Consider the following 57,671-nt stretch of genomic DNA (forward strand, 5'->3'; position numbering starts at 1 on the left):
CGCCCCGCACTCCCGGACCGTCCCCACGATCTTCTTCACCGAGGCGTCCGTGGAGCCGGGCAGGTCCACCATCACCCGGTGCGCCCCGACGGCGAGCAGCGCCTCGCGGAGCGTGGGCACCCCGCCGCCGGTCAGCTCCTTCAGCTCCGCGTGGTCGATCCTCTCCAGCCGCCGGTCGTGGCCCCACAACCGCTCCAGCGTCGCGTCGTGCAGCAGGACGGGCACCCCGTCGCGGGTCACCCGTACGTCGATCTCGACCGCGTCCGCCCCCCGTTCGAGGGCGGAGCGGATCGAGGGCAGGGTGTTCTCGCGGGCGAGATACGGATCGCCGCGATGTCCCACGGCGGTGACGGAGTTGGCCATGGGGCCATTGTCGACGACCGGGTCAGCGGCCGGGGGTCCGGAGCCAGTTCGCTGTGTACGTGTCGATCTCCTCGGCCAGCTTCCGCTTGCCCGCCGGGTCGAGGAACGAGGCCTCCACGGCGTTCTTCGCGAGGTCCGCGATGCCGCGCTCGTCCAGCTCCAGCAGCCGGGCGGCCACCGCGTACTCGTTGTTGAGGTCGGTGCCGAACATCGGCGGGTCGTCGCTGTTGACGGTCACCAGCACCCCGGCCCGGACCATCTCGCGGATCGGGTGCTGCTCGATGTCGGTGACCGCGCGGGTGGCGATGTTCGACGTCGGGCAGACCTCCAGGGCGATACGGTGCTCGGCCAGGTGCTCCAGCAGCTTCGGGTCCCGCACGGAGCTGGTGCCGTGCCCGATGCGCTCGGCGCGCAGCGCGGTCAGCGCGTCCCAGATCGTCTGCGGTCCGGTGGTCTCCCCGGCGTGCGGCACCGAGTGCAGGCCCTCGGCGATGGCCCGGTCGAAGTAGGGCTTGAACTGCGGGCGGTCCACCCCGATCTCGGGCCCGCCGAGACCGAAGGAGACGAGCCCTTCGGGCCGCCGCTCCACCGCGAGCCGGGCGGTCTCCTCGGCCGCCTGGATCCCGGCCTCGCCCGGAATGTCGAAGCACCAGCGCAGGACGACGCCCAGCTCGGCCTCGGCCGCCTTGCGGGCGTCCTCTATGGCCTCCATGAACCCGACCTCGGGGATGTTCCGCTTGGTCGAGCTGTACGGGGTCACCGTCAGCTCGGCGTACCGGATGTTCTGCCGGGCCATGTCCCGCGCCACCTCGAAGGTGAGCAGCCGGACGTCCTCGGGGGTGCGGACCAGGTCCACCACCGACAGGTAGACGTCGATGAAGTGCGCGAAGTCGGTGAAGGTGAAGTAGTCGGCCAGCGCCTCCGGGTCCGTGGGGACCTTGGAGTCCGGGTGGCGGGCGGCCAGCTCCGCGACGATCCGGGGCGAGGCCGACCCGACATGGTGGACATGGAGCTCGGCCTTGGGCAGCCCGGCGATGAAGGGATGCGGATCGGTCATCGGAAATCTCCCGGTTCGGCGTGACGTCGGGCCGGGCGTACCGGCCGCACCGATCATCGTAGGCGGGGTCCGGGGCCGTCGGGCCTGGCCGTAGCATGACGGGACCACGATGGGGGAGGCCCATGTCAGACAACACAGAGCAGCCCGGGGGCGGGGCCGCGCCGCGCGATCCGTGGGCACCGCCGGACAGCGGCCGGGTGGAGCTGAACAAGCCGGGTGCGCAGACGCCGCCGCCCGCCGCGCACACGCCGCCCGCGGTCCACGACCAGCCGACCGTGACGTCGATGCCGGCCGCGGGGGACGGCACCGGGCCGATACCCCAGCCGCAGCCCGGCTTCGGGCCCGCGCCCGCGGACGTACCGCCGCCGCCGATCGGCCCGAACGGCCCCGGCCACGCGGCCCCGCCGCCCGCCGCAGGCCACTACGGCTACCCGGCCCCGCCCGCGCAGCCGTACGGCGGCTACCCGGGCTACGGCGCCTACGGCATGGGTCCGGCCGCCTGGGGCCCGGCGCCCAACAACGGTCTGGGCACCGCCGCGATGGTGATCGGCATCATCTCGGTGGTCGGCTTCTGCATGTACGGCGTCAACATCATCCTCGGCATCCTCGCGCTGATCTTCGGCATCATCGGCCTCGGCCGGGCCAAGCGCGGCGAGGCCACCAACCGGGGCATGGCGCTCGCCGGGGTCATCCTCGGCTCCGTCGGCATCGTCGTCGGCGCCGCGATCCTCGGCCTGATCATCTGGGCCGCCACGAACGCGGACAGCGACAGCGAATACGGCGACAGCTACGACGACCCGTTCGCCACGTCACTGGTCGTGGAGGACCGCCGCTAGCGGTCCTCGCGCCGAACGCTACGACGACCGGCCGGGCAGGGAGCGATCCCCGCCCGGCCGGTCGTCGTACAGGTGCGACCCCGGCTCACCCCGTCGCGCCCGCCCGGAGCCTCTCCCGGGCCTCCATCAGTGCGAAGCCCAGCAGATTCAGCCCCCGCCACTGCTGCGGCCGCTCCACCCGCTCGTCGTCCGCCGCGAGTCCGACGCCCCAGATCCGGTCCAGCGGCGACGCCTCCACCAGCACCCGGTCGCCGGTGGTCAGGAGATAGCCGCCCAGCTCCGGGTCCTGCCCGAACTTGTGCACGCTGCCCGCCACGACGAGGGCGAACCGCTCCCGTATCCACACGTCCTCGTCGAAGCCGCGCACGAGGCGCCCCGCCTTCTTCGCCGCCGCCGGGCTCTTAGCCGTCACCGCCGCCCGCTCCGCCTCCGGATCGTCGAAGAGCCGCGCCTTGCCCGCCATCATCCAGTGCTCGGCGCTCGCATACGTCACCCCGTCCACCGTGAACGGCGACGGCCACCACTGGCTCAGGCAACTCGCGCCCAGCCGCCCGTCGGGGCGCGGGCGGTGCCCCCAGAACGGCAGATACTTCACCCGCTTGCCCCGCGCCACGTCCGCCAGAAGCTCATCGATCGGTCCCATGCATGTGAGTGTGGCATCCGCCACTGACACTCCGTACGGGGATTTCCGCACCGACACGACACATGGTCGACAGATTCCGTCGCGTAACCAAAAGGCAACAACGGAATCACTTGTTGGGCTTGAACCCCTCTGTCAGGATCGGCACTCAATTCACGAAGAAGCTACGCCGACCCCGCCCAGCGGGTACAGCGGCGGAGGAGAGCGTCATGAGCAACGGCTTCCAGGTTCAGGACCGCTTCGCGGAAGGTGCGCAGTACATCGGCGGCAAGCTGCTCCCCGGCACATCCGGCCGCCACCACGAGGTGGTGAACCCCGCGACCGGCGGGAGCGTGCTCCGCTACGAGCTGGCGGGCGCCGACGACGTGGACGCGGCCGTCGCCGCCGCCCGCGCCGCCTTCCCCGGCTGGTCCGGCGCGACGCCCGGCGAACGCTCCGACGCGATGCACCGCTTCGCCGCCGTCCTCGCCGAGCAGGCCGACGACTTCGCGTACGCCGAATCCCTCCAGTGCGGTAAGCCGATCAAGCTCTCCACCGAGTTCGACGTCCCCGGCACCGTCGACAACACCGCCTTCTTCGCGGGCGCGGCCCGCCACCTGGAGGGCAAGGCCGCCGCCGAGTACGACGGCGACCACACCTCCTACGTACGCCGCGAGGCGATCGGCGTCGTCGGCTCCATCGCCCCCTGGAACTACCCGCTCCAGATGGCCGCCTGGAAGGTCCTCCCGGCCGTCGCCGCGGGCAACACCATCGTCCTCAAGCCCGCCGAGCTGACCCCGCTCACCTCGCTGATGTTCGCCCAGGCCGCCACCGAGGCGGGCATTCCCGACGGCGTGATCAACATCGTCACCGGCGCGGGCAAGGACGCGGGCGAGCACCTCGTCGGCCACCCCGACGTCGTGATGACCTCCTTCACCGGCTCCACCGCCGTCGGCAAGCGGGTCGCCGAGATCGCCACCGCCACCGTCAAACGCCTCCATCTGGAGCTCGGCGGCAAGGCCCCCTTCGTGGTCTTCGACGACGCCGACCTGGAGGCCGCCGTGCACGGCGCGGTCGCCGGCTCCCTCATCAACACCGGCCAGGACTGCACCGCCGCCACCCGCGCCTACGTCCAGCGCCCCCTCTACGACGCCTTCGTCCGGGACGTCGCCGCGCTCATGGAGACCGTCCGGCTCGGCGACCCCTTCGACGCGTCCACCGACCTCGGCCCGCTCATCAGCCACGCCCAGCGCGACCGCGTCGCCGCCTTCGTCGAGCGGGCCCGCGGCTACGCCCGCGTCGTCACCGGCGGCGAGGCCCCCGGCGGCGACCTCGCCGACGGCGCGTACTACCGGCCGACCCTCGTCGCGGACGCCGCCCAGGACAGCGAGATCGTCCAGTCGGAGATCTTCGGCCCGGTCCTGGTCGTCCTGCCCTTCGACACCGACGACGAGGGCATCGCGCTCGCCAACGACACCCCGTACGGACTGGCCGCCTCCGCCTGGACCCGCGACCTGTACCGCGCGAACCGCGCCACCCGCGAGATCCAGGCGGGCTGTGTGTGGGTGAACGACCACATCCCGATCCTCTCCGAGATGCCGCACGGCGGATACAAGGCCAGCGGCTTCGGCAAGGACATGTCGGCGTACTCCTTCGAGGAGTACACGCAGGTCAAGCACGTCATGTACGACAACACCGCGGTCGCCCGCAAGGACTGGCACCGCACGATCTTCGGGGACCGATAGCAGCTGCCGCACGAGCGGGGCCCGTCCACGACGGCGGTCCCCGGCGGCCTCCCACCCGAAAGGGCAAACGCGTATGGAGAGTTACGAGCCCGAGCGCCTCACGCCGGTCCAGCTGGCGGCCATGAGGCGATCCCTGACCAACGGCAGGGGCGCCCTCACCCGCCGCTCCCTGCTGCGCGCCTCCGGCATGGGCGCGCTCGCCGTCGGCGGCATAGCCACCCTCGGCGCCTGCGGCATCCCGCCCGCCGGACGCGCCGAGGGAGCAGCGGCCGCCGACGACCACTCGGCGAAGGAGAAGGTGCTGAACTTCTCCAACTGGACCGAGTACATGGACGTCAGCGAGGACGAGAAGAGCCGCCCCACCCTGGAGGCGTTCACCAAGCGCACCGGGATCAGGGTCAAGTACACCGAGGACATCAACGACAACGTCGAGTTCTTCGGCAAGATCAAGCCCCAGCTGGCGGCGGGGCAGGACACCGGGCGCGACCTCATCTGCGTCACCGACTGGCTCGCCGCCCGCATCATCCGGCTCGGCTGGGCGCAGAAGCTCGACCCGTCGAACCTTCCGCACGCCTTCGCCAATGTCTCCGCCCAGTTCCGCAGCCCTGACTGGGACCCCGGCCGCGCCTACTCCTATCCGTGGACCGGCATCCCGACCGTCATCGCGTACAACAAGAAGGCGACCGGCGGCCGCAAGGTCGACTCCGTCACCCAGCTGCTCGACGACCCGAAGCTCAAGGGCCGCGTCTCCTTCCTCTCCGAGATGCGCGACTCCGTCGGCATGACCCTGCTCGACCAGGGCAAGGACCCGGGGAAGTTCACCGACGCCGACTTCGACGGGGCGATCGGCCGCCTCCAGAAGGCCGTCGACAAGAAGCAGATCCGCCGCTTCACCGGCAACGACTACACCGCCGACCTCAGCAAGGGCGACATCGCCGCCTGCGTCGCCTGGGCCGGGGACATCATCCAGCTCCAGGCCGACAACCCGGACATCGAGTACGCCATCCCGGCCGCCGGATACATCACCTCCAGCGACAGCCTCCTGGTCCCCGCCCAGGCCCGGCACAAGACCAACGCCGAGAAGCTCATCGACTATTACTACGAGCCGCCGGTCGCCGCCCAGCTCGCCGCGTACATCAACTACGTGTGCCCGGTCGACGGCGTACGCGAGGAACTCGCCAGGATCGACGAGTCGATGGCCTCCAACACGCTGATCCTTCCCGACAAGGAGATGGCGGCGAAGTCCCGCTCCTTCCGCTCCCTGAGCACCGAGGAAGAGACCGCGTACGAAGAGAAGTTCGCCAAACTCATCGGCGCCTGACCCGGCACGCTCCCGCGCCCGGTCACCCCTCTTTTGAACTCCCTCCCCGAACACACTGGGACTGCGACCCATGACACAGCAGCAGCAGACCGCGGGCGGCGATGTCCGCCTCGCCGGGATCAGCAAGACCTACGGCTCCTTCACCGCCGTACACCCGCTCGACCTGACCGTGCCGCAGGGCTCCTTCTTCGCCCTGCTCGGCGCGTCCGGCTGCGGCAAGACCACCACCCTGCGGATGATCGCGGGCCTGGAGGAGGCCACCACCGGCACGGTCTTCCTCGGGAACAAGGACATCACCGACCTGCCCCCGTACAAGCGGCCGGTCAACACCGTCTTCCAGAGCTATGCGCTCTTCCCGCACCTGGACATCACCGAGAACGTCGCCTTCGGACTCCGGCGGCGCGGCATCAAGTCGGTGAAGAAGCAGGTCGACGACATGCTGGAACTGGTCCAGCTCGGCGACTTCGCCCGCCGCAAACCGCATCAGCTCTCCGGCGGCCAGCAGCAGCGCGTCGCCGTCGCCCGCGCCCTCATCAACCACCCGCAGGTCCTGCTGCTCGACGAACCGCTCGGCGCCCTCGACCTCAAGCTCCGCCGCCAGATGCAGCTGGAGCTCAAGCGGATCCAGACCGAGGTCGGCATCACCTTCGTGCACGTCACCCACGACCAGGAGGAGGCCATGACCATGGCCGACACCGTCGCGGTGATGAACGGCGGCCGCGTCGAGCAGCTCGGCGCGCCCGCCGACCTCTACGAGAACCCGCGCACCACCTTCGTCGCCAACTTCCTCGGCACCTCCAACCTCATCGAGGGCGAGGTCGTGTCCACGGGCGGCGATCTGGTGGTGGCCGCGGGCGGCGGAAAGCTCACCCTGCCCCGCGAGCGATGTTCGGCCCCCACCGACAACGGCGGACGGCTGCTCCTCGGCATCCGGCCCGAGAAGATATCCCTGGCCCACGCGGACGACGCCGACGCCATAGCCGCCGGCCGCAACCGCGTCACCGGCCGCATCACCGACTCCAGCTTCATCGGCGTCTCCACCCAGTACGTGGTCGAGAGCCCGGCCGGCAAGGCCCTCCAGGTGTACGAGCAGAACGTTGACAGGCGCGCGGGACTCCACGTCGGAGCCGAGGTGGTCCTGCACTGGAACCCGGCCCACACCTTCGGACTCGACGCCGCCCAGGACATCGACGCGGGCGCGACGAGCGTGGAGGACGCGGAGTGAGCCTCACCGAGGCGCCGCCCGCGCCGTCCCCCAACCCCGAGGAGCCCCGGGAGCTCAAGCTCCGCAAGCCCTCCACCCGTAAACGGCTGATCCCGTACTGGCTGCTGCTGCCCGGCATCCTCTGGCTGCTGGTCTTCTTCGCCCTGCCGCTCGTCTACCAGGCCTCCACCTCCGTACAGACCGGCTCGCTGGAGCAGGGCTTCGAGGTCACCTGGCACTTCCAGACGTATGTGGACGCACTGCGCGAGTACTACCCGCAGTTCATCCGGTCCCTGCTCTACGCGGGCACCGCCACGATCCTGTGTCTGCTGCTGGGCTACCCGCTCGCCTACCTCATCGCGTTCAAGGCGGGCCGCTGGCGCAACCTGGTGCTGGTGCTGGTCATCGCCCCGTTCTTCACCAGCTTCCTCATCCGTACGCTGGCGTGGAAGACGATCCTCGCCGACGGCGGCGCGGTCGTGGACGTGCTCAACACCCTGCACGTCCTGGACGTCACCAGCTGGCTCGGCTGGACCGAGTCCAACCGGGTCCTCGCCACCCCGATGGCCGTCGTCTGCGGCCTCACGTACAACTTCCTGCCGTTCATGATCCTGCCGCTCTACACCTCGCTGGAGCGGATCGACGGCCGGCTGCACGAGGCGGCGGGCGACCTCTACGCCACCCCCGCCACCACCTTCCGCAAGGTGACGTTCCCGCTCTCCATGCCCGGCGTCGTCTCCGGCACCCTGCTGACCTTCATCCCGGCCAGCGGCGACTACGTGAACGCGGAACTGCTGGGCTCCACCGACACCAAGATGGTCGGCAGCGTCATCCAGAGCCAGTTCCTGCGGGTCCTGGACTACCCGACGGCCGCCGCGCTCTCGTTCATCCTCATGGCGATCGTCCTGCTGATGGTCACCTTCTACATCCGCCGCTCCGGGACGGAGGACCTGGTCTGATGCCCGTACTGCGCTGGATACGCCGGAACCTGGTCGTCATCGCGGGTCTGCTGACCCTCGCGTACATGATCCTGCCGAACATCGTCGTGATGGTGTTCTCGTTCAACAAGCCCAACGGCCGCTTCAACTACGAGTGGCAGCGGTTCTCGCTGGACGCCTGGAAGGACCCGTGCGGCGTCGCCGACCTCTGCGGATCCCTCTCACTCTCCCTCCAGATCGCCTTCTGGGCGACGCTCGGAGCCACCGCGCTCGGCACGGCGGTCGCCTTCGCGCTGGTCCGCTACCGCTTCCGGGCGCGCGGCGCGATCAGCTCGCTGATCTTCCTCCCGATGGCGATGCCCGAGGTCGTCATGGCCGCGTCGCTGCTCACGCTCTTCCTGAACATGGGCGCCCAGCTCGGCTTCTGGACCGTGCTGATCGCGCACATCATGTTCTGCCTCAGCTTCGTGGTGACGGCCGTCAAGGCGCGCGTCATGTCGATGGACCCGAGACTGGAGGAAGCCGCCCGCGATCTGTACGCCGGACCCGTGCAGACCTTCGTACGGGTCACCCTTCCGATCGCCGCACCGGGAATCGCGGCGGGAGCACTGCTCGCCTTCGCGCTCTCGTTCGACGATTTCATCATCACGAATTTCAACGCGGGCTCCACCGTCACGTTCCCCATGTTCGTCTGGGGTTCGGCACAGCGCGGCACGCCCGTGCAGATCAATGTCATCGGCACCGCCATGTTCATCATTGCGGTACTGATGGTTCTCGTCGGCCAGCTCATCGCGAACCGGCGAAAGAGCACCGCTCGAACCTGAAAGTCCTGAAGGAGTTGGAAACCATGGCCCCAGCTGCCATGCGTACTGCCGCACAATCGATCGCCGGCGCCAGGCCGGTCTCCTACTGGCTCGACGACCCGGCCAAACCCGACGCGCTTCCCGCCCTCACCGGCGACGAGCACACCGACCTGCTGGTCATCGGCGGCGGCTACAGCGGCCTGTGGACCGCGCTCATCGCCAAGGAGCGCGACCCGGACCGTGACGTCGTCCTCATCGAGGGGCACGAGGTGGGCTGGGCCGCCTCGGGCCGCAACGGCGGCTTCTGCGCCGCCTCCCTCACCCACGGCCTGGCCAACGGTGTGGAGCGCTGGCCCGACGAGATCGCGAAGCTGGAGGAGCTGGGGGAGCGGAACCTCGACGCCATCGAGGCCGCCGTCGCCCGCTACAAGATCGACTGCGAGTTCGAGCGGACCGGCGAGATCGATGTCGCCACCGAGCCCCACCAGCTCGAAGAGCTGCGGGAATGGCACGAGGAGATCGTGAAGCTCGGCATCACGGGCGTGGATTTCCTGGACCGCGACGCCCTGCGCGCCGAGGTCGACTCGCCCACCTTCCTCGGTGGCCTCTGGGACCGGCGCGGCGTCGCGATGCTGCACCCGGCGAAGCTCGCCTGGGGGCTGAAGCGGGCCTGCCTGGAGCTCGGCGTACGGATCCACGAGCACACCCGCGGCCTCGACCTCGTCCGCTCGGGGGAGGGGATGGCCGTCCGCACCCCGTACGGCCGGATCTTCGCCCGTCGCGTCGCGCTCGGCACCAACATCTTCCCGTCGCTGGTCAAGCGGGTCCGGCCGTACACCGTGCCGGTCTACGACTACGCGCTGATGACCGAGCCGCTCAGCCCCGAGCAGCTGGAATCCATCGGCTGGAAGGGCCGCCAGGGGCTCGGCGACAGCGCCAACCAATTCCATTACTTCCGGCTTTCCGCGGACAACCGGATCCTGTGGGGCGGATACGACGCGATCTATCCGTACGGGGGCCGGCTCAGCGCCGATCTCGATCAGCGCCCGGAGACGTTCCTGAAACTCGCGGAACAGTTCTTCACCTGTTTCCCGCAGCTTTCCGGACTGAATTTCTCGCACGCCTGGGGCGGTGCGATCGACACCTGTTCCCGCTTCACCGCTTTCTTCGGAACGGCGCACCAGGGGCGGGTCGCGTACGCCGCCGGATTCACCGGACTCGGCGTCGGATCCACCCGCTTCGGCGCCGATGTGATGCTCGACCTCCTCTCCGGCGAGGAGACCGAGCGGACCCGGCTGGAGATGGTCCGCTCCAAGCCGATGCCCTTCCCGCCGGAGCCCTTCGCCTGGGCCGGTATCGAGATCACCAAGCGGTCCCTGGCCCGCGCCGACAGCAACGGCGGGCGCCGCAACCTGTGGCTGAAGACCATGGACAAGCTGGGCCTCGGTTTCGACAGCTGACCCAGGTCACCAGGGCTGTGACCCAGTTCACTACCAACTAGTAGCCTCAACCCGCGTCATAGTCGGCGCCCACCGCTCTCTCGCCTGTGTACGCACCGCAGAACCCTGCCGGTGCTCACGTCAACGGGAGGCTGGTCATGACTGGCTCGGAAACGAAGGCCGCGGTCGAGTGGCTCACAGCGGTGGCACCGGACCCGGCCGCCTGCCGGTGGGAGTGGGAGCGCAATCCCCAGGGGATCGCGCTCCTTCCCGCCGGCAAGCGCTGGGACGTCCTGATCCTTCCGGGAGATCTCGGCTATCCGACGCTCGACGTCCTCACCCGGCTGATCGACCGACCGGGCCCCGTCCTCGCCGACTTCGGCGAGTCCCGCATGGGCTTCTTCGTCCCGCCGGGCACCGTCTCCCGCTGGATCGGCACCGGGATCAGGGGCTGCGGCCAGGGCACCTGGATCGTCGTCCCGTATCCGGGGCGGGCCACCGGGGGAGTGCGCTGGCTGGTTCCGCCGGACGGCTCGGGGACCCTCACCGACGCCGGAATCCTCGAACTCGCGATGCACGAGGCGGCGGGCGCGGCCGCCCGGGACGCCCGGCAGGAGCGGCCGGAGAGCTGAGCCGGCCGCCAGAGGTCTTGACAACCTGATTGGTCTGGACCATGTTGTGCGCACGCCACACCCCGAATTTCCCCCTGCGCGGAGGCTGTTGTGGAACGCACCGGACCAACCGTCAGATTTTCCGGACTTCTGGCCGTCTGCTCGGCCACCCTGCTGGCGGCCGCCACCCTGGTGGCCTCCGCCCCGGCCGTGAGCGCCGCCGACGCGGATCTGGTGCGCAACGGCGGCTTCGAGGCGGGCCTGGACGGCTGGAACTGCGCCAACCAGAGCGGGGCGGCCGTCACCGCGCCCAAGCGCACCGGTGACCACGCGCTCAAGGCGACCCCGGCCGGCAGCGACCACGCCAAGTGTTCCCAGACCATCGCGGTCAAGCCCAACTCCACGTACACACTGGGCGCCTGGGTGCAGGGCAGTCACGTCTACCTCGGCGCGTCCGGAACCGGCACCACCGACGTCTCCACCTGGACCCAGTCGCCCGACGCGTGGAAGCAGCTCACCACCACCTTCACCACCGGCCCCTCCACCACCTCCGTGAGCGTCTACACCCACGGCTGGTACGGCACCCCCGCCCACTACGTCGACGACCTCACCCTCATCGGCCCCGGCGGCGAGCCCGTCGTGATCCCGGCCGTCCCCGCGGGTCTGAAGACCACCGCGATCACCTCGTCGTCCGTGGCGCTCTCCTGGAACGCCGTATCGGGTGCGAGCGGCTACCACGTCTACCGCGGCGGTACGAAGGTGGCCACGGCCACCGGCCCCTCCGCCACCGTGACGGGCCTGACGCCCTCCACCGCGTACAGCTTCCAGGTCTCCGCCACCAACGCGGCCGGGGAGTCCGCGAAGTCGGCGGCGATCACGGCGACCACCACGGCGGGCGGAGGAGGGGGCGGCGACACCAAGCTCCCGGCCCGCGCGCTCGTCGGCTATCTGCACTCCAGCTTCGCCAACGGCTCCGGCTACACGCGGATGGCGGACGTGCCCGACTCCTGGGACGTCATCAACCTCGCCTTCGGCGAGCCCACCTCCGTCACCTCCGGCGACATCCGCTTCTCGCTCTGCCCGGTCGCCGAGTGCCCGAACGTCGAGTCCGAGGCGGAGTTCAAGGCCGCGATCAAGGCCAAGCAGGCGGCGGGCAAGAAGGTGCTGATCTCCATCGGCGGCCAGAACGGACAGGTGCAGCTCGGCACCACCGCCGCCCGGGACGCCTTCGTCACCTCGGTCTCGAAGATCATCGACACCTACGGTCTCGACGGCCTCGACATCGACTTCGAGGGCCACTCGCTCTCCCTGAACACGGGAGACACCGACTTCCGCAGCCCCACCTCACCGGTGATCGTCAACCTGATCTCCGCGGTGAAGTCGCTCAAGGCGAAGTACGGCTCCGACTTCGTCCTCACGATGGCGCCCGAGACCTTCTTCGTGCAGCTCGGCTACCAGTTCTACGGCTCCGGCCCCTGGGGCGGCCAGGACCCGCGCGCCGGCGCCTATCTGCCGGTCATCCACGCACTGCGCGACGATCTGACCCTGCTGCACGTCCAGGACTACAACTCGGGCCCGATCATGGGCCTGGACAACCAGTACCACTCGATGGGCGGCGCGGACTTCCACATCGCGATGACCGACATGCTGCTCGCGGGCTTCCCGGTCGCGGGCGACACGAGTCGGGTCTTCCCGGGCCTGCGCCCCGACCAGGTCGCCATCGGCCTCCCGGCCTCCACCCAGGCGGGCAACGGCCACACCTCACCGGCCGAGGTCAACAAGGCGCTCGACTGCCTGATCAAGAAGACCTCCTGCGGCTCCTACCAGACCCACGGCACCTGGTCCGACCTGCGCGGCCTGATGACCTGGTCGATCAACTGGGACCGCTTCAACAACTGGGAGTTCAGCCGGAACTTCGACGGCTACTTCGGAAACTGACCCACCACAGGGGCGCCAGCACCAACGGCCCCAGGCACCAACTGGCCAGCACGTCCAGCGGCCAGTGGTAGCCGTGCAGCACCAGACCGATGCCCGTCGCCGTGGTCAACAGGATCGCGGCGACGGGCATCATCCACGTCCGGGGCCAGGACGCCGCCCGCAGCCACGCCGGGCGCGGCAGTGCCAGCAGCACCAGGGCCGAGGCCCCGTACGCCACGGCGGCCGTCGCCGTATGGCCGGACGGGTAGTAGTTGACCGCCTCGGTCAGCGGGCCCTGCCGGGCGGTGGCCACCTTCAGCGGGATCACCAGCGCGGGCACCGCCGCCATGGTGAGGGCCGCGTACACGGCGAGCCGCAGCGCACGACGCCACAGCGCGTACGCGATCACGACGGTCAGCACGGGAAGCGCCACCGCCATCCCGCCGAGATCGGAGAGCACCTGCGTCAGCCCGGCCGGGCCCCGCCCGAAGAGCTTCGGGCCCACCCGCTCGTCCAGCCGCAGCAGCGGACCCTCGACGACGACCTGCCAGGTGATCAGCGCGAAGAGGACCGCGAGCAGACCCAGGAGGCCGGAGACGTATCCGGAAACGAGGGGGGCCGGCCACCCGGGAACAGGGGGGGTTGTTCCGGGATGGCCGGCGAGATCGGTTCGCCGCGCGCCCCGGGGGGTGTGGGGCGGGCGGCCGTCCGATCGGTGAGGAGTCCCGGAGCCGGAGGCTCCGGTGTGCGCGAACGCACGCCCCGGACGGCGCTGGGGAAGCCCCGGCCCGGAGTCGGCCGCGGTTTCCCGGGGCCGAGGTGTTTCTCTCATCTGCAGAAACCGTACGGCAGCGGAAGAGCGGCCGACAGTCGCCACCGCCTCCCGCCATCGCCCCCGCACACGTTCTTCACAGGCCCTCACCCGGATGCCGGACGGAAGCGGCGAAAGGCCGCTCCGCCCGCCTTCCGGTTCGACCGGACCTTCGACGGATCAGAGCCGGCCGAAAGCCTGCTCGATCAGGTCGAGGCCCTCGTTCAGCAGGTCCTCGCCGATCACCAGCGGCGGCAGGAAACGCAGGACGTTGCCGTACGTGCCACAGGTGAGGACGAGCAGCCCCTCGGCGTGGCAGGCCTTCGCGAGCGCGCCCGCCGCCTCCGGGTTCGGGTCCGTCGTGCCGGACTTCACCAGCTCGATCGCGATCATCGCGCCGCGGCCGCGGATGTCGCCGATGATGTCGCCGTTCGGGAGCTTCGCCCGCATCTCGGCGAGGCGGCCCTTCATGACCTCCTCGATCCGCTTGGCCTTCCCGTTCAGGTCCAGCTCGCGCATCGTCTCGATGGCCCCGAGCGCACCGGCGCAGGCCACCGGGTTCCCGCCGTACGTACCGCCCAGACCGCCCGCGTGCGCGGCGTCCATGATCTCGGCGCGGCCGGTCACGGCGGACAGCGGCAGACCGCCCGCGATGCCCTTGGCGGTGGTGATCAGGTCCGGGACGATGCCCTCGTCCTCGCAGGCGAACCACTGGCCGGTGCGGCAGAAGCCGGACTGGATCTCGTCCGCGACGAACACGATGCCGTTGTCCTTGGCGAACTGCGCGATCGCGGGGAGGAAGCCCTTGGCGGGCTCGATGAAGCCGCCCTCGCCGAGCACCGGCTCGATGACGATCGCGGCGACGTTGTCCGCGCCGATCTGCTTGGTGATCGCGTCGATGGCCTGCGCGGACGCCTCGGCCCCGGCGTTCTCGGCACCGGTCGGCCAGCGGTAGCCGTAGGCGACCGGGACACGGTAGACCTCGGGCGCGAACGGGCCGAAGCCCTGCTTGTACGGCATGTTCTTCGCCGTCATGCCCATGGTGAGGTTGGTGCGGCCGTGGTAGCCGTGGTCGAAGACGACGACGGCGGTGCGCTTGGTGTAGGCGCGGGCGATCTTCACCGCGTTCTCGACGGCCTCGGCGCCCGAGTTGAACAGCGCGGACTTCTTCGCGTGGTCGCCCGGCGTCAGCTCGGCGAGCTGCTCGCAGACCTCGACGTACCCCTCGTACGGCGTGACCATGAAACAGGTGTGGGTGAAGTCCGCGAGCTGCGCGGAGGCCCGGCGTACGACGGCCTCGGCGGACGCGCCGACGGAGGTCACGGCGATCCCGGACCCGAAGTCGATCAGCCGGTTGCCGTCCACGTCCTCGATGATCCCGCCGCCCGCACGGGCGGTGAACACCGGCAGGGTGGAGCCCACACCTGCGGCGACGGCTGCGACCCGGCGAGCCTGCAGCAGAGCCGATTTCGGGCCGGGGATGGCAGTGACGACGCGGCGCTCCTGCGGGATTGCGGTCATGAGGGGCTCCTGGGGGATGTTTCGGACGCTCTTGTCCTCGCAGGCTAGGGGTGGGGGAGGGGTGCGGGCATGCTCCGATCGGGAGTGGTGGGGGTGTGTCCTTGTCCTTGGCGGACAGATGGCGGGATGAGGTGGTCCGGGAACCGGGAATGACCATGAAGCGCTGAATCCGGGTACTAGATTGAGCGACTGCACCGAGATACCGCCTTGGCACGTCAGGGGAGCAGTGGCAATGGGCACCGAGGGCACGTACGACCCGCAGCGTGAGCAGGGCGGGCAGGGTGCGGACGATGCCGGCGCGCGATGGCTCGGCCACTCCCACGACAGCGATGCCGCCGTCCGAGTGCCCCGTCCCACCCCGCCGCCGCCTCCCATGCCTCCGCTCCCGCCCCGGTCGCCCGCCGCGGTCTTCGACGTGCGGCACTGGCTGCGGGCCCATCGCGCGGACCCGGAGCCGGGCCTCTGGCGGTACGAGTACCGGCCGAAGCCGGCCGGAGGCCCCGGCGAGGTGCCCACCCGCGCCCTGGTCGTGGGCGCGCTCATCTCGATCGCCTGCGGGATCTTCGCGTGGGCCGTCTGGAGCACCGACTACATCGCGGTGCAGCGCCTGCCCCTGAGGCTGTTCACCCCCTCCGACTGGTGGCGCGGTGAACCCGGACAGTCCGCGCGCACGGCCAGCGCCGTCTACAACAGCCTCTTCGCCGCCGTCCTGATCTACTTCTGCGGCCGGCTCGGCAACTGGCCGGCGCTGTACCGCAGGCTCGTGCTGGACCGGCCGCAGCCGGGCCGGACGCTGGCCGGGATGGCGACCGGACTTCTGGCGGTGTGGATCGTCCTCGGGACGAACCTGCTCCCCTTCTTCTACGCGATCGTCCACCTGCTGATCCCGATGTCCGCGCTCCGCGGAGACCCGGAGACCGCCGCCGCGCTGGGGATCGCCGTCAACGTTCTCGTCGCGGGCGTCGTGCTGTGGCCGTTCGCCCGGACCGGCGGGTGGCTGCAGGCCTTCCGCAAGTCCGGCCCCGCCGCCGTGGTCGCCCCCGAAGCGGAACCCGAGACCGGGGAAGACCCCGCCGGGTGGCCGCGGCTGCGGGCGGCGGGGCAGCCCGGAGCCGCCGACCGGCTGGCCGCCGAGGCCGCGGGCAACCGGTTGAGCGACGTCGACTGCGCGAGGGTCGACCATGCGTGGTCGCGGGTGGAGGCGGGCGCCCTTTCCCCCGGGGCTTTCGTCGACGGAGTGATGAAGCAGGGGGCGGCGGCCTGCCTGCATCCTTCCGGCGACCGCGACCTCCCGGTCCGCGCGGCCACCCACGATCTGCTGACCGCTCAGGTCAAGGTGGGCGTCTACGCGGAACACCCGCGCAACCCTTCCGCCCGGCGAGGTGCGGGAGCGGCTCTCGACCCTTCCGTCCTCGGCACCTCGCTCCTGGCCGTCGGCCCTCACGGCGCCGACCGGACCCGACGCCTGGTGCGGCCGGTGGTGGAGTCCCTGTCCCTCCAGGCGCTGGCCGGGCGGGCGGCCGTGGTCGTCGTCTCGGCCGAGGGCGTGGAGCTGGGACCCGAGGACTCCTACGACGTCGTGGTGAAGATCGGCGATGCCGACTCGGTGTACGACCTCGATCTGTACGGCGGGATCACCGACCCGGACGAAGCCGCGATGCTCCTGTCGGAGGCCTTCACCGGTGATCTGCCGGACGTGGACAGCCGCCGGGCCGCCATCACACTGGGCCAGCTGATCGGCCCCTTCAACGCCGCCCACGGCCGCTTTCCGTCGCTCCCGGAGCTCCGGGAGATCCTCGACGGCGGCCGTCGGGCGCTGGACCTGCTCCGCGGTGAGCTCCATGCGGAGGAACACCGGTCCTATCTGCGGGAAGTCGACGCGCGCGAGCGTCAGCTGGGTACCTCCGCGGACCTCAGCGGGGTGCTCGCCGACCGGATCGCCTTTCTCGACCGGCCCGCCTTCAGCGCGTTCTTCGACACCCGGGGCCGGTCACGGCCCTTCTCGCTGCGCGCCCTGGAGCACCCGGTCCGCGTCCGGATCGTGCTGCCGGAGCGAAGCCACCCCGAGGCTTCGCGCATTCTCACCCGGCTGGTCTTCGCGCAGTTCGTCTCCAGCGTCGGTGCGCGTCGCGACGCGTCGCTCTTCGCGGCGCTCGTGCTCGACGACGCCGCGAGCGCGATGACCACCGATGCGGTCCGGGCGGTGCAGCGCCTGCGACAGCTGAACGCCGGAGCCGTCCTGGCCGTGCGATCCCTGGACGATGTGGGCCCGCATCTGCACGCCGCGCTGCTCGGGGCGGTCGGCTGTCTGATGACGTTCCCCGGCATCACGACCTGGGAAGGCAAGCGCTTCGCCGAAGCCTGGGGCAAGGAATGGGTCGAGACCCGCGAGGTCGCCCAGCACACCGTCTTCGCCGACCAGCCGTTCACCCGTGCCCTGCACGCCCTGCGCAAGCTCGTCACCGGCAAGGCCGTGACCACGGACGCGGTGACCGTACGGCAGGTCGAGCGGGAGCGCTGGTCGGCCTCGGAGCTGGCGTACTCCGTGCCGGCCGGGCACGCGGTCCTCTCCCTCACGACCGTCCAGGGCGAACACGCACCCCCCCTCCTCGTTCACCTCGACGGCTGAGACGACCGAAACGGCTACCCGGAAGTAACGCGACGGCCGACGGAGAGCGGTTACCGGCACCCTGCCAGCCTGGCAGAATCGGAGGCAGCCGTTCATACGGGACGGCGCAATGCGGACCGTCGTCGCGGCCGGGGATCCGGTCGTCCGTACGGCGGCACCCGCGACCTCGTCCCCGACCTGAGGGTTCCCCGCCCATGCCCCCCACGCTCGCCTCGCTCGTCCAGCACTCGGCGCTCAAGCTCACCGTGCGGGCGGGCGCGGACCGGCTCGACACGCCTGTGCGCTGGGCCCACGCCAGCGAGCTCGCCGACCCCGTCCCGTACATGGACGGCGGCGAACTCCTCCTGGTGACCGCCACCAACCTCGACGCCGAGAACGCCGAGACCATGCGGCGGTATGTGCGGCGGCTGGCCGGAGCAGGGGTCGCCGGGGTCGGATTCGGGGTCGGGGTGAACTACGAGGACATCCCGCAAGCGCTCGTCGAAGCCGCCGAGGAAGCGGGCCTGCCGCTCCTCGAAGTGCCCCGCCGCACCCCGTTCCTCGCCATCAGCAAGGCCGTCTCCGCCGCCATCGCCGCCGACCAGTACCGCGCGGTCACCGCCGGCTTCGAGGCCCAGCGCGAGCTGACCAGGGCCGCGCTCGCCGGGGACGGGCCCGCCGATCTCCTCGCCCGGCTCGCCGCCCACATCGACGGCTGGGCCGCCCTGTACGACACCTCCGGTGCGGTCCTCGCCGCCGCCCCCGACTGGGCCGCCCGCCGCGCCGCCCGCCTCACCCCCGACGTCGAACGCCTCCGGGACCGCCCCGCCCCCGCCAGCATCGTCGTCGCCGACAGCGAGGACCGGGTCGAGCTCCAGTCGCTGGGCACCGGCCGCCGGGCCCGCGGCGCGCTCGCCGTCGGCACCGGAGCCGCACTCGGCACCGCCGAGCGGTACGCCGTGCACTCCGCCGTCGCCCTGCTCACCCTCACCACCGCCCGCTCCCGCTCCCTCCAGGGCGCCGAACAGCGCCTGGGCGCCGCCGTCCTGCGGATGCTCCTCGCCGGACAACCCGACCACGCGCGGGCCGTCGCCGGAGACCTCTACGGCGATCTGCTCGACGCCCCGTTCCGGCTGCTCATCGCCGAGGCCGCCGCGCCCGCCGGGCCCGAACTGCTCACCGAGACGATGGAGGCCGCCGCCGCCCGTACCGGCGAGGCGCTCCTCCTGGTCCCCGAGGGCGAGCGCGTCGTCGTGCTCGCCGCGGACGGCGGCTCCGCCGTCGCCGCCTGCGCCTCCTACGCCGAGGCCCAGGACGACCGCGCCCCGCGCGAGGGCGGCGCCGAGGACAGCGACGTCGTGGTGGGGCTCTCCGCCCCCTCCGGTCCGATCGCCGTCTCCGCCGCGTACAAGCAGGCGGAGCAGGCCCTCTCCGTCGCCCGCCGCCGGGGCAGGGCGCTGGTCGAGCACGAGGAGCTGGCCGCCGGATCCGTCCTGCCGCTGCTCGCCGACGACGCGGTACGGGCCTTCGCCGACGGCATGCTCCGTGCGCTGTACGAGCACGACGCCAAGGGCCGCGGCGACCTCGTGGCCTCCCTCCGCGCCTGGCTCTCCCGCCACGGCCAGTGGGACGCCGCCGCCGCCGACCTGGGCGTGCACCGGCACACCCTGCGCTACCGGATGCGCCGGGTGGAGGAGATCCTCGGCCGCTCGCTGGACGACCCGGACGTCCGCATGGAGCTGTGGCTCGCCCTCAAGACGACGGCGGCGACCACGACCGCCGAGGACTGAGCGGCCGGCCCGAACCGTATTGCAACGATCGGTCCAAAACCCTAGAGTGCTGCCATGGCCCGACCGAGGCAGTTCGACGAGGAACGGGCCCTGGACGCCGCGATGCGCGCATTCTGGGAGTACGGCTACGAGGCCACCTCCACCCAGGACCTGTGCGCCGCCACGGGGCTGGGGCGCAGCAGCATCTACAACACCTTCAGCAGCAAGCGCGAGCTGTTCTCGCGCTCGCTCGCGCGCTATCTGGACACCATGGCCGACGCCCAGGACGCCGTACTGGAGGACGCCGCGCGTCCGCCCGTCGAGCGGATCCGGGCCCTGTTCGACAAGATCGTGGCCGACGAGTTCGAGAACCGCCCCGGCGGCCGCAGCCTCGGCTGCCTGGGCGTCAACAGCACGGTGGAGCTCGCGGCCCGCGATCCCGAGGCCGCCCGGCTCCTGGACCGCGACGCCGCCCGCCGGCTGCGGACCCTGTCCGCCGTCATCGCCGCCGGGCAGCGCGACGGCTCCATCGCCGCCGCGCGCGGCCCCGACGCCCTCGCCCGCTATGTCAACGCCGTCATCGGCGGCATGCGCGTCACCGCCCAGGGCGGAGCCGGCCGCGCTGCCGTCCAGGCCGTCGCCGACACGGCCATGGACGCCCTGACCCGCTGACCCCCGCCCCGCCCGCCTGTCCGCCTGTCTGCATGTGACAGCGGGTCGGCCCATGCCCAGGTTTTGAACCGATCCATCCAAAACAATGCCCGCACACCGTGCGCATCCACAGGGGGAACTCCGTGCCTCGTGCCGTCCACGTACTGGCCTTCGGCATCTTCGCCATGGTCACCAGCGAATTCGTCGTCGCCGGGCTGATGCCGCAGATGGCCGAAGGCCTCGGCGTCACCGTCCCGCAGATCGGCTACCTGATCACCGTCTTCGCCCTCTCCATGGCGCTCGGCGGCCCGCTGCTCTCCATCGCCCTGCTGCGGCTCCCGCCGAAGACCGCGCTCATGGTCCTCTTCCCGCTCTTCCTGGCCGGCAACGTGCTGGCCGCCACCGCGTCCGGCTACCCGGCGATGGTGGTCGCGCGGATCATCACCGGGGTCGTGTCCCAGGCCTTCTTCGGCGTCGCGATCTCGCTCGGCTCCCAGCTCACCCGCCCCGAGATACGCGGCCGGGCCGTGGCGGTCATCCTCAACGGGCTGATGCTCGGCACCCTGCTGGGGCTGCCGCTGGCCACCCTGACCGGCGAACGGTACGGCTGGCGGGCCGCGTTCTGGGCCATCTCCGCGCTGACGGTCGCCGCCGCCCTGTGCACCGCGCTCGGCGTACGCCGGACGGGCCGGCCGGAGGGCAGCGGCACCTTCCGCTCCGAGCTGACCGCCTTCCGCGCACCCCGGCTCTGGCTCACCCTGCTCACCAGCACGATGGTCATCGGCGCGACCTTCTCCGCCTTCAGCTACCTCAACCCGATCCTCACCCGGGTCACCGGATTCTCCTCGGGCACGGTCCCGCTGCTGCTCCTGGCGTACGGCGCCGCCACCGTCATCGGCAACACCGTCGTCGGCAGGTTCGCGGACCGCCACACCCTCCCCGTCCTGCTCCTCGGCCTCTCCCTGAACGCGGTGTTCCTCGCCGGATTCGCCCTGCTGGCCCGGTTCGAGGCCTGGGCGGTGCTCTGCATGCTGGGCATCGGCCTCGTCGGGGTCACCATGAACCCGGCCCTGGTCACGCGGGTGCAGCGGACCGGCAACGCCCGCCCGCTCGTCAACACCGTGCACAGCTCCTTCATCACCCTGGGCGTGGTCCTCGGCTCCGCCCTGGGCGGCCTGGGCCTCGACCGCTTCGGCCTGCGGGCCCCGCTCTGGCTCGGCGCGGGCCTCGCGGTGACCGGCCTGCTCACCCTCGTACCGGATCTGCTGCGGCGTACGGAGAAGCCGGGCGTGGCCGGACCGGGCGGCCCCTCCGCCAATTCGGAGCACCCGGCCCCCGCTCCGCTCCATGCCGGACAAACGCCCTGAGCGCCTGTCCGCCCTACCGTGGAACCACAGAGGGGAGCCTTCCGGGCGCCCACGACGAGACACACCCCCACCTCCTCACGACCTCCGAAGGGCCGGAACCTCCATGACTTCGCCCCACGCCTTCTGGGTGGCCGGCCGCCGGGCCACCGGTGCCGACAGCTTCGACGTCACCAACCCGTACGACGGACGCCTCGTCGGCACCGTCAGCGTGCCGACCGACGCCCAGGTCGAGGAGGCCGTCGCCGCCGCCCACGCCGTACGCGACGAGTTCGCCGCCACCCCGGCGCATGTCCGGGCCGCGGCCCTCGACCACGTCGTACGGCGGCTGACGGAGCGCACCGAGGAGATCGCCCAGCTGATCTCGGCGGAGAACGGCAAGCCGATCAAGTGGGCGCGCGGCGAGGTCGGCCGGGCCGTGTCCGTGTTCCGGTTCGCCGCCGAGGAGGCCCGCCGCTTCAACGGCGGCGAGGCGCAGCGGCTCGACACCGACCTCGGCGGCACCGGCCGTCTGGGTCTGGTCCGCCGCTTCCCGCGCGGGGCGGTCCTGGGCATCGCCCCCTTCAACTTTCCCCTCAACCTCAGCGCCCACAAGGTCGCCCCGGCCATCGCCGTCGGCGCCCCGATCATCCTGAAGCCGGCCCCCGCCACCCCGATCTCCTCCCTGATCCTGGGCGAGCTGCTGGCCGAGACCGACCTCCCGGCCGGCTCCTGGTCCGTCCTGACGGTCCCGAACGACAAGATGCCCGCCCTGGTCCAGGACGAGCGGCTGCCGGTCATCTCCTTCACCGGCTCGGGCCCGGTCGGCTACTCGATCATGGAGTCGGTGCCCCGCAAGCACTGCACCCTGGAGCTCGGCGGCAACGGCGCGGCGGTCGTCCTCGGCGACTACGCCTCGGACGAGGACCTGGACTGGGCGGCGACCCGGATCGCGACCTTCTCCAACTACCAGGGCGGCCAGTCCTGCATCTCGGTGCAGCGCGTCATCGCCGACGCCTCGGTCTACGACCGGCTCGTCCCGAAGATCGTCGCCGCCGTCGAGGCCCTGGTCACCGGTGACCCGGCCGACGCCACCACCGACGTCGGCCCGCTCGTCAGCGAGGACGCCGCCAAGCGCGTCGAGTCCTGGGTCGACGAGGCCGTCCAGGGCGGCGCGGAACTCCTCACCGGCGGCAAGCGCGACGGCGCCACCTACGCCCCGACGGTCCTGGCCGGCCTCCCCGACGACGTGAAGCTCTCCTGCGAAGAGGTCTTCGGCCCGGTCATGTCGCTCCAGAAGGTCGACGGCGAGGCGGAGGCGTTCGCCGCCGTCAACTCCTCCAAGTACGGCCTCCAGGCAGGCGTCTTCACCCACGACCTCCAGACCGCCTTCCGGGCCCACCGCGCCCTGGAGGTCGGCGGCGTGATCATCGGCGACGTCCCCTCGTACCGCGCCGACCAGATGCCGTACGGCGGCGCCAAGCAGTCCGGCGTCGGCCGCGAGGGCGTCCGCTACGCCATGGACGACTACACCTACGAGCGCGTCCTGGTCCTCACGGGCCTCGCCCTGTAACACCCCCGGACGACCCCCGCCCGCGCCCCCGCCTGGACAGCGGGTGCGGGCGGGGGCGCGCGAAGGAACGGCCTGAGCCCACTGTGCGGGGGCTCAGGCCGTTCCTGTCTCTTCCGGGGTCCGGGGGCCGACGGGTTCCCGAATCGGCACGCCCGCCGCGATCGGCCGTCAACCGCGGACCAGGAACACCGTGCTCACCGTCAGCACGAGGAGGCCGAGGGCGGACACGAGCCCGCCCCAGACCCGCACGAGCTGCCTCCGCTGGAGGGCATCGCGGTGGAAGTCCATCTGCGGATGCTCGATGCCCCGCCGGGCGTAGCGCCGCAGAAGCCTCGGCTCCGCGTAGGCCGGGTTCAGCAGAACCTCCACGACCCACCGGGCCGCCCCGCGGTGGTCGGTCGCCAGCGCGAGGCCGGCCAGGAACACCGCGCCGCCCAGCAGCGGGGGTATCAGAGACATGCGGGAGCCTCCAGGGGCGGAAGAAGTGCGTGAAGGACGCTCAACAGTACGGACATACGGACCACGGACCTCTCCCGGGCGGCCCGCCTCGTGCGCGGGGGCTGGTGCGGGTGCCGAACCACGGGTACACGGGTTACATACGGACCAGAAGCAGACCCGGAAGCAGCCCGACAGCAGCAGCTCGGCAGCGACGAGCGGCGAGGTGAGGTCCCTCATGTCCGCACCACACAACACCCCCCAGGTCCCCAGGGCCCCCAAGGTCACCGAACGCGAAGCGCGGCGGGTCGCCGAGGCCGCGCGGGAGCAGGACTGGCGCAAGCCCAGCTTCGCCAAGGAGCTGTTCCTCGGGCGCTTCCGGCTCGACCTGATCCACCCGCACCCCCTGCCGCCGCCCGACGACATCCGGCGCGGCGAGGAGTTCCTGGCGCGGCTGCGGGCGTTCTGCGAGGCGCACATCGACAGTGCGCGGATCGAGCGCGAGGCGAGGATCCCCGACGAGGTGATCAGCGGGCTCAAGGAGCTCGGCGCGCTCGGGATGAAGATCGAGACCAAGTACGGCGGGCTCGGACTCACCCAGGTGTACTACAACAAGGCGCTCGCCCTCGTCGGCTCCGCCAGCCCCGCGATCGGTGCGCTGCTCTCCGCGCATCAGTCGATCGGCGTACCGCAGCCCCTGAAGATCTTCGGCACCCAGGAGCAGAAGGACGTCTTCCTGCCCCGGCTGGCCACCACCGACATCTCCGCCTTCCTGCTGACCGAGCCGGACGTCGGCTCCGACCCGGCCCGCCTCGCCACCTCCGCGGTGCCCGACGGGCCGGACTACGTCCTGGACGGGGTGAAGCTCTGGACCACCAACGGGGTCGTCGCCGATCTCCTCGTGGTCATGGCCCGGGTGCCCGCCTCCGAGGGGCACCCCGGCGGCATCACCGCGTTCGTCGTCGAGGCCGACGCCCCGGGCGTCACCGTGGAGCACCGCAACGCCTTCATGGGCCTGCGCGGCATCGAGAACGGCGTCACCCGCTTCCACCGGGTCCGGGTCCCCGGCGCCTGCCGGATCGGGCCCGAGGGGGCCGGGCTGAAGATCGCCCTGACCACCCTCAACACCGGCCGGCTCTCGCTGCCCGCGATGTGCGTGGGCGTGGGCAAGTGGTCGCTGAAGATCGCCCGCGAATGGTCCGCCGTACGCGAGCAGTGGGGGCGGCCCGTCGCCCGGCACGAGGCGGTCGGCGCGAAGATCTCGTTCATCGCGGCCACCACCTTCGCCCTGGAGGCCATCGTCGACCTCTCCTCGCAGATGGCCGACGAGGACCGCAACGACATCCGCATCGAGGCCGCCCTCGCCAAGCTGTACGGCTCCGAGATGGGCTGGCTGATCGCCGACGAACTGGTCCAGATCCGCGGCGGGCGCGGCTTCGAGACCGCCGCGTCGCTGGCCGCCCGCGGCGAGCGGGCCGTCCCGGCCGAGCAGATGCTCCGCGACATGCGCATCAACCGGATCTTCGAGGGATCCACCGAGATCATGCATCTGCTGATCGCCCGCGAGGCCGTCGACGCCCACCTCAAGGTCGCGGGCGACATCATCGACCCCGACAAGCCCCTCGGCGCGAAAGCCAGGGCCGGGGCCAACGCCGCCGGGTTCTACGCCCGCTGGCTGCCCCAGCTGGTGACGGGCGCCGGGCAACTCCCGCGTACGTACGGTGAGTTCCACCCGGCCGGGCATCGCGACCTCTCCGGGCACCTCCGGTACGTCGAGCGGTGCTCGCGCAAGCTCGCCCGCTCCACCTTCTACGCCATGTCCCGCTGGCAGGGGCGGATGGAGACCAAGCAGGGCTTCCTCGGCCGGATCGTCGACATCGGCGCGGAGCTCTTCGCGATGAGCGCCGCCTGCGTCCGCGCCGAGCACCTGCGCAGCGCGGGGGAGCACGGGCGGGAGGCGTACCAGCTCGCGGACGCCTTCTGCCGACAGGCCCGCATCCGGGTCGAGGAGCTGTTCACCCGGCTGTGGTCCAACACCGACGACCTCGACCGGCGCGTCGTCGACGGCGTCCTGTCGGGGACGTACACCTGGCTGGAGGAGGGCGTCGTCGACCCCAGCGGCGAAGGCCCCTGGATCGCGGACGCCACCCCGGGCCCCTCCGTCCAGGAGAACCAGCACCGGCCGGTGCGCTAGGGACAGTCGTACGGGGTACGTCCACCGCGTCCACGCACCGGACGTACCCCGTGCACCCCGCCCGCCGCAGGGCAGGATGAGCGCCGTGACCGTCATCGACATCCCCGGCTCCAAGTCCGTCACCGCCCGCGCCCTCTTCCTGGCCGCCGCGGCCGACGGCACCACCACCCTGCTGCGACCGCTGCGTTCGGACGACACCGAGGGCTTCGCCGAAGGGCTGAAGAACCTCGGTTACGCGGTCGGGCAGGAGGCCGACCGCTGGCGCGTCGAGGGCCGCCCGGCCGGACCCGCCGCCACCGACGCCGACGTCTACTGCCGCGACGGCGCGACCACCGCCCGCTTCCTGCCCACCCTCGTCGCGGCCGCCGCCTCCGGCACGTACCGCTTCGACGCCTCCGCCCAGATGCGCCGCCGCCCGCTCGCCCCGCTCACCCGGGCCCTCACCGCCCTCGGCGTCGACCTGCGCCACGGGGAAGCGGAAGGGCACCACCCGCTGACCGTCCGGGCCGCCGGGATCGAGGGCGGCGAACTCACCCTGGACGCGGGGGAGTCCTCCCAGTACCTCACCGCGCTGCTGATGCTCGGGCCGCTCACCGCGAAGGGGCTGCGCATCGAGGTCACCGAGCTGGTCTCCGCGCCGTACGTCGAGATCACCCTCGCGATGATGCGCGACTTCGGCGTGGAGGTGGAGCGGGAGGGGAACACCTTCACCGTCCCACCCGGCGGCTACCGGGCCACCGCCTACGCCGTCGAGCCCGACGCCTCCACCGCGAGCTACTTCTTCGCCGCCGCGGCCCTCACCGGCCGCGAGGTCACCGTCCCCGGCCTCGGCACCGGCGCGCTCCAGGGCGATCTGCGCTTCGTCGACGTCCTGCGGGACATGGGCGCCGAGGTCAGCGTCGGCGCCGACGCCACCACCGTCCGCTCCACCGGCCGGCTGCGCGGGATCACCGTCAACATGCGCGACATCTCCGACACCATGCCGACCCTCGCCGCCATCGCGCCGTACGCCGACGGTCCCGTCACGATCGAGGACGTCGCCAACACCCGGGTCAAGGAGTGCGACCGGCTGGAGGCGTGCGCCGAGAACCTGCGCGCCATGGGCATCACCGTGCACACCGGGCCCGACCGGATCAAGATCCACCCCGGCACGCCGAAGCCCACCGAGATCGCCACCCACGGCGACCACCGCATCGTGATGTCCTTCGCCGTCGCCGGACTGCGCACCCCGGGCCTGACGTACGACGACCCCGGCTGCGTACGCAAGACCTTCCCGCGCTTCCACGAGGTGTTCCAGGACTTCGCGGACGGCCTGGTGGCGCGCTGACAGGAGGAGGCGGCGCGACCCGCACGGGACGCGCTGTCCCCGCACACAGCCGGAGCGGCAACAATGGGGGGCATGAGCGACAGCCCTGCCCCCCTCGCCGATCCGCATCTCGTCTTCGACGCCGCGGACGGCCGCCGGGATCTCGTGATCCTCGGCTCCACCGGGTCGATCGGCACCCAGGCCATCGACCTGGTCCTGCGCAACCCCGACCGCTTCCGGGTCACGGCGCTCTCGGCCGCAGGCGGCCGGGTCGCCCTGCTGGCCGAGCAGGCCCACCGGCTGCGGGTGAACACGGTCGCCGTCGCCGCCGAGGACGCGGTCCCCGCCCTGCGCGAGGCGCTGCGGGACCGGTACGGGGCCGGCGAGCCGCTCCCCGAGATCCTGGCCGGACCCGACGCGGCCACCACCCTCGCCGGAAGCGCCTGCCACACCGTGCTCAACGGCATCACCGGCTCCATCGGGCTCGCCCCCACCCTGGCCGCGCTGAAGGCGGGCCGCACGCTCGCCCTCGCCAACAAGGAGTCGCTGATCGTCGGCGGCCCGCTGGTGAAGGCGCTCGCCGCCCCCGGCCAGATCATCCCGGTCGACTCCGAGCACGCCGCGCTCTTCCAGGCGCTGGCCGCCGGCACCCGCGCCGATGTCCGCAAGCTCGTCGTCACCGCCTCCGGCGGACCCTTCCGGGGCCGTACGCGCGCGGAACTGGCCGACGTCACCCGCGAGCAGGCGCTCGCCCACCCGACCTGGGCGATGGGCCCGGTCATCACCATCAACTCCGCGACCCTGGTCAACAAGGGCCTTGAGGTCATCGAGGCGCATCTCCTCTACGACATCCCGTTCGACCGCATCGAGGTCGTGGTCCACCCGCAGTCCTACGTGCACTCGATGGTGGAATTCAGCGACGGATCCACGCTCGCCCAGGCCACCCCGCCGGACATGGGCGGCCCCATCGCCATCGGTCTCGGCTGGCCCCAGCGGGTCCCGGACGCCGCCCCCGCCTTCGACTGGACGAAGGCCTCCAGCTGGGAGTTCTTCCCGCTGGACACCGAGGCCTTCCCGTCGGTCGGTCTCGCCCGGCACGTCGGCACGCTCGGCGGCACCGCACCCGCCGTGTTCAACGCGGCGAACGAGGAATGCGTCGACGCCTTCCTCGCCGGACAGCTGCCCTTCAACGGAATCATGGATACGGTCACCGCTGTGGTGTCCGAACACGGCACCCCCGCCCCGGGAACCTCGCTCAGCGTCGCGGACGTCCTCGAAGCGGAAACCTGGGCCCGCGCACGGGCCCGGGAACTGACGGCGAAAGCGACAGCGGAGGCGCGCGCATGAGTCTGACCTCGGTCCTGCTGACGGTCCTGGGGATCGCCGTCTTCGTCGTGGGGCTGCTCTTCTCCATCGCCTGGCACGAGCTGGGCCACCTCTCCACGGCCAAGATGTTCGGCATCCGGGTGCCGCAGTACATGGTCGGCTTCGGCCCGACGATCTGGTCGAAGAAGAAGGGCGACACGGAGTACGGCATCAAGGCCATCCCGGCCGGCGGCTACATCCGCATGATCGGGATGTTCCCGCCCGGACCCGACGGCCGACTCGAAGCCCGCTCCACCTCCCCGTGGCGCGGCATGATCGAGGACGCCCGCTCCGCCGCCTTCGAGGAGCTGGAGCCGGGCGACGAGAAGCGGCTCTTCTACACGCGCAAGCCGTGGAAGCGCGTCATCGTGATGTTCGCCGGTCCCTTCATGAACCTGATCCTCGCGGTCGCCATCTTCATGGGCGTCGCGATGACCTTCGGCTTCCAGACCCAGACCACCGAGGTCGGCGGCGTCCAGCAGTGCGTGATCGCGCAGAGCGAGAAGCGCCAGACCTGCAAGGCCGACGACGACGCGTCGCCCGCCAAGGCCGCCGGGCTCCGCGAAGGCGACAAGATCATCGCCTTCGCGGGGGCGAAGGTCGACGACTGGGCGACGCTGTCGGACCGCATCCGCGAGACGGTCGGCCCCGCCGCCATCGTCGTCGAACGCGACGGCAAGGAAGTGACGCTCAACGCGGTCCTGCGTGAGAACAGGGTCGCCAAGAAGGACAGCCGGGGCGAGGTCATCCCGAACGAGTACGTCACGGCGGGCTACCTCGGCTTCGCCGCGCAGACCGAGATCGTGCCGCTCGGCTTCGGCGACTCCGTCGTCCGCATGGGCGACATGATCGAGAACGGCGTCGACTCGATCATCGCCCTGCCCGGCAAGATCCCGGCCCTGTGGGACGCCGCCTTCAGCGACGGCGAACGCGCCGACGACTCGCCGGTCGGCGTGGTGGGCGCGGCCCGGATCGGCGGCGAGGTGATGAACCTCGACATCCCGGCGCAGAACCAGGTCGCGATGATGCTGTTCCTGCTCGCGGGCTTCAACCTCTCGCTGTTCCTGTTCAACATGCTCCCGCTGCTCCCGCTCGACGGCGGGCACATCGCGGGCGCGCTCTGGGAGTCCCTGCGGCGCAATCTGGCCAAGGTCTTCCGGCGCCCCGACCCGGGCCCGTTCGACGTGGCCCGGCTGATGCCGGTCGCCTATGTGGTCGCCGGACTCTTCATCTGCTTCACGCTGCTGGTCCTGGTGGCCGACATCGTGAACCCCGTCAAGATCACCTGATCGCCCCTTCCGCCCCACGGGTTGCGGCCGGGCACACGCGTTGTGTCCGGCCGCTCACCAATGGGTGGACATGTCGACACGGTGCGGCCGTCCCGGCTCCGGTGCCGTAACCTCGAAGGCTGGAGCCCGCCGATCTCGGGACCTTGATCCACACCTTGGGGATGCACAGCGCATGACTGCGATTTCTCTCGGAATGCCGGCCGTTCCGACCAAGCTCGCCGACCGAAGGGTCAGCCGACAGATCCAGGTCGGCACGGTCGCGGTCGGCGGCGACGCACCCGTATCCGTGCAGTCGATGACGACGACACGTACGTCGGACATCGGCGCGACGCTCCAGCAGATCGCCGAGCTGACGGCGTCCGGCTGCCAGATCGTCCGGGTCGCGTGCCCGACACAGGACGACGCCGACGCCCTCGCCACGATCGCCCGGAAGTCGCAGATCCCGGTGATCGCCGACATCCACTTCCAGCCGAAGTACGTCTTCGCCGCGATCGACGCGGGCTGCGCGGCGGTCCGGGTGAACCCGGGCAACATCAAGCAGTTCGACGACAAGGTCAAGGAGATCGCGAAGGCGGCCTCCGAGACCCGCACCCCGATCCGGATCGGCGTCAACGCCGGCTCCCTGGACGCGCGGCTCCTGAAGAAGTACGGCAAGGCCACCCCCGAGGCCCTCGTCGAGTCCGCCCTCTGGGAGGCGTCGCTCTTCGAGGAGCACGGCTTCGGCGACATCAAGATCTCGGTCAAGCACAACGACCCGGTCGTCATGGTCAACGCCTACCGCCAGCTCGCCGCCCAGAGCGACTACCCGCTCCACCTCGGCGTCACCGAGGCCGGACCGGCGTTCCAGGGCACCATCAAGTCGGCCGTCGCCTTCGGCGCCCTGCTCTCCGAGGGCATCGGCGACACCATCCGCGTCTCGCTCTCGGCCCCGCCGGCCGAGGAGGTCAAGGTCGGACTCCAGATCCTGGAGGCGCTGAACCTCAAGCAGCGCCGCCTGGAGATCGTCTCCTGCCCCTCCTGCGGCCGCGCCCAGGTCGACGTCTACAAGCTCGCCGACCAGGTCAGCGCCGGCTTGGAGGGCATGGAGGTCCCGCTCCGCGTCGCCGTCATGGGCTGTGTCGTCAACGGCCCCGGCGAGGCCCGCGAGGCCGACCTCGGCGTCGCCTCCGGCAACGGCAAGGGCCAGATCTTCGTGAAGGGCGAGGTCATCAAGACCGTCCCCGAGTCGAAGATCGTCGAGACCCTCATCGAAGAGGCCATGAAGATCGCCGAGCAGATGGAGAAGGACGGCATCGCGTCCGGCGAACCCCAGGTCTCCATCGGCGCCTGACCAGCCCCTTTCCGCACCTTCACCGCCCCGCCCGGCCCCGTGCCCGGCGGGGCGGCGGCGTACCGGGGCCCGTCCCGGAAAGCGGGCTCCCGGACTCGAGCAGCGTTCGAGGGCCGTGTCGGTTACAGTGCGGAAATCAGCAGACCGCATGGTGAGGCCCCCTCGTGTTGACGCAGACCACCACCCGGGTCCTCGAACCCAGCGACCTCGGCGCCGCGCTCGCCATTCTGGAGAGCGAGCCCGTGGCCAACGCCTTTGTGACGTCCCGCGTGCAGGTCGCGGGACTCGATCCATGGCGCCTCGGCGGCGAGATGTGGGGCTGGTACGCCGACGGCAGGCTCCGCTCCCTGTGCTACTCCGGCGCCAACCTCGTCCCCATCTGCGCCGGGCCCGAGGCCGTCCGCGCCTTCGCCGACCGGGCCCGCCGGGCCGGCCGCCGCTGCTCCTCCATCGTCGGCCCCGCCGAACCCACCACCCAGCTCTGGCGGCTCCTCGAACCCAGCTGGGGCCCCGCCCGCGAGGTCCGCGGCAACCAGCCCCTCATGGTCACCGAGAGCCTCTCCGCCGACGTCACGCCCGACCCGCTGGTCCGCCGCATCCGCAAGGACGAGACCGAGATCCTGATGCCGGCCTGCGTGGCGATGTTCACCGAGGAGGTCGGCATCTCCCCGCTCGCCGGCGACGGCGGCCTCCTCTACCAGGCCCGCGTCGCCGAACTCATCGGCACCGGCCGCTCCTTCGCCCGCATCGACGACGGCAAGGTCGTCTTCAAGGCGGAGATCGGCGCGGCCACCTCCCAGGCCTGCCAGATCCAGGGCGTCTGGGTCGCCCCCGAACACCGCGGCAAGGGCCTCTCCGAAACGGGCATGGCCGCCGTCCTGCGCTACGCCCTGGCCGATGTCGCCCCCGTCGTCAGCCTGTACGTGAACGACTACAACACCCCCGCCCGCAAGGCCTACCGCCGCGTCGGCTTCCGTGAGGTCGGCGCGTTCATGAGCGTCCTGTTCTGAACCGCCGCGCTTACCCGGGTGTCCGCGGCGGCCAGTAGGGTTCCGGCATGGCAGCCCCCGCAGAAGGCCCCGCAGCACCCGACGTCGAGATCGGCCCCGTCGACCTGGCCGCCCGCGTCGACGAAGCCCTGCACGTCCAGGCGGCCGCCTTCGGACTGAGCCAGGACGAGATCGACGTACGCCGCCACATCGTCCTCAGGCACCTGGAACACCCCCACGCCCGCGCCCTCGGCGCCCTCGCCCCCGACGGGCGGCTCGTCGGCTTCGTCTACGGGCTGCCCAACGACCGCGCCCAGTGGTGGTCCACCATCGTCGAGCCCTATCTGCGGGCCACCGGCTCCGACGGCTGGCTCGACGACTCCTTCGTCATCACCGAGCTCCACGTCCACCCCGACCACCAGCAGCGCGGCATCGGCCGCACCCTGATCACCGCCATCACCGACTCCGTCGGCCACCCCCGGTCGATCCTCTCGGCGATCGACAAGGACAGCCCGGCCCGCACGCTCTACCGCTCGCTGGGCTACCGCGACCTGGCCCGCCAGGTCGTCTTCCCGAGCGCGCCACAGCCGTACGCGGTCATGGGAGCGCCCCTGCCGCTGCTGCGGCCGAACTGAATGGATTACCGCCCGCCCGCGCCGCCCGGTTAACCTCGGGCTCACCACTTTCGCGAGCAGGAGTTCACCATGGCCCAGGTCCAGCGCATGTCCCGATTGATGATCAAGACACTGCGCGACGACCCGGCGGACGCCGAGACGCTCAGCCACAAGCTGCTGGTCCGCGCCGGGTACGTGCGCCGCAACGCGGCCGGCATCTGGTCCTGGCTGCCGCTCGGCAAGAAGGTCCTGGACAACATCTCCAACGTCGTGCGCGAGGAGATGGACGCCATCGGCGCCCAGGAGGTCCTGCTCCCCGCCCTGCTGCCCAAGGAGCCCTACGAGGCGTCCGGCCGCTGGGAGGAGTACGGCGACCTGCTCTTCCGCCTCAAGGACCGCAAGGGCGGCGACTACCTCCTCGGCCCGACCCACGAGGAGATCTTCACCCAGACCGTCAAGGACCAGTGCACGTCCTACAAGGACCTGCCGGTGATGCTCTACCAGATCCAGACGAAGTACCGCGACGAGGCCCGCCCCCGCTCCGGCGTGCTCCGCGGCCGCGAGTTCCAGATGAAGGACTCGTACAGCTTCGACACCACCGACGAGGGCCTCGCGCACTCCTACGCCCTGCACCGCGCCGCGTACATCAAGATCTTCGAGCGCCTGGGCCTGGACCACCGCATCGTCTCCGCCGTCTCCGGCGCGATGGGCGGCTCGGCCTCCGAGGAGTTCCTGGCGCCCGCCGCCGCCGGTGAGGACACCTTCGCGGACTGCCCGAACTGCGACTACGCCGCCAACACCGAGGCCGTGACCTTCGCGCTCGCCCCGGTCGACGGCTCGGCGCACGGCGCGGTCGAGGAGCTGGACACCCCCGACACCCCGACCATCGAGACGCTCGCCGCGCACCTCGGCGTCCCCGCCTCCGCCACCCTGAAGAACCTGCTGGTCAAGGTGGACGGCGAGATCGTCGCCGTCGGCGTCCCCGGCCACCGCGAGGTCGACCTCGGCAAGCTCGGCGAGCACCTCGCCCCCGCCGTCGTCGAGCTGGTCACCGCCGAGGACTTCGTCGGCCGTGACGACCTCGTACGCGGCTACGTCGGCCCCCAGGGCCTGGAGAAGGTCCGCTACCTCGCCGACCCCCGCGTCGCCCCCGGCACCGCCTGGATCACCGGCGCCAACAAGGACGGCAAGCACGCCAAGAACGTCGTCGCGGGCCGCGACTTCGAGGTCGACCAGTACCTCGACGTCGTCGTCGTCGAGGAGGGCGACCCCTGCCCCAAGTGCGGCACCGGCCTCACCCTGGACCGCGCCATCGAGATCGGCCACATCTTCCAGCTCGGCCGCAAGTACGCCGACACCTTCCAGCTCGACGTGCTCGGCCAGCAGGGCAAGCCCGTCCGCGTCACGATGGGCTCGTACGGCATCGGCGTCTCCCGCGCCGTGGCCGCCCTCACCGAGCAGACCGCCGACGACAAGGGCCTGTGCTGGCCCCGTGAGATCGCCCCGGCCGACGTCCACGTCGTCGCCGCCGGCAAGGCCCTCCAGACGGAGCTGGCCCTGGAGGTCTCCGAGAAGCTGAACGAGGCCGGTCTGCGGGTCCTGGTCGACGACCGCCCCGGCGTCTCGCCCGGCGTGAAGTTCACCGACTCCGAGCTCATCGGCGTGCCCAAGATCCTCGTCGCGGGCCGCCGCTCAGCCGACGGCGTCCTGGAGCTGAAGGACCGCCGCACCGGCGAGCGCGAGGAGCTGACCGTCGACGAGGCGATCGCCCGTCTGACGGCCGACCTGGCCTGACCGGTACCTCGCATACGAGGAGGGCCCCCGCGCTGCGTTGCGCGGGGGCCCTCCCTCGTACGTACGCCGGACCGCTACAGCCACCCCGCGAACTCCAGATTGACCTCGCCCATCTGCCGCCGCCCCTCGGCCAGCGCGCGGGTGCCCGACTCCACCGCCCGGAACAGCGTCCAGCCGTGCAGCCGCGCCTGCTCCACCTCCAGCGACTCCGCCAGCTTCTTGACCCGCCGCCGGGCCGTCACCGGTCCGCCCGGGGAGGCGATCAGATCCTCCACCCGGTCCCGCACCAGCCGCGCCAGGTCATAGGCGCGCTCGCCCACCAGCGGCTCCGGACCCACCGTCAGCCACGTCGCCCGCTCCCCGGACAGCACCTTGCTCTGCCGGAAATTGCCGTGCAGCAACAGCAGTTCGGGCGAGCCATCGACCAGCTCCGCCCGCGCCGCCAGCGCCGCGTCCACCAGCGGGGCCAGCTCCGCATCGGCCTCGGCCGCCGCCCGCATCCCGGCGCTCTGCCGCTCGGTCCGCCCGGCCACGCTCTCGAAGGCATGCCCGGCGGGCGGCTCCACCCACAGCCGGCGCAGCGTCCCCGCCGCCTCCAGCAGGGCCTTCGCCTCCGGCAGCGAGCGCAGCGACACCTCGTGGTGCAGCCGCTCCAGCAGCAGGGCCCCCGACGCGTCGGTCTCCGGGGCCTCCAGCAGCTTCACCGCGCCCCAGCCGTTCCAGTGCTCCAGCGCGGCCCGCTCCAGCTCCGGTTCGGCGGGCGGCGGGGCGATCTTCAGCGCGGCCGGGGTCCCGTCGGCCCGCCGCACCAGAACCACCAGGGAGCTGCGCCCGCCGGGGGCGGCCACCCGCTCCGCGGTGAGGTCGTCCCCGGCGGTGAGCGCCCGTTCGGTCAGCGCGGGGAGCCCGGCCAGCCAGTCGGCCGCCGCACCGTCCCCGTACATCTCACCGAGCGCGCGCACCAGGCGCGGCGGCGGTTCGAAACCCATACGTCGTGTGTTCCCTTTCCGGTCCTTCGTCTCAGCGCGCGCCGTCCGCGCCGGCGGCCTCCACCGGGCCCGTCGCGGCCGGATCCGCACCGGCGGCCCGCTCCGCGAGCCCCGGAAAGGCTACGTTGCCGCCCCGCCAGCGGGCCGACCGCACCGCGGCCTCCCGCAGCGCGCCCGCGGCGTCCTTGCGCCGGTCGCCCTCGGTGGCCCGTACGAGATCGGCGTACGCGCCCGCGATCCGGTCCTCCAGCACCGCGGCCAGCCGCTCCGCCGACGGCGCGTCCGCGACGGCGAACGGCAGAGCGTACGCGGCGTCCGAGGCCACCGGCCGCCCGCCCAGGTCCCGGGCGGTGCGCGCCAGCGCGTCCCGGCGGGCCCGGTGCCCGTCGTACGCGGCGCGGGCCTCGGCGCTCCGCTTCCCGTCGAGCCGGCCGCCCAGCGCCCCGTAGCCGTACACCGCGGCGTGCTCGGCGGCCAGGGCCGCCTGGACGGCGGTCAGCTCGGGGGAGTCGGCGTCGGCGTCGTCATCGGAACGCCGTACGGAACGGGTGCTCATGCGGCTGTCTCCTCGGCCAGTTCGGTCAGCAGATAGGCGTGCGCCGCGGCGGCGGCCGCCACCGAGGCCAGCAGCCGGGCCAGCTCCGGCTCCGCGGTCAGCAGGGCCTCGGCGTACGCGTCCGCCCGGCGGCGCTCGGCGGCCGCCAGCTCCTGCACCGCCGCCTTCGGCTCGGCGGACACCGGCCCGGGCGCGGCCGGAGCAGCGTCGGTCTTCGGGCGGTCCTTCCCGCGCGGCGGCGCCAGCGCCTTCCCGTGCTCCCGCACGGCCGCCCGCAGGGGCGCCAGGCCCGCGGCGGTCGCCGGATGGGCCCCGGCCACCAGGTCGTACTGGGCGAGCAGGAGGGCGCCGTCGCGCACCGCCTTCTCGCGGAGCGTCCTCTCGGCCTTCGCGGCGGTCGCCCGTGCGCCGGAGTGCGCCGGTCCTCCGCTCTCCTTCGCCCCGTCGCCGCCCCCGCAGCCGGCCAGCACCGCACCCAGGGCGAGGGCTCCCGTCGCGGTGAGCGCCCCCCTGCGCGTCGTCCCCGTGCGCCGCACGTTTCTCCTTCGGGCCTGGACCGGTCCTGACAGGATCTGTCCTGATGTGATCACCGCAGGCGAGCGTACCCGCGGCCGAGCGGCAGGCGGACGGCAACACCCCTGGCGACCGGATACCCTTTGACCTGACGCACGACGATCCCCACAACAGCACACGCGGCCGAGGAGTCACCCGGATGAGCACCACCCAGAGCGAGAGGCTGCGCGGGTTGCTGGAACCGCTCGTCAGCGCGCAGCAGCTGGACCTCGAGGAGATCGAGGTGTCCGGGCCGGCCGCCGAGGAGTGCTGCGGATCATCGTGGACTCCGAGGAGGGCGTGGAGCTGGACGCCTGCGCGGAGCTGAGCCGCGCGATCTCTGCGAAGCTGGACGAGACCGACGCGATGGGCGACGACGAATACGTCCTCGAAGTCAGCTCCCCCGGCGCGGACCGCCCGCTGACCGAGCACCGCCACTACGTACGCGCCATCGGCCGGCTGGCCAGGTTCCACCTGGCCGGCGACGGATCCGGTGAGCTGGTCGCCCGCATCCTCGCCGTGGACGAGGACGGGCTCGACCTCGAAGTGCCCGGCGTCAAGGGCCGCAAGCCCACCGCCCGCCGCCTGGCCTTCGACGAGATCGCCAAGGCGCGCGTGGAGATCGAATTCAACCGCAAGGACAAGAAGGAAGAGGAGGCGTAGCCGTGGACATCGATGTGAAGCTTCTGAAGGGCTTGGCGCAGGACAAGGAGATCCCCTTCGACGTGCTCGTCGGGGCGATCGAGTCGGCCCTCCTCATCGCGTACCACCGCACCGACGGCAGCCACCGCCGGGCGCGCGTGAAGCTCGACGAGAACGGCCACGTCACCGTGTGGGCCAAGGAGGACCCGGCCGACCTCGAAGAGGGCCAGGAGCCCAAGGAGTTCGACGACACCCCGTCCGGATTCGGCCGGATCGCCGCGACCACCGCCAAGCAGGTCATCCTGCAGCGGCTGCGCGACGCCGAGGACGACCGCACCTTCGGGGAGTACGCGGGCCACGAGGGCGATGTCGTCACGGGCGTCGTCCAGCAGGGCAAGGACCCCAAGAACGTCCTGGTCGACATCGGCAAGATGGAAGCCATGCTGCCCGTCCAGGAGCAGGTCCCGGGCGAGGAGTACACCCACGGTCTGCGCCTTCGTACGTATGTCGTACGGGTCGCCAAGGGCGTGCGCGGTCCGTCGGTGACGCTCTCGCGCACCCACCCCAACCTGGTGAAGAAGCTCTTCGCGCTGGAGGTCCCGGAGATCGCGGACGGCTCGGTGGTCATCGAGGCCATCGCCCGCGAGGCCGGCCACCGCACCAAGATCGCCGTACGCTCCACCCGTGCCGGCCTGAACCCCAAGGGCGCCTGCATCGGCCCGATGGGCAGCCGGGTGCGCAACGTCATGGCCGAGCTGCACGGCGAGAAGATCGACATCGTGGACTGGTCCGACGACCCGGCCGAGATGGTCGCCAACGCCCTGTCGCCCGCCCGGGTGAGCGAGGTCGAGGTCGTCGACCTCGGCGCCCGTTCCGCCCGGGTCACCGTGCCGGACTACCAGCTGTCGCTGGCGATCGGCAAGGAGGGCCAGAACGCCCGGCTCGCCGCCCGTCTCACCGGCTGGCGCATCGACATCCGTCCCGACACCGAGACGGACGAGGAGCGCGAGAACGCCGACCGCGAGCGGGCCGAGCGGGCCCGCGAGCGCTCGGAAAGGCGTTGACCCGGAGCGGGTCCAGGGAATAGATCTTGGCCGTACGCCGCTGAGATCACGACAACATCCGTTCGATTTTTGCCCCAAAGGGGTGGGGTCGGTACGGGGAGGTAGACTTAAACGTGTCTGGCCGGACGCAAGCCCGCGCTTGCCCCGAGCGAACCTGTGTGGGATGCCGGGAGCGAGCGGCCAAGAGCGAGCTGCTGCGCATCGTGGTGGACGAGGGCGCCTGCGCCCCTGATCCACGCGGTACGCTGCCCGGCCGGGGTGCTTACGTGCACCCTGTCTCTGTCTGTCTCGACCTGGCGGTTCGCCGCCGGGCGTTCCCCCGGGCCTTCAAGGCCAAGGGGCCGTTCGACACCGCGGCACTCACGCGGTTCGTCGAGCGGGCGACACCGTAAGAAAAGTGAACGGCACGGGACCCCGTGCGGTCAGGTACCTCGCGAGTTGGAAGTAGGTCGAGATTGCGATGAGCACTCGATGAGTACGCGATGAGTACGCCCATGAAGTAGCGACGGTCCGGCGGTAACCCGGACCTAAAAGGAGCGAAGTGGCTAAGGTCCGGGTATACGAACTCGCCAAGGAGTTCGGCGTCGAGAGCAAGGTCGTCATGGCCAAGCTCCAAGAACTCGGTGAATTCGTCCGTTCGGCGTCCTCGACGATCGAGGCGCCGGTTGTACGTAAGTTGACCGACGCACTGCAGGGGCCCGGCGGCAACGCCGGCAAGTCCGCTGCCAAGCCTGGTGCGCCCCGCAAGGCGGCGCCCGCGAAGCCCGCAGCGCCCTCCCCGGCCGCTGCGGCACGTCCCGCTGCCCCCAAGCCCGGCGCACCGGCTCCCAAGCCGGCCGCCGCCGAGGCCCCGAGCAGCACCCCGGCGGCGCCCTCCGCGCCGTCGGCGGGCCCCCGTCCGGGCCCGAAGCCCGCGCCGAAGGCGGCCCCGGTGACCCCGGTCCCGGCCGCCGAGTTCTCGGCTCCGGCTCCGGCCCAACCGGCTGCCCCTCAGCAGCCCCAGGCCCCGCGTCCCGCGGGTGCCACCCCGGGTCCCCGTCCCGCCCCCGCCCGTCCGGCTCCGGCCGGCGGTCAGCGCGACGGCGGCCAGCGTGACGGCGGCCGTGGCGGCGAGCGTGGCGGCGACCGCCCCGCACGTCCCGCGGGCCAGGGCGCACCGCGCCCCGGCGGCGCCCGTCCGGCCGGTCCCCGTCCGGGCAACAACCCCTTCACCTCCGGCGGTTCCACCGGCATGGCGCGCCCCTCGGCGCCCCGTCCCGGCGGTGCCCCGCGCCCCGGTGGCGGCTCGGAGCGCCCCGGCGCCCCGCGCCCCCAGGGCAGCGGCCCCGGCGGCGCCCCGCGTCCGCAGGGTGGTCAGGGTCAGGGCGGTGCCCGTCCCACTCCGGGCGGCATGCCCCGCCCGCAGGCTCCGCGTCCCGGCGGCGGTCCCGCCGGTAACCGCCCCAACCCGGGCATGATGCCGCAGCGTCCCGCCGCGGGCCCGCGTCCCGGTGGTGGCCCCGGCGGTGGCCGTGGTCCCGGCGGTGGCGGTCGTCCCGGCGGTGCCGGTGGCGGCGGTCGTCCCGGTGGCGGCGGCGGCTTCGCCGGTCGTCCCGGTGGCGGTGGCGGCGGCGGCTTCGCCGGTCGTCCGGCCGGTCCCGGTGGCGGCGGCGGTGCCGGTCGTCCCGGTGGCGGCGGCGGCTTCGGCGGTCGTCCCGGCTTCGGTGGCCGTCCCGGCGGCCCCGGTGGCCGCGGTGGCACACAGGGTGCGTTCGGCCGTCCCGGCGGTCCGGCGCGTCGTGGCCGTAAGTCGAAGCGGCAGAGGCGCCAGGAGTACGAGGCCATGCAGGCCCCGTCGGTCGGCGGCGTCATGCTGCCTCGCGGCAACGGACAGGCCGTCCGGCTGTCGCGCGGCGCCTCGCTCACCGACTTCGCGGAGAAGATCAACGCCAACCCGGCGTCGCTCGTCGCCGTGATGATGAACCTCGGCGAGATGGTCACCGCCACGCAGTCCGTTTCCGACGAGACGCTCCGGCTTCTCGCCGAGGAGATGAACTACGTCCTGGAGATCGTCAGCCCCGAGGAGGAGGACCGCGAGCTGCTCGAGTCCTTCGACATCGAGTTCGGCGAGGACGAGGGCGGCGAAGAGGCTCTGGTCTCGCGTCCGCCGGTCGTGACCGTCATGGGTCACGTCGACCACGGTAAGACCCGACTGCTGGACGCGATCCGCAAGACGAACGTCGTCGCGGGCGAGGCCGGCGGCATCACGCAGCACATCGGTGCGTACCAGGTCTCCTCCGAGGTCAACGGCGAGGACCGCAAGATCACCTTCATCGACACCCCGGGTCACGAGGCGTTCACCGCCATGCGTGCCCGTGGTGCGAAGTCGACCGACATCGCGATCCTCGTGGTGGCGGCCAACGACGGTGTGATGCCCCAGACGATCGAGGCGCTGAACCACGCCAAGGCGGCCGAGGTGCCGATCGTGGTCGCGGTCAACAAGATCGACGTCGAGGGCGCCGACCCGACCAAGGTGCGCGGTCAGCTCACCGAGTTCGGTCTGGTGGCCGAGGAGTACGGCGGCGACACGATGTTCGTCGACATCTCCGCCAAGCAGGGCCTCAACATCGAGGCGCTCCTGGAGGCCGTCGTCCTCACCGCCGACGCCTCGCTCGACCTGCGGGCCAACCCCGACCAGGACGCGCAGGGTATTGCGATCGAGTCCCACCTCGACCGCGGTCGCGGTGCCGTCTCGACCGTCCTGGTCCAGCGCGGAACGCTGCGCATCGGCGACACGATGGTCGTGGGCGACGCCTACGGCCGCGTGCGCGCCATGCTCGACGACAACGGTCAGAACGTCGAGGAAGCGGGTCCCTCGACCCCCGTCCTCGTGCTCGGTCTCACCAACGTCCCGGGCGCCGGCGACAACTTCCTGGTCGTCGACGAGGACCGTACGGCCCGTCAGATCGCCGAGAAGCGTGCCGCCCGCGAGCGCAACGCCAACTTCGCCCGCAAGGGTGTCCGGTTCTCCCTGGAGAACCTGGACGAGGCGCTCAAGGCCGGTCTGGTCCAGGAGCTCAACCTCATCATCAAGGGCGACGCGTCCGGTTCGGTGGAGGCTCTCGAGTCCTCGCTGCTCCAGCTCGACGTCGGTGAAGAGGTCGACATCCGGGTCCTGCACCGCGGTGTGGGTGCGGTCACCGAGTCGGACATCGACCTGGCGACCGGCTCCGACGCCATCGTGATCGGCTTCAACGTGCGCGCCGCTGGGCGTGCGCAGCAGATGGCCGAGCGCGAAGGCGTGGACGTCCGGTACTACTCGGTCATCTACCAGGCGATCGAAGAGATCGAAGCGGCCCTCAAGGGCATGCTCAAGCCGGAGTACGAAGAGGTCGAGCTCGGCACGGCGGAGATCCGCGAGATCTTCCGCTCGTCCAAGCTGGGCAACATCGCCGGTGTGCTGGTCCGCTCCGGCGAGGTCAAGCGCAACACCAAGGCGCGCCTGCTGCGCGATGGCAAGGTCATCGCGGAGAACCTCAACATCTCCGGTCTGCGCCGCTTCAAGGACGACGTCACCGAGATCCGCGAAGGCTTCGAGGGCGGTATCAACCTCGGAAACTTCAACGACATCAAGATCGACGACGTCATCGCGACGTACGAGATGCGCGAGAAGCCGCGAGGCTGATCCGCAAGGATTGGGCCGGGTCCCGGGGGTTCGCCCCCGGAACCCGGCCACCACGGTCGGGGCCGGTCGACGGGGCGTATTTCCGTCGATCGGCTCCGGCCGTTCCGGTACGGTTCTGATGTCCCCGGCAAGCTCTGGCGGGGCGCGAACCCGAACCGGCGGGACATCCGGACACGCATGTATGTGGGGACCCTGTCCTTCGATCTGCTCCTCGGCGACGTACGGTCGTTGAAGGAGAAGCGTTCCGTCGTCCGCCCGATCGTGGCCGAGCTCCAGCGCAAGTACGCGGTGAGCGTGGCCGAGACCGGCGGACAGAATCTCCACCGCAGGGCCGAGATCGGCCTTGCCGTGGTCTCCGGGGACACCGGACACCTCACGGACGTACTGGACCGCTGCGAGCGGCTGGTCGCGGGACGCCCGGAGGTGGAGCTGCTGTCGGTGAGACGGCGGCTGCACAGTGACGAAGACTGACAGTCGAGCGAAATCAGAAGGAAGAGTGACGGACCGGTGACCGACAACGCGCGGGCCCGCAAGCTGGCCGATCGCATCCAGGTCGTGGTCGCGGAGACCCTGGACCGGCGAATCAAGGATCCGCGGCTGGGATTCGTGACGATCACGGACGCCCGGGTCACCGGCGACCTGCGGGAGGCCACGGTCTTCTACACGGTCTACGGCGACGACGAGGAGCGCGCGGCCTCCGCCGCCGCGCTGGAGAGCGCCAAGGGCGTCCTCCGCTCCGAGGTCGGACGGCAGACCGGGGTCCGGTTCACGCCGAGCCTGGCCTTCGTCCCGGACGCCCTCCCGGACAACGCCCGCACCATCGAGGACCTCCTCGACAAGGCGCGGGCCAAGGACGCGGAGGTGCGCCAGGTGTCCACGGGCGCGACGTACGCCGGCGACGCCGACCCGTACCGCAAGCCCGAGGACGAGGACGACGAGGCGGACATCCCCGGCTCGACCGACAAGAACGAGGGCCCCGCCTCCGCATGACCGAGCAGACCACCACGCCGGACGGCCTTGTCATCGTCGACAAGCCGTCCGGCTTCACTTCGCACGACGTCGTCGCCAAGATGCGCGGCATCGCCCGCACCCGGCGCGTCGGCCACGCCGGCACCCTGGACCCGATGGCGACCGGAGTGCTCGTGCTCGGCGTCCAGCGGGCCACCAAGCTGCTCGGTCACCTCGCGCTGACCGAGAAGGAGTATCTCGGCACGATCCGGCTCGGCCAGGACACCGTCACCGACGACGCCGAGGGCGAGATCACCTCGTCCACCGACGCGTCCGGCGTGACCCGCGAAGGCATCGACGCCGGGGTGGCCGCACTGACCGGCCGGATCATGCAGGTCCCGTCCAAGGTCAGTGCCATCAAGATCGACGGCAAGCGGTCCTACGCGCGGGTGCGCGGCGGCGAGGAGTTCGAGATCCCGGCCCGCCCGGTGACCGTCTCCTCCTTCCGCGTCTACGACGTCCGCGAGGCCGTCGCCGAGGACGGCACCCCTGTCGTGGACCTGGTCGTCTCCGTCGTCTGCTCCTCCGGGACGTACATCCGGGCGCTGGCCCGCGACCTCGGTGCCGGGCTCGGCGTCGGCGGCCACCTGACCGCGCTGCGCCGGACCCGGGTCGGCCCGTACGGACTGGACGCGGCCCGGACGCTCGATCAGCACCAGGAGGCGCTGACCGTGATGCCGGTCGCCGAGGCGGCCGCCTCCGCGTTCCCCCGCTGGGACGTGGACGAGAAGCGCGCGAAGCTGCTCCTCAACGGCGTACGGCTGGACATGCCCGCGCATCCGCAGGGGCCGGTCGCGGTCTTCGGGCCCGACGGCACGTTCCTCGTGCTCGTCGAGGAGGAGAAGGGCAAGGCCAAGAGCCTCGCCGTCTTCGGCTGACCCGGGGCGTGTCCGGCGGACGCGCCGACCGATCGTTGTGGAGCGGGCACCACCCCCCAACCGGTGCCCGCTCCACGTTTCCCCTCCCCGGCACCATCCCTGCTCCTCGGGGGACACGCTTATTCACCCCAACGGACGGGCGCTCGGAGTGAATACCGGGGGCGTGGGGGGCGCTTTCCCCGTCCGTGCGCTCCGGGAGATCACCGGCGGCCTACCGTCGGACCATGGGCAGTGGGGACCGGTCGAAGCTGGTAAGAATCTGTGATCAGGCCGGCCGGCCGCGAGGGACGGGATTCGTCGCGGACGACCGCGGCACGGTCGTCACCGCCCATCAGGCCGTCACCTCCCCGGGCCCGCTCCTCCTGCACGGCACCGACGGCCGCACCTGCTCCGTCGCCCCCGACGACATCACCGCGCTGCCCGCCCTGGGCCTGGCCCTCCTGCGCACCGGCGGCCCCGACGCCCTCGACGCGGAACCCCTGCCCATCGCCGGACGCGACCGCGCCGAGCCGGGCGGTTACGTGGACATCGCCGCCCACGGACGGCGCGAGGCCCGGGTGCTCGGCACCACCCCCGCCGTCTGCACCGCACCGGACGGCACCGCCCACCCGGTCCCCGCCGCTCTGGAGCTGGCCCTCGGCACCGACGGGCGCGACGCCCTGCGCTCGGGCGGGGCGGCCATCGGCGGACCGGTCACCGACCCGGCCACCGGCGCGGTCCTCGGCATCCTCTGCACCGCCCTCACCGCCCCGCACGAGGCGGCCGGCCTCGCCCTGCCGATCGTCCGGGGCGTGGACGACACCCTGGACGCCCTGCTGCGCCGCAACGCCACCGCCGCCCCCGCCTACGGCCCCGACCTCAACCTCGCCGGGGCGCTCCAGCTCACCGCCACCTCCGTCGGCTCGGCGGACGGCCCGGGGGCCCGTACCGCACCGGTCGAGCGCGACGACGTCCACACCGAGCTCGCCGCCTTCGCCGCCGGTACGGGCCAGGTCCTCGCCCTCGTCGGAGCGCCCGGCACCGGCCGCACCACCGAGCTGGCCGCCCTCGCCGCCCGCCGCGCCGACGGCGGCGCGCCCGCGCCCACCCTCTGGCTGCGCGGCGCGGACCTGCTGGCCGACGACACCTCCGTCGCCGACGCCGCGAGCCGTACGCTCATCCGCTCCGCCCGGATCGTCTCCGCCGCGGGCGCCCGGGGCGACATGAGCACCGCCACCCCGGAGCGCGTCGCCCGGCTCGCCGCCGAGGCCGGGCACCCGCTCCTGGTGGTCCTCGACGGGCCCGAGGAGATGCCGCCGCTGCTGGCCCACCGGCTCGCCGACTGGACGGCCGGCACCGCGCGCTGGCTGCGCGAGCACGGCGTCCGGCTCGTCGTCGCCTGCCGCCCCGAGCACTGGGAGACCGCGGGCGCCCTCTGGCCCCCGGAGGCCCTGCACCGCCCGCGGCATCCCGCCCGCCGGCTGCCGCCCGCCCTGCGCCTGGGCGACCTCACCCCCGAGCAGGCCGAGCGGGCCAAGGAGGCGTACGGCATCCCGCCCGCCGCCCTCGCCCCCGGCCACGACCGGCACCCGCTCACCCTGCGGCTCCTCGCCGAGGTCCGCGCCGCCCTGCCGCCCGGGGTGCCGGGCCGCCCCGACACCGAGGACGTCTTCGGCGCCCACCTCGACCTGCTGTGCGTGCGCGCCGCCGTCCGGATCGCGGCCGCCGCCGACGAGCAGCCACGCGGCGCGGCCGTGCGCCGGCTGGCGGCCCGGGTCGCGGGCCAGGTCCACGAGGCGGCCCGCCGCTGTCTGGGACCCGGCCAGGGCGAGCTGGACCGGGCGGCGTTCGAGGAGATCTTCCCCTGGCGCACCGGCTGGGCCTCCGCCGTGCTCACCGAGGGCCTCCTCGTCCCCGCCGGAGCCGGCTACCGCTTCGCCCACGAGGAGCTCGGCGACTGGGTGCAGGGCGCCCACCTCGACCTGGACGCCGCCCTGCGCTCCCTGGTGCACCGCTGGCACCGGGGGAGTACGGGCCCCGCCCCGCACCCGCACGGTGGCGGCGAGCCCCGCAGCCTGCCCGTGCCCCGGCACCGCATCGGGCCGGTGATCCAGGCGATGGTGCTCCTCGGCCGACGCCAGGGCACCGCCGCGCTCGCGCACCGGATGGCCGACCTGATCGAGGCGCTGGACCGGCTGTGGACCGACGACGGCCCGCGTGACGAGGACGCCGCCTGGTGGGCGGCCCATCTGCTGAACGGCAGCCTGCTGCGGGTGCCCGACGCCCGCCCGTACCTCGGCGTCCTGCGGGTCCTCGCCGGGCGCATCACCCGCCGCTCCGCCGCCCCCGACGGGCCCGGCGACCTCGGGGCGTACGGTGAGTTCGGGCCCTGGTTCTGGCGGCGGCTGCGGCTGCCCGAGGAGGACCGGATCGACCTGCTCCGCCGTCTGGTGCCCGCCGACGGGCTGCCCCGCACCGACGGCGACGAACGCTATCTGGACGCGGTCGCCCGCCGCCTCGCCCTCGACGCCCCGGCCGTGCAGCCGCTGCTGTGCCGCTGGTTCACCGACGAACGCCCGCTGCTCGTGGGCCCCGACGCGCCGGACGTCCCGCTGCGCCCCACCGTCGCCGCCGCCGCGCAGGCCCTGCTCTACGCCCGCCGCGACCTCGCCCTCGACGAGCTGACCGACGCGCTGATCGCCACCCCGCACCAGCGGGCCGGGGAGCTGCTGCTGGCCCTCGCGGAGGACGAGCCGACCGTGCTCTGCCGGGCCGTCGAGCGCTGGGCCCGCGACGAGGACCGCCCGGCCCGCCGCTCCGCCGCCGCCCGCTACGCCGGGCTCCTCCAGCAGCGGGTCACCGCCGAGGGCGACCGGGCCCTGCTGCGCTCCGCCGCCCTCGTGCTGCTGGACCGGGCCGAGGACGCCGAGCTGCACGCCGCCGCCCTCACCCTCCTCGTCCGCGACCCGGTGGCCAGGAGGAGCCACCTCCCGGCGGCCCTGCGCGCGTTCGCCGCCGGAGACTCCCGGCTCTCCGTCGAACTGCTCGCCGAGGTGTTCCCGGCCCACCCGGAGCCGGTCCTCGCCGCCCTCCGCGCCCGCCTCGCCCGCCCCGGCGACGGCGGGGGAGCGGTGCTGCGGGCGCTGGCCGGCCTCGACACGCCCGCGCTCGCGCTGCACGTCGCCGGGCTCGTACGGGAGTACATCGACGCCCACCCCGAGGACGGCACGCACGCCGCCGAGTACGTCGACCTCCGCCTGGAGCATGGTCCCGCCGCCCGGGCGCTCCTGCTGCCCCTGGTCACCGGGCTGCTGCGGGACCGCCCCGCCCCGCCGCCGGTGCGGGCCGCGCTCGCCCGGGTCCTCGCCGGGGCCGGGAGCCCCGCGTCCGGGCCGCTGCGGGCCGAGCTGCTGGAGGTGCTCCTGGAGTTCGAGCAGGTCACCGGCCGCGACCCGGATGTGCTGGAAGCCCTGCTCCGGGCCGCCGCCGAGGGTTCGGGGCGCCGCCCGGAGATCCGTACCCGCGCCCTCGTGCACCGCACCGGAATGCTGCTGGTCCGCACCCCCGAGGGCGCCGCCCGCTTCGACCGGGGCCTGGTCGAACTCGCCCGCGAGGTGCCCGGATTCGCCGCCCTCGTCACCCGCTGGCTGGCCGACGCCCCGCAGGAGTGGGCGGCGGTCGTGGGCCCGAGCGCCCGGCGCACCGTCGAGGCGTTGGAGACATCACGTCCGCCGATGCCGATGCCGATGCAGGCGGCGGGGCGTGAGCATGGCAGTCTTAGACCTGCGTAATCGACATACACACGTACACAGGTTCGGGCGAGGAGCGGTCACAGTGCAGCGCTGGCGTGGCTTGGAGGACATCCCCCAGGACTGGGGACGCAGCGTCGTCACCATCGGCTCCTACGACGGCGTGCACCGCGGACACCAGCTGATCATCGGCCGGGCCGTCGAACGCGCCCGTGAGCTGGGCGTTCCGTCCGTCGTCGTCACCTTCGACCCGCACCCCAGCGAGGTCGTCCGGCCCGGCAGCCACCCGCCGCTGCTCGCCCCGCACCACCGCCGCGCGGAGCTGATGGCGGAGCTGGGCGTGGACGCCCTGCTGATCCTGCCGTTCACCACCGAGTTCTCGAAGCTGTCGCCCGCCGACTTCATCGCGAAGGTCCTCGTCGACCGGCTGCACGCCCAGGCCGTCATCGAGGGCCCCAACTTCCGCTTCGGCCACAAGGCCGCGGGAAATGTCGCGCTGCTGACCGAGCTGGGCGCCACCTACGACTACACCGTCGAGGTCATCGACCTGTACGTCACCGGCGAGGCGGGCGGCGGACAGCCGTTCTCCTCCACGCTCACCCGGCGGCTGATCGCCGAGGGCGATGTCGCCGGGGCCGCCGAGATCCTCGGCCGCCCGCACCGCGTCGAGGGCATCGTGGTGCGCGGTGCGCAGCGCGGCCGGGAGCTGGGCTTCCCGACGGCCAACGTCGAGACCCTGCCGCACACCGCGATCCCCGCCGACGGCGTCTACGCCGGCTGGCTGGAGGTGAACGGCGAGTCGATGCCCGCCGCGATCTCGGTCGGCACGAACCCGCAGTTCGACGGCGTCGACCGGACGGTGGAGGCGTACGCCATCGACCGGGTCGACCTGGACCTGTACGGGCTGCACGTGGCCGTCGAATTCCTCGCGTACGTCCGCGGCATGCTGAAGTTCGACTCGATCGACGACCTCCTGGTCGCCATGGCCGCCGATGTGAAGCGCTCCAGCGAGCTGATCGCCGCGTACGACCGCACCCACTGACGTACCCGACCGTGCGTTCCGCCCCGGGACGACGGATGCTGACAGGGTGCGCGACATCCTGCCCGACCTCCGTGCCCGGTGCGCCGACGGCGTCCCCTTCGCCCTGGCGACCGTCGTCGCCGTGCACGGCAGCGCGCCCCGCGACCCCGGCGCGGTCATGGCCGTCGACGCGGCGGGCACGGTCCTCGGCAGCGTCTCCGGCGGCTGCGTCGAGGGCGATCTGTACGAGGTGGCCCGCGAGGTGCTGGACGGTGCGGGGCCGCGCGTGGTGTCGTACGGGATCAGCGACGACGAGGCGTTCGGTGTCGGGCTGACCTGCGGCGGCACCATCGAGGTCCTGGTGCGCGCGTACGCCTCGGAGGGCGAGCGGGCGGAGCTCGCGGCGCTGCTCGACCTGATCGCCGCCGACCGGCCGGTCGCCGAGGCCACCGTTCTGTCCGGCGAGGCGGAGACCGGCGCCCGCCTCGTGGTCCGCCCCGCCGACGCCGGGCCCACCACCGGCACGCTGGGGAACGAAGGGCTCGACGCGGCCGTCACGGACGATGCCCGAGGCCTGCTGGCCCAAGGGCTCACCGGCATCCAGCGGTACGGGGCGCACGGCCAGCGCCGGATGCAGGAGGTCGCCGTCTTCGTCCGGACGTACGCCCCGCCGCCCCGCATGCTCGTGTTCGGCGCGATCGACCACGCGGCGGCCACCGCCCGCATCGGCTCGTTCCTCGGCTACCGCGTCACCGTCTGCGACGCCCGCCCGGCCTTCGCCACCCGGGAACGCTTCCCCACCGCCGACGAGGTGGTGCGCGCCTGGCCGCACACCTATCTGGAGTCCACCGAGGTCGACGCCCGCACGGTGATCTGCGTCCTCACCCACGACCCGAAGTTCGACGTCCCCCTGCTCCTCGCGGCCCTGCGCACGCCCGCCGCGTACATCGGAGTCATGGGCAGCCGCCGCACCCACCACGACCGGCTCGCCCGGCTCCGCGCGGCCGGGGTGGACGAGGCGCATCTCGCGCGCCTCGCCTCACCCGTGGGCCTCGACCTCGGAGCCCGTACGCCGGAGGAGACGGCCGTCTCCATCGCCGCCGAGATCATCCAGCACCGCTGGGGCGGCACGGGCCGCCCGCTCGGCGATCTGACCGGCGCGATCCACCGGGACCGATGAGTTCCGGCCGGTCCGGAGGTCATCACACCGGAACACCCGCAGACCGATGCGTTCGCAGCCGGAGGACCCCATGGCCAAGCTGATCTACTCCATGATCACCTCGCTCGACGGCTGCGCCGAGGCGGCGGAGGGCGGCCTCGGCGCCGGGGCCGAGGACCCGGAGGTGCACACCTTCGTCAACGACCTCTTCCGCCCCGTCGGCACCTACCTCTACGGCCGGCGGATGTACGAGACGATGGTCTACTGGGAGACCGCGCTCGACGAGCCCGACCAGCCGCCGCACATCGCGCAGTACGCCCGCGACTGGCAGGCCGCCGAGAAGGTCGTCTACTCCACGACGCTCGACGAGGTCTCCAGCGCGAAGACCCGGATCGAGCGGTCCTTCGACCCGGAAGCGGTGCGCCGGCTCAAGGCCGGGGCGGACGCCGACCTCACCGTCGACGGCCCGAACCTCGCCGCCCAGGCCATCGCGGCCGGCCTGGTCGACGAGTACCACCTCTTCATCACCACGAGCGTGGTCGGCGGCGGCAAACGGTTCTTCCCCGACGGCGTGCGCCTCGACCTCGAACTCGTCGAGGAGCGCGCCTTCGCCGCGAGTGGGCTGATCTACGCCCGCTACCGGACCCGCTGAGGACCCGGCCTCAGCTCGCCGGCAGCTCGGCGCTCTCGCCGCACGCCGCCGCCCAGTGGCACGCCACCTGGGCGGCCCCGCCTCCGTTCAGCACCGGCAGATCCACCGTGCGGCACGCCTCCGCCACCCCCGCCCGTTCCGCCTCGCCCGAGGCCAGCACCTGGCAGCGGACGTGGAACCGGCAGCCGGAGGGCACCTTCGAGGGGTCCGGCGGCTCCCCGGCCAGGACGACCGGTTCGCCCTCCGCCTCCGGGAGCACCGACAGCAGGGCCCGGGTGTACGGGTGCTGCGGGGCCGCGAGCAACTGCTCGACCGGGCCCGTCTCGACGATCCGGCCCAGATACATCACCGCCACCCGGTCCGCGATGTTCCAGGCGAGCCCCAGATCGTGGGTGACCACCAGCGCGGAGAGCCCCAGCTCGTCGCGGAGCCGCAGCAGCAGCGCCAGGATCTCGCCCCGTACCGACGCGTCCAGCGAGGCCACCGGCTCATCGGCCACGATCAGCTCCGGCTCCAGCACCAACGCCCCGGCGATCACGACGCGTTGACGCTGACCGCCCGACAGCTCGTGCGGGAAGCGCAGGAAGAACCGCTCCGGCGGGCGGAGACCGGCCCGGGACAGGGCTTCCGACACGGCCGCCCGCTCGTCGCCCGCGTACCCGTGGATGCGCAGCCCCTCGGCCACCGTGTCGTACACCGTGTGCCGGGGGTTGAGCGAGCCGCTCGGATCCTGGAGGACCAGCTGCACGCGCTTGCGGTACGCCTTGAGCGCCCGGCCCGTGTAGTCGAGCGGTGCGCCGCCGAAGGTGACCCGCCCCGAGGTGGGCGGCACCAGGCCGAGCAGCGACCGGGCGAGCGTCGTCTTGCCGCAGCCGGACTCACCGACCAGCGCGACGATCTCGCCGGGCCGGATGTCGAGGTCGACGCCGTCGACGGCCCGGGCGGTGGCGGCCCCGCGCCGGCCGGGGAAGGCGACCTTCAGCGTCTCGGCGCTGAGCAGGGGAGCGGTGCCGGCCGGGGAGAGCCCGGCCCGAGGGGTGGTGCTCATCGGGTGCTCCTCGCTTCTTCGTCCCCGTGGCGTGCGCGGTCCGCGCCCACCAGCACACAGGCCGCCCGGCGCTCGGCCCCGGCCTCGCGCAGCTCCTGGTCCTCGGTGGCGCAGGGGTCGAGCGCCACCGGACAGCGCGGATGGAACGTACAGCCGCCCGGCAGCGCCGCCGGGTCCGGCGGATCGCCCGGCAGCCCGCGCGGGGCGTGCCGGGAGGACAGGTCGCCGATCCTCGGGAAGGCGGCGGAGAGCGCCTTGCCGTACGGATGGCGGGCGTCCGTGTACACCTGCCGGGCCGGGCCCTCCTCGACGACCCGGCCCGCGTACATCACCGAGAGCCGGTCGCAGGTGTCGGCGAGCACCGCGAGGTCATGGCTGATCATGATCAGCCCGACGTCCTGGTCGGCCACCAGCTGCTCGATCAGCCGCAGGATCTGCGCCTGGATCATCACATCGAGGGCGGTGGTCGGCTCGTCCGCGACGATCAGGCGCGGATCGCAGGCCAGCGCCATGGCGATCATCACGCGCTGCCGCTGCCCGCCGGACAGCTCGTGCGGATAGGCCTGGGCGCGGGCGGCGGGCAGCCCCACCTGCTCCAGCAGCTCACCGGCCCGCTTGCGGGCGGCGGCGGGGGTGGCCCTGCTGTGCAGCAGGATCGGCTCGGCGATCTGGTCGCCGACCCGGTGCACGGCGTTCAGCGAGTGCATCGCGCCCTGGAAGACGATCGACGCCCCCGCCCAGCGGACCGCCCGCAGCCGGCCCCACTTCATGGTCAGGACGTCCTCGCCGTCGAGCAGGATCTCGCCGGACAGCGTGGCCGTCGTGGGCAGCAGCCGCAGCAGCGCGAGGGCCAGCGTCGACTTGCCGCAGCCGGACTCCCCGGCGATGCCGAGCTTCTGCCCGGCCTCCACCCGCAGATCGACGCCCCGTACGGCGGGTACGGCATCGGCCCCGCTTCCGTAGGTGACGGTCAGATTCCGCACCTCCAGGAGCGGCGGATCACCGGTGGGCTTCGTCGTGCCGGGCGAGCCGGACGGGTCCGGGTTCGGTGTGGTGGTCGTGGTGGCGGCGGTCAACGGGACACCCCCAGTTTGGGGTTGAGCACGGACTCGATGGCGCGGCCGCACAGCGTGAAGGCGAGGGCGACGACGGCGATGGCGAGTCCGGGCGGAGCGAGGTACCACCAGTTGCCGGAGCTGACCGCGCCGGCCTCGCGGGCGTCCTGGAGCAGACCGCCCCAGGAGACGATCGTGGGATCGCTGAGCCCGAGGAAGGCGAGGGTCGCCTCGGTGAGGATGGCGGTGGAGATCACGAGCGTGGTCTGGGCCAGCACCAGCGGCATCACATTGGGCAGGACGTGCCGCGACATGATGTGGCGGTGTCCGCCGCCGAGCGCCCGGGAGCGTTCGATGTACGGGCGGGACTCGACGGACAGCGTCTGGGCCCGGACCAGCCGGGCGGTCGTCGGCCAGGTCGTCACGCCGATCGCCAGGATCGTCGTCCAGACCGACCGGGACAGGACCGTGGCCAGCGCGATGGCCAGCACCAGGGTCGGCATGACCAGGAACCAGTCCGTCACCCGCATGACGACGGTCGCGTACCAGCCCTTGAAGTGACCCGCGGTGATCCCGACCAGGGTGCCGATCGCCACCGACAGGAACGCGGCGAGCAGCCCGACGGTCAGGGAGACCCGGGTGCCCCAGAGCATGAGAGCCAGCAGACTGCGCCCGAACTGGTCGGTGCCGAGCGGGAATTCACCGCTCGGCTCCTCCATCGGGCCGCCCGGGGCGTTGGTCACGCTCTGCGAGTCGGCCCCCACCAGCAGCGGGGCGGTCAGCGCGAGCAGGGCGATCACCGCGAGCACGGCGAGGCCGACGAGCCCGGCCCGGTGCGTGCGGTACTGCCGCCAGAAGCGGGCCACCGCCTGCCGCCGCCGGGCCCGGGTGAGCGCCCGCGGGCTCGGCCCCCGGACCTCCCCGGGGGGCTTGCGGGCGTCCGGCTCCCGCGGTTCGGAGGGCTTCTCCATCGACGTCGTCATCGGCCCACCCGGGGATCGAGCAGCGGATAGATCACATCGGCGAGCGTGTTCATCAGGATCACCGCGGCGGCGAACACGAAGAACAGCGCCTGCACCAACGGCAGGTCGGGCACGCTCAGCGCCTGGTAGAAGAGGCCGCCGAGCCCCGGCCAGGAGAACACCGTCTCCACCAGGATCGCGCCGGCCACCGTCGTACCGAGGTTCACGAAGAGCAGCGTCACCGTCGGCAGCATCGCGTTCGGCACGGCGTGCTTGCGGCGCACGAGGTCGTCGCGCAGCCCCTTGGCGCGGGCGGTGGTCAGATAGTCGCTGCCCATCTCGTCCAGCAGCGAGGAGCGCATCACCAGCAGGGTGCGCGCGTACTCCACGGCGACCAGCGTGACGACGGGCAGCACCAGGTGGTGGGCGATGTCCAGCACCCGGTCGAAGCCCTCGGTGTTCCCGGACTCCATACCGCCGGTCGGGAACATCCCGGGGATCGGGCCGATGCCCACCGACAGGGTGATGATGAGCAGCAGACCGAGCCAGAACGAGGGCACCGAGTACAGCGTCAGCGCGAACGCGGTGTTGGCCCGGTCCCCGGCGCTGCCGTTGCGCCACGCGGAGCGGGCGCCCAGCCAGATGCCGAGCAGTGTGTAGATGACGAAGGCGGTGCCGGTCAGCAGCAGGGTGGCGGGCAGCGCCTCGGCGATCTTGTCGACGACCGGGGCGCGGAACTGGTACGACGTACCGAAGTCGCCGGTCAGCGCCTTGCCGCAGTACTGCGTGAACTGCTGCCACAGCGGCAGGTCGAGCCCGAACTCACGGCGCATCGCCGCGATCTGTTCGGTCGACACCTGGCGGCCGCCGGTCATCTGCTTGACCGGGTCGCCGGGGATCAGCCGGAAGAGGAAGAAGCTGGTGACGAGGACGGCGAAGAGGGAGACGGCCGCTCCGGCGATCTTGCCCGCCGCGTAGCGGGCGTAGGCGGCCGCGGATCGGGAACGCGGGGAGCGGGCCGGCGGCCCGGCCGGAGCCGGGCCGCCGGATTCGGTGCTCTCCACGCCTGCCGCGCCTTTGAGCAGCGCGGGAGTGCTTTCTGAGCTCATGGACTATTCACGGTCTTCCGCGGTGGAGCGGCGACGCATGGCGAACAGCAGTCCGCCACCGGCGAGGACGACGACGGCGATCCCGACCCCGATGAGCACCCCGGTGGAGGAGCCACCGGAGTCGGAGGAACCGGACGAGGAGGCCCCGGCGGCCGGGACCGCCGACCACCAGCTCCAGTAGCCGTCCTGGCCGTAGATGTTGCCCGCGGCCGACGGCATGGTGGTGATGGACTTGATGTGGTCGGTGCGGTAGGCCTCGACGGCATTCGGGTACGCCATGACGTTCATGTACCCGGTGTCGTACAGCCGCGACTCCAGTTGCTTGACCAGATCCGCCCGCTTGGCGGGGTCGTACTCCGCCAGTTGCTTCTTGTAGAGCTCGTCGTACTGCTTGTCGCAGATGAAGTTGTCGGTCGCGGCCGACTCCTTCGCCTTGGACGGCAGGGCGGCGCAGGTGTGGATGGAGAGGACGAAGTCGGGGTCGGGGTTGACGGACCAGCCGTCGAAGGCGAGGTCGTACTCACCGGCGTACCAGGGGTCGGAGACGTTGTCGAGGCAGTCGACCTTCAGCCCGATGCCCTGCGCGCCCCACCACTCCTGGAGGTACTTGCCGATCGCCTTGTCGTTGGGGTCGGTGGCGTGGCAGAGGATACGGAAGTCCAGCGGCTTGCCGTCCTTGCCGACGCGCTTGCCCGCGCCGTTCTTCTTGTATCCGGCCTCGTCGAGGAGGGAGGCCGCCTTCGCCGGGTCGTGGGCGAGCTTCTGGCCGTCCGCCGGCTTCCAGAAGTAGTCGCCGAAGCGCGGCGGGATGTAGCCCTCGCCCTCGACGGCGTGGCCCTGGAAGACCTTGTCGATGATGGTCTTGCGGTCGACCGCCATGAACAGCGCGTGCCGCACCTTCTGGTCCAGCAGCGCCGGGTGGCCGTCGCCGAACTTCTGTCCGTCCTTGGTCCGGGCTCCGGGGTTGACGGCGAGCGCGAAGAAGCGGCGGCCCGGGGCGTCGTTCACCTTGATGTCCGGGGCGTTCTCCAGCGAGGCGGACTGGGCGGGCGTCAGGCTGGGGCTGCCCGCGACGAAGGAGACCTCACCCTTGCGCAGGGCGGCCACGGCCGCGTCCTGGTCCTTGTAGTAGCGGAAGACCAGCTCGTCGAACTTGGGCGAGCCGCGCCAGAAGTCCTTGTTGGCCTTGAGCTTCACATAGCTGTCGACCTTGTAGTCCGTCAGGATGAACGGACCGTTCCCCACGATGGGGAACTCTTTGTCGTTGTTGAACTTCGAGAAGTCGTCGACCTTGTCCCAGAGGTGCTTCGGGACGATCGGGACGTCGAGCGCGGCCATCGTGGCCTGCGGCTCCTTGAGCTTGATGACCAGCTTGTCCTTGCTGGGCGCGGTCACTTCCTCGAAGTTGCCGACGAAGCTGCCGTTGGAGGTCGCGGCGCCCTCGTCGGTCATCATCTTGTTGAACGTCCAGGCCGCGTCCTCGGCGGTGGCCTGCTGCCCGTCGGACCACTTCGAGTCCGAGCGGATCGTGTACGTCCACGTCAGCTTGTCGGCGGAGGGCTCCCACGCGGTGGCGAGGCCCGGGATCGCCTTGTTGTCCTTGGCGTCGTAGTTGGTGAGGTAGTCGTACATCAGCCGGTGGATGCTCGTGCTGACCAGCCGCTGCGCGAGGAACGGGCTGAGCGAGTCGACGCTCTGCGCGACGGCGACCGTGAGCGTCGTCTTCCCGTCGTCGGCGCGGGCCTCGGAGGGCGTGGGCGCGAGCGGGTTTCCCGGGACGACGGACCCGGCGGCGAGCGCCAGGGCGGCCGCGCCGGAGGCCAGCAGGAGGCGCAGACGTCGGCGTGGCCGGGAGGAGCGGGTGGGGACTCTTGTGACCATGGACGGGGACCTCGCGTCATCACTCGCTGGGAGAAGGCGGGTAGATCTCTGGTTCGCCAGTTGGTGAAGCGAAGGTTTATCAGCGGTGGTCGAGGCTCGTCAACGGTGTGTCAAACCGTGTGTGGGCTGCGGGAATGCGGAAGGGCTCGCACCGCGTGAGCGATGCGAGCCCTCATTGGTCTAAACCACTTCGGCCGGTTGTCGGCCTCCTGTCGGCCTTACTGCGGAGGCGCCGGCGGCGGCTGCGGAGGCGTCTGCTGCCAGCCGGCGGGAGGCACCGGACCGTGCAGATCGGGCTGGCCTGCCGGGTTGCCCTGACCGCCCTGCTGTTCCGGCTGTCCCTGCTGCGGCGCACCGGCCCCGGGCGCACCCGGCCCGGCCTGCGGCGGCGGAGCCTGCTGCCACCCGTTCTGCGGTCCGCCCGGGGCCGCCTGCGGAGGGTAGGGGGCCTGCGGAGCACCCGGCTGACCCGCCGCCTGATATCCCCCGTACGGCGGCTGCCCGCCGTACGGCTGCTGTCCACCCTGGGGCTGCTGGGGCTGCTGGGGCTGCTGGGGCTGCTGGGGCTGCTGGGGCTGCTGGGGCGCGTACGGCTGCTGCCCCGGCTGGGGCTGCCCCGGGTGCTGCTGCGGCGGATAGGGCTGGCCAGGGCCGGGCTGCTGCGGTGCGTACGGCTGCTGACCGGGCATCGGCTGCCCCGGGATCTGCTGTCCGGGAATCTGTTGGCCGGCTCCGGGCTGGCCGGGGATCTGCTGACCAGGCATCGGCTGGCCCTGTCCCGGGTAGCCCTGCTGGCCGGGCAGCGGCGGGGCGTACTGCGGCGGCGGGTTCTGACCGTCCGCCGTCCACAGCCCCTGCTGCTGCTGGGCCCGCGCGAAGTCCTCGGCCACCAGCGCCGAGAGGTGGAAGTACGCCTCACGGGTCTTGGGCCGCATCATGTCGAGGTCGACCTCGGCGCCCGCCGCCAGGTGCTCGTCGAACGGCACGACGACGACACCGCGGCAGCGCGTCTCGAAGTGCTGGACGATGTCGTCCACCTTGATCATCTTGCCGGTCTCGCGGACGCCCGAGATGACGGTGAGCGAACGCTGCACCAGGTCCGCGTAGCCGTGCGCCGAGAGCCAGTCCAGCGTCGTGGAGGCGCTGGACGCGCCGTCGACCGAGGGCGTCGAGATGATGATGAGCTGGTCGGCGAGGTCGAGGACCCCGCGCATCGCGCTGTAGAGGAGGCCGGTGCCCGAGTCGGTGAGGATGATCG

Annotated in this window: 47 protein-coding genes and 1 pseudogene (2 of these 48 cut by a window edge); 33 read left to right on the forward strand and 15 right to left on the reverse strand. The window is 72.0% G+C overall.

Annotated elements, in window-relative coordinates; genetic code table 11:
- Both ACSMXR_RS27870 and ACSMXR_RS27875 read right to left on the reverse strand, forming a co-directional pair.
- On the reverse strand, positions 1-363 hold the 5' portion of the coding sequence (locus tag ACSMXR_RS27870) for a glycerophosphodiester phosphodiesterase (protein WP_137234452.1). The gene continues 342 nt to the left of window position 1, outside the view; 363 of the gene's 705 nt are visible here — the first part of the coding sequence; it begins with the start codon at positions 361-363; the stop codon falls past the left edge of the window.
- 22 nt (positions 364-385) lie between these two features.
- Positions 386-1,420: an adenosine deaminase gene (locus ACSMXR_RS27875; protein ID WP_473170152.1), complete on the reverse strand. Its 1,035-nt coding sequence runs from the start codon at positions 1,418-1,420 to the stop codon at positions 386-388.
- A gap of 122 nt (positions 1,421-1,542) precedes the next feature.
- Between ACSMXR_RS27875 and ACSMXR_RS27880 the strand changes: the two genes are divergently transcribed.
- A complete protein-coding gene (locus ACSMXR_RS27880; protein ID WP_137234450.1) occupies positions 1,543-2,256 on the forward strand; it encodes a DUF4190 domain-containing protein in 714 nt (237 codons plus the stop codon).
- Positions 2,257-2,341: 85 nt separating this feature from the next.
- Here ACSMXR_RS27880 and ACSMXR_RS27885 read toward each other — a convergent pair whose 3' ends face one another.
- Positions 2,342-2,899: an NADAR family protein gene (locus ACSMXR_RS27885; RefSeq protein WP_473170153.1), complete on the reverse strand. Its 558-nt coding sequence runs from the start codon at positions 2,897-2,899 to the stop codon at positions 2,342-2,344.
- Between the two features lie 206 nt (positions 2,900-3,105).
- Between ACSMXR_RS27885 and ACSMXR_RS27890 the strand changes: the two genes are divergently transcribed.
- From ACSMXR_RS27890 to ACSMXR_RS27925, 8 genes are all read left to right on the forward strand, one after another.
- Positions 3,106-4,620 carry a gamma-aminobutyraldehyde dehydrogenase gene (locus tag ACSMXR_RS27890; RefSeq protein ID WP_473170154.1) on the forward strand — a complete coding sequence of 505 codons (1,515 nt, stop codon included), beginning with the start codon at positions 3,106-3,108 and terminating at the stop codon, positions 4,618-4,620.
- A 73-nt stretch (positions 4,621-4,693) separates the two neighbouring features.
- Positions 4,694-5,941, forward strand: coding sequence for an ABC transporter substrate-binding protein (locus ACSMXR_RS27895; protein WP_137234447.1), 1,248 nt, complete (start codon positions 4,694-4,696; stop codon positions 5,939-5,941).
- 70 nt (positions 5,942-6,011) lie between these two features.
- Positions 6,012-7,166, forward strand: coding sequence for an ABC transporter ATP-binding protein (locus ACSMXR_RS27900; protein ID WP_218524569.1), 1,155 nt, complete (start codon positions 6,012-6,014; stop codon positions 7,164-7,166).
- The gene (locus ACSMXR_RS27905; RefSeq protein WP_137234445.1) at positions 7,163-8,104 is read left to right on the forward strand and encodes an ABC transporter permease; all 942 of its coding nucleotides are present in this window, start codon (positions 7,163-7,165) and stop codon (positions 8,102-8,104) included. Before ACSMXR_RS27900 ends, ACSMXR_RS27905 begins: the two co-directional genes overlap by 4 nt.
- On the forward strand, positions 8,104-8,907 hold the full coding sequence (locus ACSMXR_RS27910) for an ABC transporter permease (RefSeq protein WP_030085192.1): 804 nt from the start codon (positions 8,104-8,106) through the stop codon (positions 8,905-8,907). Before ACSMXR_RS27905 ends, ACSMXR_RS27910 begins: the two co-directional genes overlap by 1 nt.
- Positions 8,908-8,930: 23 nt before the next feature.
- Positions 8,931-10,346 carry an NAD(P)/FAD-dependent oxidoreductase gene (locus ACSMXR_RS27915; RefSeq protein WP_473170155.1) on the forward strand — a complete coding sequence of 472 codons (1,416 nt, stop codon included), beginning with the start codon at positions 8,931-8,933 and terminating at the stop codon, positions 10,344-10,346.
- A 137-nt stretch (positions 10,347-10,483) separates the two neighbouring features.
- Positions 10,484-10,957: a bifunctional DNA primase/polymerase gene (locus tag ACSMXR_RS27920; protein ID WP_137234443.1), complete on the forward strand. Its 474-nt coding sequence runs from the start codon at positions 10,484-10,486 to the stop codon at positions 10,955-10,957.
- A gap of 90 nt (positions 10,958-11,047) precedes the next feature.
- Positions 11,048-12,874, forward strand: a complete 1,827-nt coding sequence (locus ACSMXR_RS27925) for a chitinase (protein ID WP_473170156.1) — start codon at positions 11,048-11,050, stop codon at positions 12,872-12,874.
- Here the strand turns inward: ACSMXR_RS27925 and ACSMXR_RS27930 are convergent.
- Both ACSMXR_RS27930 and gabT read right to left on the reverse strand, forming a co-directional pair.
- Positions 12,840-13,685 (reverse strand): phosphatase PAP2 family protein, encoded by an 846-nt coding sequence (locus ACSMXR_RS27930; protein ID WP_473170157.1) that lies wholly within the window; start codon positions 13,683-13,685, stop codon positions 12,840-12,842. The two genes, ACSMXR_RS27925 and ACSMXR_RS27930, sit on opposite strands and share 35 nt — an antisense overlap.
- Before the next feature lie 159 nt (positions 13,686-13,844).
- Positions 13,845-15,185: a 4-aminobutyrate--2-oxoglutarate transaminase gene (gabT, locus tag ACSMXR_RS27935; protein WP_137234440.1), complete on the reverse strand. Its 1,341-nt coding sequence runs from the start codon at positions 15,183-15,185 to the stop codon at positions 13,845-13,847.
- A gap of 232 nt (positions 15,186-15,417) precedes the next feature.
- Between gabT and ACSMXR_RS27940 the strand changes: the two genes are divergently transcribed.
- The 5 genes from ACSMXR_RS27940 to ACSMXR_RS27960 all read left to right on the forward strand — a co-directional run bounded on the left by ACSMXR_RS27940 (position 15,418) and on the right by ACSMXR_RS27960 (position 23,129).
- Entirely contained in the window at positions 15,418-17,814 is a 2,397-nt protein-coding gene (locus ACSMXR_RS27940; protein WP_473170158.1) for an ATP/GTP-binding protein, read from the forward strand.
- A 194-nt stretch (positions 17,815-18,008) separates the two neighbouring features.
- Complete coding sequence (locus tag ACSMXR_RS27945) at positions 18,009-19,583, forward strand: PucR family transcriptional regulator (RefSeq protein ID WP_473170159.1); 1,575 nt, start codon at positions 18,009-18,011, stop codon at positions 19,581-19,583.
- Positions 19,584-19,637: 54 nt separating this feature from the next.
- The gene (locus tag ACSMXR_RS27950) at positions 19,638-20,234 is read left to right on the forward strand and encodes a TetR/AcrR family transcriptional regulator (protein ID WP_473170160.1); all 597 of its coding nucleotides are present in this window, start codon (positions 19,638-19,640) and stop codon (positions 20,232-20,234) included.
- A gap of 122 nt (positions 20,235-20,356) precedes the next feature.
- Positions 20,357-21,580 (forward strand): MFS transporter, encoded by a 1,224-nt coding sequence (locus ACSMXR_RS27955; RefSeq protein WP_473170161.1) that lies wholly within the window; start codon positions 20,357-20,359, stop codon positions 21,578-21,580.
- A 103-nt stretch (positions 21,581-21,683) separates the two neighbouring features.
- Positions 21,684-23,129 (forward strand): aldehyde dehydrogenase family protein, encoded by a 1,446-nt coding sequence (locus ACSMXR_RS27960; protein WP_218524563.1) that lies wholly within the window; start codon positions 21,684-21,686, stop codon positions 23,127-23,129.
- 168 nt (positions 23,130-23,297) lie between these two features.
- Here ACSMXR_RS27960 and ACSMXR_RS27965 read toward each other — a convergent pair whose 3' ends face one another.
- Positions 23,298-23,588, reverse strand: a complete 291-nt coding sequence (locus ACSMXR_RS27965) for a hypothetical protein (protein WP_473170162.1) — start codon at positions 23,586-23,588, stop codon at positions 23,298-23,300.
- Between the two features lie 214 nt (positions 23,589-23,802).
- On the opposite strand from ACSMXR_RS27965, the gene ACSMXR_RS27970 reads away from it, so the two are divergent.
- From ACSMXR_RS27970 to ACSMXR_RS28005, 8 genes are all read left to right on the forward strand, one after another.
- Positions 23,803-25,758 carry an acyl-CoA dehydrogenase family protein gene (locus ACSMXR_RS27970; protein WP_364885172.1) on the forward strand — a complete coding sequence of 652 codons (1,956 nt, stop codon included), beginning with the start codon at positions 23,803-23,805 and terminating at the stop codon, positions 25,756-25,758.
- An 85-nt stretch (positions 25,759-25,843) separates the two neighbouring features.
- A complete protein-coding gene (aroA, locus tag ACSMXR_RS27975; RefSeq protein ID WP_473170163.1) occupies positions 25,844-27,085 on the forward strand; it encodes a 3-phosphoshikimate 1-carboxyvinyltransferase in 1,242 nt (413 codons plus the stop codon).
- A 72-nt stretch (positions 27,086-27,157) separates the two neighbouring features.
- A complete protein-coding gene (gene dxr, locus ACSMXR_RS27980) occupies positions 27,158-28,411 on the forward strand; it encodes a 1-deoxy-D-xylulose-5-phosphate reductoisomerase (protein ID WP_218524561.1) in 1,254 nt (417 codons plus the stop codon).
- Positions 28,408-29,718: a M50 family metallopeptidase gene (locus tag ACSMXR_RS27985; protein ID WP_137234430.1), complete on the forward strand. Its 1,311-nt coding sequence runs from the start codon at positions 28,408-28,410 to the stop codon at positions 29,716-29,718. The genes dxr and ACSMXR_RS27985 overlap by 4 nt, the downstream gene beginning before the upstream one ends.
- A gap of 172 nt (positions 29,719-29,890) precedes the next feature.
- On the forward strand, positions 29,891-31,048 hold the full coding sequence (gene ispG / locus ACSMXR_RS27990; protein WP_030629615.1) for a flavodoxin-dependent (E)-4-hydroxy-3-methylbut-2-enyl-diphosphate synthase: 1,158 nt from the start codon (positions 29,891-29,893) through the stop codon (positions 31,046-31,048).
- Between the two features lie 164 nt (positions 31,049-31,212).
- Entirely contained in the window at positions 31,213-32,058 is an 846-nt protein-coding gene (locus ACSMXR_RS27995; protein ID WP_073774648.1) for a GNAT family N-acetyltransferase, read from the forward strand.
- Positions 32,059-32,105: 47 nt separating this feature from the next.
- On the forward strand, positions 32,106-32,672 hold the full coding sequence (locus ACSMXR_RS28000; protein WP_137234429.1) for a GNAT family N-acetyltransferase: 567 nt from the start codon (positions 32,106-32,108) through the stop codon (positions 32,670-32,672).
- 69 nt (positions 32,673-32,741) lie between these two features.
- Entirely contained in the window at positions 32,742-34,445 is a 1,704-nt protein-coding gene (locus ACSMXR_RS28005) for a proline--tRNA ligase (protein ID WP_381789233.1), read from the forward strand.
- A 74-nt stretch (positions 34,446-34,519) separates the two neighbouring features.
- Here the strand turns inward: ACSMXR_RS28005 and ACSMXR_RS28010 are convergent, their stop codons facing one another.
- From ACSMXR_RS28010 to ACSMXR_RS28020, 3 genes are read right to left on the reverse strand one after another with little or no spacing between them, the layout of a single operon-like run.
- On the reverse strand, positions 34,520-35,434 hold the full coding sequence (locus ACSMXR_RS28010; RefSeq protein WP_473170164.1) for an aminoglycoside phosphotransferase family protein: 915 nt from the start codon (positions 35,432-35,434) through the stop codon (positions 34,520-34,522).
- Between the two features lie 31 nt (positions 35,435-35,465).
- The gene (locus ACSMXR_RS28015; protein ID WP_473170165.1) at positions 35,466-35,990 is read right to left on the reverse strand and encodes a ferritin-like domain-containing protein; all 525 of its coding nucleotides are present in this window, start codon (positions 35,988-35,990) and stop codon (positions 35,466-35,468) included.
- The gene (locus ACSMXR_RS28020; protein WP_364885159.1) at positions 35,987-36,526 is read right to left on the reverse strand and encodes a hypothetical protein; all 540 of its coding nucleotides are present in this window, start codon (positions 36,524-36,526) and stop codon (positions 35,987-35,989) included. Before ACSMXR_RS28020 ends, ACSMXR_RS28015 begins: the two co-directional genes overlap by 4 nt.
- A gap of 176 nt (positions 36,527-36,702) precedes the next feature.
- Between ACSMXR_RS28020 and rimP the strand changes: the two are divergent.
- From rimP to ACSMXR_RS28075, 11 genes and pseudogenes are all read left to right on the forward strand, one after another.
- Positions 36,703-37,205: pseudogene (gene rimP / locus ACSMXR_RS28025) on the forward strand (ribosome maturation factor RimP).
- A 2-nt stretch (positions 37,206-37,207) separates the two neighbouring features.
- The gene (gene nusA, locus ACSMXR_RS28030) at positions 37,208-38,248 is read left to right on the forward strand and encodes a transcription termination factor NusA (RefSeq protein ID WP_030629635.1); all 1,041 of its coding nucleotides are present in this window, start codon (positions 37,208-37,210) and stop codon (positions 38,246-38,248) included.
- A 113-nt stretch (positions 38,249-38,361) separates the two neighbouring features.
- Complete coding sequence (locus tag ACSMXR_RS28035) at positions 38,362-38,640, forward strand: YlxR family protein (RefSeq protein ID WP_167396332.1); 279 nt, start codon at positions 38,362-38,364, stop codon at positions 38,638-38,640.
- Between the two features lie 149 nt (positions 38,641-38,789).
- Positions 38,790-41,912, forward strand: a complete 3,123-nt coding sequence (gene infB / locus ACSMXR_RS28040; RefSeq protein ID WP_364885156.1) for a translation initiation factor IF-2 — start codon at positions 38,790-38,792, stop codon at positions 41,910-41,912.
- A 177-nt stretch (positions 41,913-42,089) separates the two neighbouring features.
- Positions 42,090-42,383, forward strand: a complete 294-nt coding sequence (locus ACSMXR_RS28045; protein ID WP_030085244.1) for a DUF503 domain-containing protein — start codon at positions 42,090-42,092, stop codon at positions 42,381-42,383.
- A 36-nt stretch (positions 42,384-42,419) separates the two neighbouring features.
- Positions 42,420-42,902, forward strand: a complete 483-nt coding sequence (rbfA, locus tag ACSMXR_RS28050; RefSeq protein WP_137234423.1) for a 30S ribosome-binding factor RbfA — start codon at positions 42,420-42,422, stop codon at positions 42,900-42,902.
- Positions 42,899-43,798, forward strand: coding sequence for a tRNA pseudouridine(55) synthase TruB (gene truB / locus ACSMXR_RS28055; protein ID WP_137234422.1), 900 nt, complete (start codon positions 42,899-42,901; stop codon positions 43,796-43,798). The genes rbfA and truB overlap by 4 nt, the downstream gene beginning before the upstream one ends.
- Positions 43,799-44,022: 224 nt before the next feature.
- Positions 44,023-47,568: a trypsin-like peptidase domain-containing protein gene (locus ACSMXR_RS28060; RefSeq protein WP_473170166.1), complete on the forward strand. Its 3,546-nt coding sequence runs from the start codon at positions 44,023-44,025 to the stop codon at positions 47,566-47,568.
- Positions 47,569-47,611: 43 nt separating this feature from the next.
- Positions 47,612-48,568: a bifunctional riboflavin kinase/FAD synthetase gene (locus tag ACSMXR_RS28065; RefSeq protein WP_137234420.1), complete on the forward strand. Its 957-nt coding sequence runs from the start codon at positions 47,612-47,614 to the stop codon at positions 48,566-48,568.
- A 46-nt stretch (positions 48,569-48,614) separates the two neighbouring features.
- Positions 48,615-49,727, forward strand: coding sequence for an XdhC family protein (locus ACSMXR_RS28070; protein WP_473170167.1), 1,113 nt, complete (start codon positions 48,615-48,617; stop codon positions 49,725-49,727).
- Positions 49,728-49,797: 70 nt separating this feature from the next.
- Entirely contained in the window at positions 49,798-50,358 is a 561-nt protein-coding gene (locus ACSMXR_RS28075; protein WP_473170168.1) for a dihydrofolate reductase family protein, read from the forward strand.
- A 10-nt stretch (positions 50,359-50,368) separates the two neighbouring features.
- Here ACSMXR_RS28075 and ACSMXR_RS28080 read toward each other — a convergent pair whose 3' ends face one another.
- From ACSMXR_RS28080 to ACSMXR_RS28105, 6 genes are all read right to left on the reverse strand, one after another.
- Positions 50,369-51,406: an oligopeptide/dipeptide ABC transporter ATP-binding protein gene (locus tag ACSMXR_RS28080; protein WP_473170169.1), complete on the reverse strand. Its 1,038-nt coding sequence runs from the start codon at positions 51,404-51,406 to the stop codon at positions 50,369-50,371.
- A complete protein-coding gene (locus ACSMXR_RS28085) occupies positions 51,403-52,482 on the reverse strand; it encodes an ABC transporter ATP-binding protein (protein WP_473170170.1) in 1,080 nt (359 codons plus the stop codon). Before ACSMXR_RS28085 ends, ACSMXR_RS28080 begins: the two co-directional genes overlap by 4 nt.
- On the reverse strand, positions 52,479-53,444 hold the full coding sequence (locus tag ACSMXR_RS28090; RefSeq protein ID WP_030085261.1) for an ABC transporter permease: 966 nt from the start codon (positions 53,442-53,444) through the stop codon (positions 52,479-52,481). Before ACSMXR_RS28090 ends, ACSMXR_RS28085 begins: the two co-directional genes overlap by 4 nt.
- Positions 53,441-54,532, reverse strand: coding sequence for an ABC transporter permease (locus ACSMXR_RS28095; protein WP_364885144.1), 1,092 nt, complete (start codon positions 54,530-54,532; stop codon positions 53,441-53,443). The genes ACSMXR_RS28090 and ACSMXR_RS28095 overlap by 4 nt, the downstream gene beginning before the upstream one ends.
- A gap of 3 nt (positions 54,533-54,535) precedes the next feature.
- Complete coding sequence (locus tag ACSMXR_RS28100) at positions 54,536-56,413, reverse strand: ABC transporter substrate-binding protein (RefSeq protein WP_473170171.1); 1,878 nt, start codon at positions 56,411-56,413, stop codon at positions 54,536-54,538.
- A 218-nt stretch (positions 56,414-56,631) separates the two neighbouring features.
- Positions 56,632-57,671, reverse strand: partial view of an SCO5717 family growth-regulating ATPase gene (locus ACSMXR_RS28105; RefSeq protein WP_473170172.1) — the end only. It continues 2,044 nt past the right edge of the window; 1,040 of the gene's 3,084 nt are visible here — the last part of the coding sequence; the start codon falls outside the window, past its right edge; the stop codon is at positions 56,632-56,634.

The sequence above is a fragment of the Streptomyces sp. DSM 106670 genome, assembly GCF_055792845.1.

Coding starts and splice junctions, on each gene's coding strand:
- ACSMXR_RS27970 (WP_364885172.1), top strand. CDS start 23,803: ATGTCCGCACCACACAACACCCCCCAGGTCCCCAGGGCCCCCAAGGTC.
- truB (WP_137234422.1), top strand. CDS start 42,899: ATGACCGAGCAGACCACCACGCCGGACGGCCTTGTCATCGTCGACAAG.
- ACSMXR_RS27930 (WP_473170157.1), bottom strand. CDS start 13,685: ATGAGAGAAACACCTCGGCCCCGGGAAACCGCGGCCGACTCCGGGCCG.
- ACSMXR_RS27940 (WP_473170158.1), top strand. CDS start 15,418: ATGGGCACCGAGGGCACGTACGACCCGCAGCGTGAGCAGGGCGGGCAG.
- ACSMXR_RS28080 (WP_473170169.1), bottom strand. CDS start 51,406: ATGAGCACCACCCCTCGGGCCGGGCTCTCCCCGGCCGGCACCGCTCCC.
- ACSMXR_RS28100 (WP_473170171.1), bottom strand. CDS start 56,413: ATGGTCACAAGAGTCCCCACCCGCTCCTCCCGGCCACGCCGACGTCTG.
- ACSMXR_RS28095 (WP_364885144.1), bottom strand. CDS start 54,532: ATGAGCTCAGAAAGCACTCCCGCGCTGCTCAAAGGCGCGGCAGGCGTG.
- ACSMXR_RS27945 (WP_473170159.1), top strand. CDS start 18,009: ATGCCCCCCACGCTCGCCTCGCTCGTCCAGCACTCGGCGCTCAAGCTC.
- ACSMXR_RS28005 (WP_381789233.1), top strand. CDS start 32,742: ATGGCCCAGGTCCAGCGCATGTCCCGATTGATGATCAAGACACTGCGC.
- ACSMXR_RS27900 (WP_218524569.1), top strand. CDS start 6,012: ATGACACAGCAGCAGCAGACCGCGGGCGGCGATGTCCGCCTCGCCGGG.
- ACSMXR_RS27960 (WP_218524563.1), top strand. CDS start 21,684: ATGACTTCGCCCCACGCCTTCTGGGTGGCCGGCCGCCGGGCCACCGGT.
- ACSMXR_RS27880 (WP_137234450.1), top strand. CDS start 1,543: ATGTCAGACAACACAGAGCAGCCCGGGGGCGGGGCCGCGCCGCGCGAT.
- ACSMXR_RS27895 (WP_137234447.1), top strand. CDS start 4,694: ATGGAGAGTTACGAGCCCGAGCGCCTCACGCCGGTCCAGCTGGCGGCC.
- ACSMXR_RS27950 (WP_473170160.1), top strand. CDS start 19,638: ATGGCCCGACCGAGGCAGTTCGACGAGGAACGGGCCCTGGACGCCGCG.
- ispG (WP_030629615.1), top strand. CDS start 29,891: ATGACTGCGATTTCTCTCGGAATGCCGGCCGTTCCGACCAAGCTCGCC.
- ACSMXR_RS28045 (WP_030085244.1), top strand. CDS start 42,090: ATGTATGTGGGGACCCTGTCCTTCGATCTGCTCCTCGGCGACGTACGG.
- ACSMXR_RS27875 (WP_473170152.1), bottom strand. CDS start 1,420: ATGACCGATCCGCATCCCTTCATCGCCGGGCTGCCCAAGGCCGAGCTC.
- ACSMXR_RS27890 (WP_473170154.1), top strand. CDS start 3,106: ATGAGCAACGGCTTCCAGGTTCAGGACCGCTTCGCGGAAGGTGCGCAG.
- ACSMXR_RS28075 (WP_473170168.1), top strand. CDS start 49,798: ATGGCCAAGCTGATCTACTCCATGATCACCTCGCTCGACGGCTGCGCC.
- ACSMXR_RS28010 (WP_473170164.1), bottom strand. CDS start 35,434: ATGGGTTTCGAACCGCCGCCGCGCCTGGTGCGCGCGCTCGGTGAGATG.
- ACSMXR_RS27985 (WP_137234430.1), top strand. CDS start 28,408: ATGAGTCTGACCTCGGTCCTGCTGACGGTCCTGGGGATCGCCGTCTTC.
- ACSMXR_RS28090 (WP_030085261.1), bottom strand. CDS start 53,444: ATGACGACGTCGATGGAGAAGCCCTCCGAACCGCGGGAGCCGGACGCC.
- ACSMXR_RS27920 (WP_137234443.1), top strand. CDS start 10,484: ATGACTGGCTCGGAAACGAAGGCCGCGGTCGAGTGGCTCACAGCGGTG.
- ACSMXR_RS27910 (WP_030085192.1), top strand. CDS start 8,104: ATGCCCGTACTGCGCTGGATACGCCGGAACCTGGTCGTCATCGCGGGT.
- ACSMXR_RS28000 (WP_137234429.1), top strand. CDS start 32,106: ATGGCAGCCCCCGCAGAAGGCCCCGCAGCACCCGACGTCGAGATCGGC.
- gabT (WP_137234440.1), bottom strand. CDS start 15,185: ATGACCGCAATCCCGCAGGAGCGCCGCGTCGTCACTGCCATCCCCGGC.
- ACSMXR_RS28015 (WP_473170165.1), bottom strand. CDS start 35,990: ATGAGCACCCGTTCCGTACGGCGTTCCGATGACGACGCCGACGCCGAC.
- ACSMXR_RS27885 (WP_473170153.1), bottom strand. CDS start 2,899: ATGGGACCGATCGATGAGCTTCTGGCGGACGTGGCGCGGGGCAAGCGG.
- ACSMXR_RS28060 (WP_473170166.1), top strand. CDS start 44,023: ATGGGCAGTGGGGACCGGTCGAAGCTGGTAAGAATCTGTGATCAGGCC.
- ACSMXR_RS27915 (WP_473170155.1), top strand. CDS start 8,931: ATGGCCCCAGCTGCCATGCGTACTGCCGCACAATCGATCGCCGGCGCC.
- dxr (WP_218524561.1), top strand. CDS start 27,158: ATGAGCGACAGCCCTGCCCCCCTCGCCGATCCGCATCTCGTCTTCGAC.
- ACSMXR_RS27965 (WP_473170162.1), bottom strand. CDS start 23,588: ATGTCTCTGATACCCCCGCTGCTGGGCGGCGCGGTGTTCCTGGCCGGC.